Here is a 50128-nt window from a genome sequence, read left to right as displayed (position 1 = left end):
CGCATGTCCGCAAAAAGCGCGGACATGCGGCCTCTTCGCATTTCTGCCCCGGGGCCGAGCCCCGGACCCCACGTTGCGGTGCGCGCGGTGGAGTGCGTCGCTTGCGCTCGCATGCTTTTGGTCGCGGTGGGTGCGTTGCTGTGCTGTGTCTTGTGTGAGGAAATCGACGTTACTTGGCGGTAGGTCTGCGGTCGGCTGGGGTGGGGGTGGGGGCTGGGGTTGGTCGGGTGTTTGGGGGAGGGTCAATAGTCTTACGGGTTTCGATGTGTGTACTTACGATCATCTATATTCATGATTCCCTCTGGGTGGCAAAAACCTAGGGGGAGGTACATAGCCGATGTCTGCCCGCCGTCTCGCGGCATTCTGCGCGACCTTGATGGTCGTCACGCTCGCCCCGCTGGCCACCTCGCCGGCACAGGCTGAGCCCGGAGCCATCCCACAGGTCACCGCGGGAGCCGCCCCGCAGCAACGTGGCCTGCCGCCCAACGCCGCCTCGTCGGCCGCCGTCGCGGAGAACGCACGGCCGCCCGTCGTCCCGCCCGGGGTGAGGGCCGGCGCCGAACCGGAGAAGATCAGCGATCAGCGCCTGCGGAGTGCGCAGCGCCTGGCGCCCGGTGAGGCCTTCAAGGATCTGATGCTGCGCCCCGGCTTCGTGGTGGGCGACACGTCGCTGGTGGTCTACTTCAACCTCGCCGACGAGGGGTTCGAGTCCTGGCGGGTCGACCTGTTCGACGTCGACTCCGGCACACGGCAGGAGTCCGTCACGCTCGGCAGGGACGCCCTGGAGACCAGCCGGTGCGAGCAGCCGCGCAAGTACTGCAAGTCGCTCGGCACCGCCGAGGGCTGGCAGCTCGACCCGGCACGCAAGTACTTCGCCACGATCACCGGGCTCTACCCGGACGGTGAGGTCACCTCGGCGGCGTCCGACGAGGCCACGCCGCGGACCACGGTCAACCCGCCGGCCGTGCCGGACCGGCAGGCGGCGGGCTGCGGCTGCAGCACCGCGCTCGGCATGACCGGCGCCAGCCAGGCCATCCGGGCAAACGGCGTGAACACCGGCACCGGCGCCTACACCCGGGCCGAGCAGGACCTGACGCTGAACTCGTTCGCGGTGGGCTTCACCTCCACCCGGGCGTACTCGTCGATCAACACCGGGCCCTCGGCGTTCGGTCCGGGCTGGGCCTGGGCGTACGACATGAAGGTCAGCCCGGGCGAGGGCGGCGTCGTGGTCCGCGCCGAGGACGGCTCGGACACGCTGTTCGCGCAGGACGGCGAGGGGTACGTGCGCCCGCCGGGCGTGCGCTCCACGCTGCGCCGGGCGGGTGACGGCTGGGAGCTGGTCACCCGCAACAACATCGTGTACGCCTTCGACGCGCAGGGCCGGCTCACCTCGATCCTGAACCCGCGCCGGCAGGGCCTGCGGTTCGGTTACGGCACCGACACCATCACGGTCACCGACGCCTCCGGGCACAAGGCCGTGGTGAAGCTCGCCGAGGGCCTGATCCGGTCGATCCACCTGGAGGACGGGCGCTACGTCCAGTACTCGTACACCGACGGCCTGCTCACCAAGGTCCGCGACGCCCGCGGCGAGCCCTGGCAGTACCGCTACGACGCGGCCGCCCGGCTGACCGTGGTGGTCGACCCGTACCGGGTGACCACGGTGACCAACGAGTACGCGGCGAACGGCCGGGTGGCCCGGCAGCTCGACGCGCTCGGCGCGGCCACCACCTTCGAGTGGAACGCCGCCAAGCAGGAGGCCCGGACCGTCGACGCGGACAACGTCGTGGTCTGGGACGGCTACCAGGGCAACGTGCTGCTGCACACCCAGCGCGGCAACGGCGAGACCAGCGTCCACCGGTACGACGGGAAGCTGAACCGCGACCTGGTCGTCAACGGCAACGCCAACCAGCACGAGACCCGGTACGACGCGGCCGGCAACCCGATCGAGCAGTTCGCCCCGCAGCGCCGCTTCAGCGAGAAGACCAGCTACGACGCGCGGAACAACCCGACCAGCCACGTCGACGCCAACGGCGAGAAGTGGACCGACGAGTACAACGAGTTCGACGAGCTGGTCAAGAGCACCGACCCCGAGGGTCACTCGATCACCTACGCGTACGACGAGCGGGGCCGCCCGGTCAGCGTGACCGACCAGCGCGGCAAGGTCACCCGTTACGAGACCGTTCCGGTGGGGGAGCGCAACTCCGGTCTGATCGAGGCGGTGGTCAGCCCGGAGGGCCGGCGCTCGGCCACCCTCTACGACAAGACCGGCCGCTCGATCGTCACCATCGACCCGCGCAAGAACAGCACCAAGTTCACCTATGACGACCAGAACCGGGTCGTTGCCGTGCTGTCGCCGGAGCGGCTCACCCCGGCGGTGTCGGTCTACGACCCGACCGGCCGGCTGGTGCGCAGCACGACCCCGGCGGGGGTCAGCACGAGCTACAGCTACTACCCGACCGGGCAGCTGAAGACGTCCGCCACCGAGCGGGTCACCACGCGGTTGACGTACACCCCGGCGGGGCGCCGCCTCACCTCGGCGGTCGACATGAAGGACCAGCCCGACCTGGTGACCAGCTGGACGTACAACGTCAAGGGCCTGACCGCGACGGTCACCTCGCCGCGCGGCAACCTGCCCGGGGCGAACAAGGCCGACTTCACCACCACGTACGTCTACGACGCGAACGACAACCCGATCCAGATCCGGCGCCCGTACCCGGGTGGCCGGGTGGTGGTCAAGGACATCGCCGTCGACGACCTGGACCGGACCACCTCGACGACCGACGGGCTCGGCAAGAGCTCCTCGTTCGAGCGGGCCAACACCGGCGAGGTCAGGTCGACGACCGACGCGCTGGGCCGCAAGACGTCGATGACCTACGACCGCAACGGGCGGCAGACCGGGATCACCGACTCCGGCGGCGGCCAGACCAAGACCGAGTACGACCCGGCCGGCAACAAGATCAAGCAGATCTCGGCGACCGGCGGCGTCACCACCTACGAGTACGACGACGACAACCTGCTGATCGCGGTCACCGAGCCGAGGGGCAACGTCGCCGGGGCCGACCGGGAGCGGTTCACCACCCACTTCGAGTACGACGCGGCCGGCAACCAGACCAAGGTCATCGACGCGCTGGACAACGAGACCACCTACCGGTACGACGACGCGAACCGGCTGATCGCCACCACCGACGCGAACCGGCACACCACCGTCACCACCTACACCGCGGACGACAAGACCCGGTCGGTGATCGGCCCCGACTCCAAGCTCGGCGCGGGGACGGTCTACGAGTACGGCGTGGACGGTCAGGTCACCGCGGTCTCGGACCCGCGCGGCAACCGGACCCGGATCGACTACGACGAGGCGGGCCGGGTGGTCCGCAGCACCGACCCGCTGGGCCGGACCACCAACCTGACGTACGACGCCGAGAGCAACGTCGTCGGGATGCTCTCGCTGGACCGCCTGGAGGTGCCCTGGCTGATCAGCGACAAGGAGAAGGCCGCGCGCACCGTCGTCGACGAGTACGACATCGTCGGCCGCCGTGTCCAGCGCACTCTCGGCACCAACGGGCCGGTCTACCGGTGGGGCTACGACGCGAAGGACCGGACCACCTCCTACGGCGACCCGCTCGGCGTGCGCGAGGTGGCCTACGACGACGAGGACCAGATCACGACGGTCACCCGCAAGGAGGCGGGCCGGCCGGACGAGACGTTCACGTACGGCTACGACGCCCGCGGCAACGTCACCTCGCGGCAGTACCCGGACGGCACCACCGTCTCCTTCGGCTACGACGCGGACAGCCAGGTCACCGAGCAGACGGCCGGCGCGGCGACCTGGAAGTTCGGGTACGACGTGGCCGGGCGGCGGATCAGCACCACCCTGCCCGGGGCGACCGGCCTGGTGGAGAACCGCTCGTACGACAACGCCGGGCGGCTGACCGCGATCGGCACCGAGCGGACCGGTGACCCGGTTCCCGGCGTGCAGGACCCGGTGTCCCGTTACGACCTGACCCTCGACCCGGTCGGCAACCCGACCCGGGTGATCACCACGCGGGGTGGGGTGGCCGAGTCGGTGGCGTACGCCTACGACGAGGCGGACCGGGTCACCTCGGCCTGTTACGCGGTGGCCAGCTGCACCGACCGGGACGCCAAGCCGGCCGGCCGCATCGACTACGGCTACGACCTGGTCGGCAACCGCACGTTCCAGAAGCGCACCGGCACCGCCGGCAACGACCTCACCACCTACCTGTACGACGACGCCGACCAGCTCATCCTGGAGAAGCTCGTCGGGGCCGCGCACCTGCGGACCACCGCGTACACGTACGACGAGCGCGGCAACCAGACCAGGGCCGGCGGCGACCGGTTCACCTACAACCTGGACAACAGTGTCGCGTCGTCGGTGGCCGGCGACGTGACCACCAACTACCGGTACGGCGCGGACGGGTTGCGGCTGTCCGCCACCCAGACCGGGCCGGACGCCGCCGCCGCGACCCAGCGCTGGTCGTGGGACATGGCCGGCACGCTGCCGCAGATCGCGATCGACACCGTCGAGGAGAACGGCGCGGTCGTCGAGAAGCGCGGCTTCACCTACGGGCCGGACGACGAGCCGCTCGCCCTGCTCGACCAGGCGAACAACGCCCACTCCTACACCCACGACTGGCTCGGCGGCATCGCGAACATGCTGTCCCCGGCCGGCACCCTGGAGGCGGGCTACGACTACGACCCGTTCGGCAGCCCGCGGGTGGGTGAGTCGCTGGCCGGCCAGACGATCCCGGAGGGGGCGAAGCCGGAGAACCCGCTGCAGTTCCACGGCGCGTACCAGGACTCCAGCACCGGCGAGGGCAACTACTTCATGCGGGCCCGCAACTACGACCCGGGCAGCGGGCGGTTCGCCACCCGCGACCCGATGCCGGTGGGCCAGGAGGCGACGTCGTCGTACGTCTACGGCGCGAACAACCCGCTCGCCTTCACCGACCCGACCGGCCTGGCGCCGGAACCGGGCGACACCGGTGCCGGCACCACCCCGCCCGAGGGCACCACGGTCCAGACCGGGCCGTCGCCGGAGGAGATCGCCCGGGCCAACCAGATCCAGTCCAAGAGCACTCTGGACGTGATCCTGGAGGCCGGCGGCCAGATCCTGATGGAGTTCCTGGGGATCAACGACATCCTCAACTGCCTCAAGGGTGACCTGGGCGCCTGCGCCTCGATGATCATCGGAGCGCTGCCCTGGGGGAAGATCTTCAAGGCCAAGAAGATCGCCGAGGCGATCTTCCGCGCCGGCAAGGCCGTCATCACCTTCTTCCAGGAACTGAAGTGGGCGAGGGCGATCATCGCCGGGGCCGAGAAGGCGGCCGAGGCGGCGAAGGCGGCGGCTGCGGCAGCGGCCAAGGCGGCCGCGGAGAAGGCGGCGAAGGCCAAGGCCGCGGCCGAGGCGGCGGCGAAGAAAGCCGCGGCGGAAGCGGCTGCCAAGGCCAAGGCCCAGGCCGCGAAACTCAAGGCGAAGACGAGGAAGGGCGCGGGCGAGGCCAAGGACGGCCCGTCCTGCCGCCGCCGGCACAGCTTCAGCGGGGAGACCCGCGTGCTGATGGCCGACGGCAGCTCCGAGACGATCGCCGAGCTGAAGCCCGGCGACACCGTGATGGCCACCGAACCCACCACCGGGGAGGAGGGTCCGCGGCAGGTCGCGCGCACCATCCGCACCGATGACGACAAGGAGTTCGTCGACGTCACGGTCGGCCGTGGCGAGGAGCTGACGACCACCGCGACGCACCCGTTCTGGTCGGTCACCCGGCAGGACTGGGTCGACGCGGGTGACCTGCGGGTCGGCGAGTCGCTGCGGACCGCGGACGGTCGCCAGGTGCGGGTCAGCGCTCTGCGGTCGTACACCGGCGAGCAGCGCACGTACGACCTCACCGTGGCCGGTCTGCACACGTACTACGTGATCGCCGGCGACGACCCGGTCCTGGTGCACAACGTCGACGAGGACGAGTTCTGCCTGCAGAGCCTCGGGCCCGGCCCGTTCGCCCGGGAGGGCGTGCACACCTCGCGGCGGCGGGTGACCCGGGCGCATCCCGAGTTCCACATCAACAACGAGCACGGCGCCCGGAACGGCTGTCACACCTGTGGCGCGACCGACCCGGGCACCACCAGCGGAAACTGGATCTTCGACCACCAGCCTCCGATCTCGACGGTGGACGGGCCGTACTCGGGGACGGGCTATCCGCACTGCCTCGACTGCCAGCGCAAGCAGGGCGGAATGATGAGCCAGCTCTCCCAGGAGAACTACGACTTCCCGGCCGAGACGCCTCGAATAGGAGGCCTGATCGACGCACGCCATCTCAACCTGATCACCCTGAATTAGGCACGACGGCGCGGGCATGACTCAACGGTCATGCCCGCGCCGCCGGCCGGCGGTTAAGCTGCCGGCGACCGGAGACCGACCACTGTCGAGGAGCGATGCACAGATGTCGACCCAGGGTGTCGTCAACGACGAAGCATTTCTCGGAGGGTTCCGCGCGTTCGCCGGGCACGGCCTTCTGATCTTCCGGGACGTCCGGTCGGAGAACACCCACGCCGGATACAGCGGGGTGGGCGTGCACGTCACCCCGGACTCCCTTTACGTCCCGGTCCAGCACCCGGTCGACGGCCCGGTCGTCGCGGAGGTGTTCGAGGAGGGCGCCGCGGACCTCGCCCTCGGCGCGGTCACCCTCTTCGAGGGGACTGTCTCGTCGCAGCAGGGCGAGTTCGTGCTGCACGACGCGGACGACGCGGTCAGGCTGCGGATCGTCACGGACGAGCCCGGCGAGGCGCAGCTGCGCATCTCGGCCGATGCGGAGTCGTCCCCGGCCGCGGTCCGTTTCCAGCTCTGGTACTAGCCGGCGGGCTTGAGGTGGGCGCCCAGCACCGACAGGTGCGTCTGCCGGGCCTCGGCGTGGCGGGCGCGGCCGGCTGAGGTGACCTGAACGAAGATGCCGCGGCGGTCGAGCTCGCAGTGGGTGCGCTCGACCAGCCCGGCGTTCACCAGCCGGGTGACCGTGCGGGACAGGGCGCTCTGGCTCAGATACATGGTCTCGGCCAGATCCTGCATGCGGCGCTTGTCACAGTCTTGGGTCGTGAGACGGTCGAGAGTCTCGAACTCACTCAGCGTGAGGCCGTGCGACTCCTGCAGGGCGCGCTCCAGATGGCACGCCACCTCGTTGTAGCAGGTCAGCAGCGAACGCCACTGGTCGACGAGGGCCGCTTCCGTGCTCATGCGGGGCATCCTATCCGGACCGAGCGTTGCATGCACGTGAATTGTTTGCACGTGCATCCTATGCGTAGACATTAGATGCGCGTGCATCTAACGTCGCCACGTGACTATCACCGAATCTCCTACCGGATCCGTGACGGGGCGGACCGGCGCTGTCGCGCAGCAGCGCTGGACTCCGCGGCTCTGGGGCGTGCTCGCGGTGCTGTGCGCGGTCCTCTTCCTCGACGGCCTCGACGTGTCCATGGTCGGCGTGGCACTGCCGTCCATCGGCGCCGAACTCGGGCTCTCCACCACGTCACTCCAGTGGATCGTCAACGGTTACGTCCTCGGCTACGGCGGCCTGCTGCTGCTCGGCGGGCGCACCGCCGACCTGCTCGGCCGGCGCCGGGTCTTCCTCATCGCGCTCGGCGTCTTCACCGTGGCCTCGCTGATCGGCGGGCTCGTCGACGACGGCGCCCTGCTCATCGCCACCCGGTTCATCAAGGGCCTGGCCGCCGCGTTCACCGCGCCGACGGCCATGAGCATCCTCACCACGACGTTCCCCGAAGGGCCCGCCCGCAACCGGGCGCTGTCGATCTTCACGGTCTTCGGGGCCAGCGGATACTCGTCCGGCCTCATCCTCGGCGGGCTCCTCACCAGCCTCGGGTGGCGGTGGACCTTCCTCGTACCCGTGCCGCTGGCTCTCGCGGCGCTCGCCGCCGGATACGTGCTCATCCCGCGCGACCGGCCGGCCGCCGGCGGCGGCCACGACCTGATCGGCGCGGTCACCCTGACTGCCGGCATGCTGCTCGCCGTCTACGCCGTGGTGACCGGCCCCGAGCGCGGCCTGCTCGACCCGATGACCATCGGCGTCGCCGTCCTCGCCGTCGCCCTGCTCATCGGCTTCGTCATCGCCGAGAACCGGGTCCGGCACCCGCTGGTCCGCCTCGGGATCTTCCGGGTCGGCTCGATCGTCCGGGCCAACGCCAGCATGATCAGCCTGATGGGCTCCTACGTCAGCTTCCAGTTCATGATGACCCTCTACCTGCAGGACGTCCTGCACTGGGAACCGCTCCGGATGGCGTTGGCGCTGCTCCCCGCCGGCCTGCTGGTCGCGTTCAGCTCGCCGTTCATGGGCCGCCTCATCGACCGTTACGGCACCGCCCCGCTCATCGTCACCGCGATGGTGTCACTCAGCGCCGGATACCTCTGGTTCCTGGCGACCGCCGGCGACCGGCCCGGATATCTGCTCACCATCCTGCCCGCCATGCTGCTCCTCGGCGGCGGCTTCGCGTTCGGCTTCAGCTCGATCATGGCGCAGGCCACCGACGGCATCGACGACTCCGAACAGGGCCTCGCCTCCGGCCTCGTCCAATCATCCGGACAGGTCGGCACCGCCCTCGTGCTCGCCGTCGTCACCGCCCTGGTGGCCACCGCCACCACGGTCGGCGACTTCACCGCCTTCCGGCCCGGCGTCGGACTGGTCACCACGGTCGCCCTGGCAGGGCTCGCGCTCAACCTCGTACCCCTGCTTTTCCGCAGGTCAAAGGCCCGTCACGCCGGAAAAGCCAGGGCGGTGTGAACCCCCGGCGAGCAACGAGCTAAGCTTTACCTACCGACGCGGGGTGGAGCAGCTCGGTAGCTCGCTGGGCTCATAACCCAGAGGTCGCAGGTTCAAATCCTGTCCCCGCTACGAGTCCTTGAGGCCGCATGTCCGCAAAAAGCGCGGACGTGCGGCCTCTTCGCATTTCTACCCCGGGGCCGAGCCCCGGACCCCACGTTGCGGTGCGCGCGGTGGGGTGCGTCGCTTGCGCTCGCAGGCTTTTGGTCGCTGTGGGGTGCGTTGCTTGCGCTCGCATGCTTTTGGTCCCTGTGGGGTGCCTCGCTTGCGCTCGCATGCTTTGGTCGCTGTGGGGTGCGTTGCTTGCGCTCGCAGGCGTTTGGTCGCGGTTGTGGGTTGCTTTCGCTTGCGGGCATTTTTGGTACGGGCTACGGGGTGCTTGGGTCTGAGGGCCGGGTGTGGGTGGCCGTGGCAAAGGCCCTCCGGGGGTGCCGGAGGGCCTTTTGTCGGATGCCGCTGGCCGGTGAACTGTGGCCGATCACGGCGCTGGCCACCGTGTTCGCCAGCCGGCGTGGGGTTGCTCGGTTAGCAGGTGGTGTAGCCCTTGGCGGGATTGGTCCAGCGGCAGGTGTCGATGGTTTTGGTGGGGGTGCGCAGGGTTGCGGTGTCGCCGCCGTTGTTCCAGATGTGTTTGGTTCGGGCCCAGTAGCGGGTGGTGGACGTGTTGGTGCCCTTGCCGGATCGGAGGGTGAGGGTCTTGCCGGCGCCCAGGTTGAGGCTGGGGAAGCGGTAGGAGTTGCCGGCGGCGTCGCGGACGGTCCAGCCGTTCAGGTTGATGGTTTTCTTGGTCTTGTTGGTGAGCCTGGCGTACTCGCCGTTGATGCTCGCGTTCTTCTTGCTGTCGGCGCCGGGGGCGTTGTACTGGACTCGGGTGAACTGGACGGAGCCGGCGGCGGGCGCCGTGGGGGTTGTCGGTGGCTTGGTGGTGGGTGGCTTGGTGGTGGGTGGCGTCGTGGTGGGTGGCTTGGTGGTGGGTGGCGTCGTGGTGACCGGGCCGCTGGTGGCGCCCTCGGGGACTGCGGGGGCGACGTTGGCGGCGGGCACGGGGCCGGCGGCCGGGGACGAGCCGGCGACGGTGGCCGCGACGTTGGATGAGTAGTTGGCGAGGAGCAGGTTGTCGGCCGAGGCGTAGCCGGAGGTGCCCTCGGAGAGGAACGCGCGGTAATAGTGGGTGCCGGCGGGCTGGCCGCTCACCGAGGTGACGAGCTCGGCCCGGTCGTCGGCGTCGCTGGTGCCGTCGGTCACGCCGTTGGCGACCTGGGTCCAGCCGGTGCTGGTGTAACGCTGGATGCTCACCGGGATGCCGGGCTGGTCGGGAGAGGCGCGCACGACGAAGTTGACCGTGCCGGCGGCGCCGGGGGTCGCGGTGAACTCGGAGGCCGAGGCCCGCAGCGGGGCCTTGACGATGCGGGAGTAAAGGTCCTCCGCCTCGACCGAGAAGACGAAACCGGAGTCCATGGTCCGGGTGATCGCCCAGCGGCCGCTGGAGTTGGACCGTACCGTGGTGGGCTTGTCGGTGAAGTACTGCTCGGCCGCTTCGAGGCCGGCCGGGTCGACCACGTCCTTGCCGAAGATGTACGCCCGCTCGTGCAGGGTGACGTCGACGTTCGGGGCGGCGGTGCCGGTCAGCACGATGTCGCCGAAACCGGTGCCGATCGGCGGCACGTCGAACGTCGGCGTGGTGGCCGCTGTGGCCGGGCCGGCGAACTGCAGTCCCCAGGTGGCGACGAGCGCGCCCACGGCTGCACTCACGCCAGTGATGGTTCTCGGTCGCATATCTGGTGGTCCTCCGTCATGGCCCGGCAGAACGGATCGCCGCCGGCTGCAAAAACAGACTGCCCTCCGGGACGGGTCCCGGAGGGCAGTTCTAGCTGTTTGCAGCGAATCAGCAGGAGGTGTAGCCCTTGCCCGCCTTCTTCCACGTGCAGATGTCGATCGTCTTGTTGGCGCTGGTCCGCAGGGTGGCCTTGTCGCCACCGTTGTTCCAGACGTGCTTGGTCTTGCCCCAGTACCGGAGGGTGGACTTGTTGGAGCCCTTACCGGTACGGACGATCACCGAGTTGCCGGCGGCCAGGTAGTAGTTGCTGGTGAACCGGTAGAGGTTGCCGGCCCGGTCCCGGATCGTCCAGCCCTTGAGGTTGATCGCCTTCTTGGTGGTGTTCTTGAGCTTGAAGTACTCGCCGTTGACGCTCTTGTTCTTCCTGGTGTCCTTGCCCGGAGCGTTGTACTGCACCCGGGTGAACTTCACCGAGCCGACGGCCGGAGCCGCCGGGGCTGCCGGCTTCGGCGTGGCCGGTGGCTTCGGCGCGCTCGTCGGTGGCGTGGTGGTCGGCTTGGTCGGCGTACCCGGGTTGGGGTTCGGGTTCGGGTTGGGATTCGGGTTGGGGGGCGGCGCGGAGCTCGTACCCGGCCCCGGGTTGTTGCCACCGCCGGTGCCGGTCACCGTCACGTCGCGTGAGACGGTGTTGCTCAGCATCAGGTTCGCCGGCGTCGCGTACTCCGTGTTGCCCTCCCGGACGACCGCGCGGTAGGTCTGCAGACCGGCAGGCTGGTCCTCCAGGGTCCCGTCGAACTCCGCCTCGGCGTCGCCGTCATCGCCCGGCGGAGTCGGGTCGCCCGCGTAGACCGTGCCGTCGGTGACGCCACTGGCCACCCGGGTCCAGGTGGAGCCGTCCTTCCGCTCGATCGCGACCGGGAACCACGGCTGGTCCGGGTCGGTGCGGACCCGGAAGTCGACCGTGTTGTCACCGCGCGGCGTGAGGGTGAAGTCAGCGGCGACCCGCAGCGGCGCCTTCACGATGTTGGAGAAGAGCCCGTCCGCCTGGACTGCCCAGACGAAGCCGGAGTCCATGAACCGCTGGATCTCCCAGCGGCCGCTGGCGTTCGACTTGACCAGTGTCGGGAGGCCGTAGTCCGGCACGTCGAGCCAGTCCGTGGTCACGTCGTCCAGGTCGACGAACGCGGCCGCCTGCTCCCAGAGCTGCACGTCGGTGTTGGGCGCGGCCGTACCGCTCAGCGTGATCACGCGGGTTCCGGTCGGGATCTCCGGGGTGTTGAACGTCGGCGTCGTCGCAGCGGCGGCCGGTGAAGCTGTTCCCACCAGCGTGGCCGCGATCATCGCGCCCACGGCGGCACTAGCACCGAAAATCGTTTTCGGTCGTCTCTGCATGTGTGGTCCTCCGTCGTGGGGCAGCAACTGACGGTGCCCGCTCAAGGATTGAACGATGACGCTATCGACGATTCATCGTCATGGTCATCGTTCACACAGATCGGCACCATACCCGCTGGTCGGCTATTTGGCGGTCCCGGAAGCGGGGAAGTGATCGAACTTGCACGTCGAAATGGCTTTCCGGACGATGTCGGTAAGGTGACTGACGCCCGCGTGTCCGGTGATATCGGCGAAATCGGTCAGCGCACCGATTCCGCTCGAACCGCTCGAGCCGCGCGCCGAGTACTACAGAAACGGATGAGATGACCAGGCTGGCTGCCGATTGTGAGCGCTGTGCCGCACTCTGTTGTGTGGCTCCGGCTTTTTCCAAATCCTCCGATTTCGCCATCGACAAGCCCGCCGGGCGTCCGTGCCGGAATTTGAGTGACGACTTTCGATGCACCATTCATGAGGAGCTGCCGAAACGCGGGTTCGGCGGTTGTGTGGTGTTCGATTGCTTCGGCGCCGGCCAGCGGATCACGCAGGAGACGTTCGGTGGGCGGGACTGGCGATCGGCGCCGGAAATCGCCGGTGACATGTTCGCGGTGCTCCCGGTGATGCGCCAGCTTCACGAGCTGATGTGGTACCTCACCGAGGCGCTGCGCCTGGACGAGGCCCGGAAACTGCACCCGAAACTGCGCGCCGCCCTCACCGAGACCGACGAGCTCGCCGCCGGCGCCCCGGCCGAACTGCGGGGACTCGACGTGGACGCGTACCGGGGGAGGGTCAATCCGTTGCTGCGGCGCGCGAGTGAGCTGGCCCGGGCGCGGGCCGGTGGCCGCCGGCCGGACCACAGCGGGGCGCGGCTGATCGGCCGCCGCCTGCGCGGCGCCGATCTGCGCGGCGCGAGTTTCCGCGGCGCGCTGCTGATCGGGGCGGACCTGAGCGGCGCGGATCTGCGCCGGGCCGACTTCACCGGCGCGGACCTGCGCGGCGCCGATCTGCGCGGCGCGAACCTGGAAGGTGCGCTGTTTCTCACCGCGTCACAGTTGCGCTCGGCAGTGACTGACGCCGATCGCCCCTAAGATGAACGGATGCAGCAGGTATCCGGTGTGGTGTGGGTCCTGACGGTTCTCGGCATTGTCGGCCTCCTGCTTTTCGACTTCTTCTTCCACGTCCGGCGCGCACACGTGCCCCGGTTGCGGGAGGCCGCACTGTGGACGTCGCTGTACGTCTCGATCGCGATCCTGTTCGGGGTCGGCGTGTGGGTGTTCGGCGGCGCGACCATGGGCGCCGAGTACTTCGCGGGTTACGTCACCGAGGAGGCGCTCTCGGTCGACAACCTCTTCGTCTTCCTGCTGCTGATGAGCAGTTTCAAGGTGCCCCGCGCGGACCAGCAGAAGGTGCTGCTGTTCGGGATCGTGGTGTCGCTGCTCGCCAGGACCGGTTTCATCCTGGTCGGCGCCGCGCTGATCAACTCGTTCGCCTGGATCTTCTATCTGTTCGGGCTGATCCTGCTGATCACCGCCGGCAACCTGCTGCGGGAGAAGCACGACGAGGAGGGTGAGCCGCCGAACAACTTCGTCATCCGGCTGGCCCGGCGGTTCCTGCACACTTCGGACACCTATGACGGGGACAAGCTGTTCACCTATCAGGACGGTCGCCGGGTGCTCACCCCGATGCTCCTGGTGATGGTGGCGATCGGTGGCACCGACATCCTGTTCGCGCTGGACTCGATCCCGGCGATCTTCGGGCTGACCCAGAACGTCTATCTGGTCTTCACCGCCACCGCCTTCTCCCTGCTCGGGCTCCGGCAGCTCTACTTCCTGATCGACGGCCTGCTGGACCGGCTGGTCTACCTCTCCTACGGGCTGGCGGCGATCCTGGCGCTGATCGGCGTGAAGCTGGTGCTGCACGCCCTGCACGAGAACAACGTGCCGTTCATCAACAACGGCGAGCCGGTGCACGTGACCGAGATCCCGACCCTGCTCTCGCTCGCGATCATCGTCGGCGTCCTGATCACCACGGTGATCGCCTCGCTGCTCAGCCCGAAAGGCCGCGCCCGCACCTACGTGTCGAACGCTCGCCGGCACGCCACCGAGTTCCTCGACATCGAGACCGACCCGGCCTACTGCGACGAGATCTTCCACCGGCTGCTGCGCGAGGAGGAGAACCTGCGGCAGTTGCCGGAGCGGCACCGGGCTCGCATCCGCCAGGAGGACGACCTGATGGACCTGCTGCGCCGGGCACATCAGGTGCACGAGGAGCGGGTCGCCGACGGGCGGTGTTTCGCCCCGTCGACGACCTGATGAGTCAGCGGCGCGGGCCGGGCTCGGTGTCCGGGGAGAGATAGGCGGAGAGGTTGGTGGTCTGGCCGGGGTCCCCGTCGTCCGCGGCGTTGGAGACCAGGCTCGCCACCCGGGCGGCCAGGCTCGCCGCACGCGAGGCCAGGTCCGGCTCGGTGTAACGGGCGTCCTGCTCGGCGCGGATCGCCTGCTCGGCGCGGAGCGCGTCAGCTTCCACGCCGGGACGTTCACCGTAGGCCCGGTTGCCGGAGACCGGCGTCGCCGAGACCGGAACCGAGGAGACCGGCTCGGTGTAAGCAGGCTCGGTGTAAGCAGGCTCGGTGTAAGCAGGCTCGGCGTAGGCGGCTTCGCTGTACGCGGGCGCGCTGTACGCGGGTTCGGCCTGGACGGGCTCCTCGTAGACCGCCTCGGCGTAGACGGGCTCGGCGTACGCCGGCTCGGGAGCGGGCACCGGCACGGCGCCGAGCAGCGTCACCGTCTGGCCCTCGCCACCCTGGTAGTTGCTGAACTCCGGCCCGATCACCAGGCGGGACAGCATCCGGGCCTGCACGGCCGGCACCCCGATCTCCTCGGCGTTCTCCACCCGGAACCGGGCGATCGCCTGCCGCAGCACGTTGGCGAGCCGGTCCGCGTCGCCGACCCTGGTCACGTCGCCGCCGGCGAAGACCAGCGCCGGGAAGGTCTCGTCCGGCCCGGTGCAGACCAGCTGGATCTGGGTGACCGTGGCGTTGCGGCCGGTCTCCCGGTTGCCGGGCTGGACCCGCAGGTGCTGCGGCCAGAGCCAGAAGAGCTCACCGTTACTCACCGTCGTGTCGTTCGCGAACGCGAATCGCACCCGGCGGTCGGTGACGAGGACGTCGGTCTCCTCCGGCAGCGTCCACCGGGGCAGCGAGGACGCCTCGTCGAACCCGTACTCCGCCACGGCGCAATTGCCGCGCCAGAGGACTCGCTCACCGCTGTCGAGCGGTCCGAGGTCGGTGCCCGACGCGGACAGGAAGTGCTGGTGGAACATGCTCGCCTTCCCCCGTGCTCGCCGCGATCGGTAATCACGCGGCCGGAACGATTACAGCGGGTTGCGGGCGGGGTCGCCAGTCACCCGATGCGAATCACACTGTAACTTCGGAAATCGACGCGCGGTGGTGACCGTCGCTGCACCATCGGCCGACAATGCCATCACTTACGGTTACTGAACAGGCCCTCCGGAGGTAGCGGGGAGGGCACCGCGGCGGCGTCCGGGACCGGTGCGGTGCCGCCGGTGAAGCGGTCCAGGTCGGTCTCGACCCGGCCCGGGAACCAGTCGCCGGCGGCACGCCGGGTCAGTTCCGCGATCGGCGGTGGGGTCCGCCCGGCGATCACCACGAGGTTGCCGAACCGGCGGCCGCGCAGCACCCCGGCGTCGGCGACCAGGCAGGCCTCGGGCAGCGCGGAGCGGATGGTGGCGACCTGGCTGCGGGCGTACCGCAGCGGCGGCCCGTCGGCCACGTTCGCGATCAGCCAGCCGGCCGGGTCCAGCACCCGGGCCACCTCCCGGACGAATTCGGCCGAGGCCAGGTGGGCCGGGGTGCGCGCACCGGCGAACACGTCCAGGATCACCACGTCGTACCCGGAGTCGCGCATGCCCTCCACTGCCGCGCGGGCGTCGGACACCCGTACCCGGATATTGGCGCCGGCCGGAAGTGGCAGTGCCTCCCGGACCAGCTCGACGAGCGGCCCGTCGATCTCGACGACCCGCTGCGGCGACCCGGGACGGGTCGCGGCGAGGTAGCGCGGCAGGGTGAGCGCGCCGCCGCCGAGGTGCAGGGCGCGCAGCGGCCGGCCCGCCGGCGCGGCGAGGTCGAGCGCCGCGGCCATCCGGCGGATGTACTCGAACTGCAGGTGCGTGGGGTCGGCGAGGTCGACGTGCGACTGCGGCGCGCCGTCCAGCAGCAGGGTCCAGGCGGTGTCCCGGTCCGGATCCGGAACCAGCTCCGCGACGCCCGAGGCGACCGTCTCCATCCGCCGCCGGGCGGTCCTGCGCTGTGCCATCGGGTCAGTATCCCGGGAGCAAATCGGTTGCACGCCGCAGGGAACCCAGCGATCACACCGGAAACCTCCGACTGATGGCGGCGTGAGCGCATTCGACCAGACGTTGACCCGCCGCGGGGTGCTGGGCGCGATGGCGGCCGCGGGCACGGCGGTCACCCTCGCCGCGGGTACGCCCGCGGCCGCCGCCACCACCTCGGCCCCCGCCGCTCTGCTGCCCGCCGACCCGCTGCTGCACCTGCTGCGCCGGGCCACGTTCGGGCCGAGCCCGGCCTCGATCGCCGAGATCCGCAGGCTGGGCGCGAAGGCCTGGCTGGACCGGCAGCTGAACCCGGCCACCATCGCTGACAAGGTGGCCGACGGGCTGCTCGCCCGGTTGCCGCTGAGCGCGCTCGGCATCGGCGACATCCGGGCCCAGGTGGCGGCCGGCAAGCTGAAGCAGTACAGCTGGGACCCGATGTGGCAGCTCGGCTTCGCCGCGGTCGGCCGGGCGATCTGGAGCGAGCGGCAGCTGTTCGAGGTGATGGTCGACTTCTGGAGCAACCATCTCAACGTCACCAACCCGTACGGCGACGTGTGGGACAGCCGCGCCGACTACGACCGCAACGTGATCCGCAAGCACGCCCTCGGCACCTTCAAGGACCTGCTCCGGGCCTCGGCCCAGCACCCGGCGATGCTGACCTACCTGGACAACCGGTACTCCACGAAGGCCGCGCCGAACGAGAACTACGGCCGGGAGCTGCTGGAGCTGCACACCGTCGGGCTGGCCTACACCGAGTCCGACGTGACGAACGCGGCCCGGCTGCTCACCGGCCTGACCGTGGACCACGCCACCGGCCGCTACCGGTACGACACCGCCCAGCACGCCACCGGCGCGGTCCGGGTGCTCGCCTTCCAGCACGCCAACGCCACCGCGGCCGGTGGTGAGGCGGCCGCGCTGGCGCTGCTCGACTACCTGGCCCTGCACCCGGTGACGGCCCGCCGGATCGTCACCAAGCTGTGCGTCCGGTTCGTCGCCGACGAGCCGCCGGCCGACCTGATCACCGCGCTCGTCAAGGTCTACCTGGACAACCGGTCGGCGATCGTGCCGGTGCTGCGGGCCCTGTTCACCTCGGCCCAGTTCACGGCGTCGATCGGGGCCAAGACCCGCACGCCGCTGGAGGACCTGGCGGCGACCGTACGCACGCTCGGCTACGGCCCGGCGCCGAGCGGGACGAAGTTCCTGGAGAGCCTCTACTGGATGTGCCGCGACGCCGGGCAGGCGCCGCTGTTCTGGGGGCCGCCGAACGGCTACCCCGATGTGGCGAGCGCCTGGGCCTCGCCGTCCGGCCTGCTGGTGCGGTGGAACTTCCACCTCTCCATCGCCGCCGGGTGGTGGCCGGACACGCTGGTCAAGCCGGCGTCGCTGGCGACCGGGATGGTCGGCGTGCTGCCGGCCACCTACGGCGCTCTGATCGCGGCGGTGGGCACCCGGCTGCTCGGGGTGGCGCCCTCCGGGGCGCAGACCGCCGCGCTGGCCGCCTTCTACGGCAAGACGCCGGCGTCGCCGCTGAAGCCGACCGACCCCGCCGTGGGCTGGATGTTCCCGTACCTGATGGGGATGTTGCTGAACTCCCCGTCCTTCGCGCTGAGGTGACCACGATGACCACCCACACCTGCACGTCGCGGCGGCACCTGCTCGCCGCGGGCCTGGCCGGCGCCGGGCTGGCCGCGGCCGGGCTCGACACCAGCCTGGCGTTCGCCGCCGACCCGGGATACGCCGGCGACGTCCTGGTGCTGCTGTCGCTGCGCGGCGGGTTCGACGGGCTCTCCGCCGTGGTGCCCGCCGGCGACGCCGCCTACTACACCGCCCGGCCCGGCATCGCGGTGCAGAAGTCCCAGCTGATCGGCGGGGACGGGTTCTTCGGGCTGCACCCGGCGCTGGCGCCGCTGCTGCCGTACTGGACCGGCGGGCAGCTCGCCGCGGTGCACGCGGTCGGCCAGCCGGCGCCGAACCGGTCGCACTTCTCCGCGATGGAGGAGCTGGAGCGGGCGGCCCCGGGCACCTCCCTGCGGACCGGCTGGCTGAACCGGATGCTCGGCGTCGCCGGGTCGGCCGACCCGTTCCAGGCGATCGCGATGGGCACGGCCCGGCCGGCCCGGGTGCTCGCCGGCCCGGCGCCGCATCTCGGCCTGACCGCGGTCGACGACCTGCAGCTCACCGGGGACCAGGCGGACCGGCCGATCGCCGCGACGATGGCCGCGCTGTACGCCGGCGCCCCGCCCGCGCTGGCGGGCACCGCCGCCCAGCTGACCGCGGCGCTCACCCGCGGAGCGAGTCTGCGCAAGGCCGGGTACACCCCGGCCAACGGCGCGGCCTACCCGAACACCGAGCTCGGCGCTGCGCTGCGCGACGTGGCCCGGCTGATCAAGTCGGGCACCGGCCTGATGAGCGCGACGGTCGACTCCGGCGACTGGGACATGCACGAGAACCTCGGCCCGGCAACGCCCGGCCGCCGGATGTTCGACCAGCTCAAGGCGCTCGCCACGGCCCTGGCCGCGTTCGCCGCCGACCTCGGCCCGGACGGGCTGCGCCGGGTCACGCTGGTGACCGTCAGCGAGTTCGGCCGCCGCGTGACGCAGAACGGTTCGGGCGGCCTGGACCACGGTTACGGCAATGCCATGTTCGTGCTGGGCGGCAACGTCAAGGGCGGCAAGGTGTACGGCCGCTGGCCCGGCCTGACCACCGCTCAGCTGCGCGACGGCGACCTCGCGGTGACCACCGACTACCGGGCGGTGATCGGCGAGATCCTGCGGGCCCGCTGCGGCGTCGGCGACCTGGCCGGCGTCTTCCCGGGGGTCGCCGCGTCGTCGTTGGGAATCGTCAGCGCTCGCTAAACGTGGCTATTTTGGGCAAAAGTGCCATACGGTTCATGAAGTGCGTTCCACACTGAAAACCATGTCGAGCAACGTGCTGGCCGAGATCATCGGCGGACAGCGGCGGCCCCTGGGGCCGCCGCCGATCGTGGAGATGCCCGCCATCCTCGAGGCCGCCCGCCAGAGCGCGGGCGCGCCGCTGCAGATCCGGCGGCACACCTCCGAGGAGGGCGCCCCGTTCTGGCGGTGGGACTGCGGCGGCTGCGGTGAGTACGGCGGCGGCCGGCATCACGAGGACGCCGTCGCCCGGGCGTTGCGGCACTGCCGCGAACACCCCGAACACCGCTCGTCCCTGCTGCCGCCGGCCCGCTGCCGGCAGCCCGACACCTTCCTGCCGCTGCACCCCATGCTGTACGCGGTGGACGACGACCCGCCGCCCGAGCCCCTGTCGATCTGACCCGGGCCGGGCGGCGGGCCCGCCGTCACTGCTGGGTGTCGCCCGCCCCGGTGCGCTTCTGCGCCTCGTCGACGCCGCGGTCGACCTGGTCCGAGTACTTGTTGCCGGTCCGCTGGTCGACCTGGTCGCCGGCCTTGTCCAGACCCTTGTCGACCTGCTCGTCGTGCTTGTCGGCGAATTCCTTGGCCTCGTCCATGAAGCTCATCCGTGCTCTCCCCTCTCAGTGCCGGGTGTCGCCGTGGCCGGTGCGCTTCTGCGCCTGGTCGACGCCACGGTCGATCTGAGACGTGTATTTGTGACCCGTCTTGCGGTCGACGGCGTCACCGATCTTCTCCAGGGCAACATCGATCTTGTCGTCGTGCTTGTCGGCGAGCGCTTTCGCCTTGTCCAGGAAGCCCATGCTGTTCCGATTACCCAGAATTTCGGCAACCTTGCGGAACAGCGGGTCCGAAGTCACCTCGGTCAGGTCGCGGCCCAGCGGGATCCGCCAGTTCGGGTACTCGTCGAAGGTGCCCGGCAGGTTCGGCTGGCGGCGCTCCAGCAGGACGTCGTGCAGCGAGGCGGTGACCAGCCGGCACGGCGTACGGGCCAGGAACCGGTGCATGGCCGCCACGGTCTCCTCGGTCGTCGCGTCCTCGGCCAGCAGCCCCTCGGCGCGCAGCCGGTCGAGCAGCTGGTCGCGGTCCTTGGTCCAGTTCGCCCGCTCCTGCTCGACCGGGCCGACCAGCTGGCCCAGCTCGGCGCGCACCTCCACCTGCTCGCCGGCGAGGAAGCCCGCCGCGGTCGGCAGGTCATGGGTGGAGATGCTGGCCAGGGCATTGCGCGGGTATCCGGCGGCGGGCCGGTAGCCGCCGTCGTCGTCGCGGGTGAACCAGAGCACGGCCGAGCCGAGCATGTTCAGCCGCTGCAGGCCCTCGGTCACCTCGGGCAGGACCGTGCCCAGGTCCTCGCCGATCACCACGGCGCCGGCCCGGTGCGCCTCCAGGGCCAGGATGCCGAGCATCGCCTCGGGGTCGTAGTGCACGTACGTACCCTCGGCGGGTCCCATCCCGGCCGGCACCCACCACAGCCGCCACAGCCCGGCCACGTGGTCCACGCGCAGGCCACGGGCGTGCCGGAAGATCCGGCGCAGCATGTCGCGGTACGCCGCGTACCCGGTCTCGACCAGCCGGTCCGGCCGCCACGCCACGCCGCCCCACTCCTGGCCGAGCTGGTTGAACGCGTCCGGCGGGGCGCCGGTCCGGGCCTGCATCGCCAGCACGTCCTGCAGCAGCCAGCCGTCCGCGCCGGACGGGTCGACGGCGACCGCCAGGTCGTGCACGATGCCGACCGACATGTCCCGGGCCGCCTCGGCCGCCGCGTCGAACTGCTCCTCCAGCAGCTGCTGCAGCCAGGCGTGGAAGGCGATCCGGTCGCTGCGGTAGGCGCGGACCGCGGGGGAGTCGGGCCGGCGCAGCTCCTCCGGCCAGTCCCGCCAGTTCGGGCCGTGCTCCTCGGCGAGCGCGCAGAACCGGGCGAAGTCCGCCAGACCCGGGTCGCTCTCCAGGTCGACCGGGCCGGCGAGCGGCCACAGCAGCTCCAGCGCGGCGAGCTTGGCCGCCCACACCGCGTCGTAGTCGATCAGCCCGTCCGCCGGGGTGGCCGGGCGCAGCGCGTCCACCCGCGCCCGCAGCTCCGGATCGGCCCGCCGGTACGCCTCGGTGTCCGCCACCCGCAGGTAGAGCGGGTTCGCGAAGCGCCGGCTCGACGGCGAGTACGGCGACGCCGGCACCGGCAGGGTCGGCGTGACCGCGTGCAGCGGGTTCAGCAGCACCACGTCCGCACCCGCGCTGTCGGCCACGAAGGCGCGCAGGTCACCGAGGTCGCCCATGCCCCAGGACCCGGCCGAGTGCAGGGTGTAGAGCTGCAGCATCCAGCCCCAGGCCTCCGGCGGCTCGGGCAGCTCGGTGGGGACCACGACCAGCGTGACCTCCTGGTCCGCGACCCGCAGCCGGTGCCAGCCCAGCGGCAGGTCGGCCGGGAGCCGGTCCACGCCACGGGTGCCGCCGTCCTCCAGGATGATCTCGCCGCGGGCGGGCAGCGGAGCGGTGCTGCCGGAGCGCAGCACGACCGTGCCGGGCAGCCGCTGGCCCTGGTCACGCCGGCGGGCCGCGGCGAGGGATTCGCGGACGGCCTCCGGGCTGCTCGCGTCCACGCCGAGCATCCCGAGCACGCCGATCACCGACTCCTCGGCGACCGGGGTCCGCTTGCGGCGCCAGTTCTCGTACCACGTGGCCACCCCGTGCGCCTGGGCCAGCGCCTCCAGATCCGGGTTCATCATGTTCCTTCCGTTCGGTAACGGCTCTCTTACCCGTTGCGCCCATGGGTCAGCATTGAACACATGGCTGATGTGATGAAGTGGTGGTCTCGACTGGCCGCCGCGCTGACCGGCGCGACCCTGGCACTGGTGATTCCGGCACACGCCTGGGCGGCGAGCAACGGCGTGGCGGAGATCGCGGTCGAGGCGGCCCGGCGCCGCTCCCGAGGACTCGGATTCGGCGTCTTCGGGCTGCTCTGCTGCCTGGGTGTGATCGCCCTGGTCGTATTGGCGATAGTGTTGATTTCGCGGAACCGGAAGCGTCGCTGACGGTTGCCGCCCTAGCGTGGGTGCATGCGTTCGTTCGCGCTCGCCGGTGGGATCGCCGCGGTGCTCTGCGTGCCCCTCGCCGTCTCGGTGGCCGCCGCCAACGCGTCCCCTGACGTGCTGCTCTCGCTGCGGCGGCCGGTGATCGCCTCGTCCACCGCGAGTGTCGCGTGGGCCGCTCCCGGCGCCACCGACCCGCACCGCAGCACCCGGTGGGCCAGCGCGGGCGGCCCCGGGACGCAGTGGCTCCAGATCGACCTGGGCGCTGCCCAGGAGGTCCGGCGGGTGCGGCTGTCCTGGGCCGAGGCCTACGCGAAGGCGTACCGGATCCAGGTCTCGGACAACGGCTCGACCTGGACCGACGTCTACCGGACGGCGACCGGGAACGGCGGCGCCGACGACGTCCGCAACCTCCGCGGGAGCGGGCGCTACCTGCGGATCCTGGCCACCCAGCGGGGAACCTCCGGTGGTTACTCGCTGTGGGACGTGCGGGCCTACGGGCCGGGCCCGGCGGCGCCGGTCACCGAGGCGACCGGTCCGTCCGCCGAGGTGCCCGCGGTCGCCGCGGACCTGACCGCCACCGCGAAACGGGAGACCGCGTTCAAGCTGGTCTCCAGCGCGGAGAACGCCACGCTCGACTGGCGCGGGCAGTACGGCTACATCGAGGATCTGGGCGACGGCCGCGGCTACACCGGTGGCATCGTCGGCTTCTGCTCCGGCACCTCCGACATGCTCGCCGTGGTGACCGAGTACACGAAGCGCAAGCCGGGCAACGGGCTCGCCGGTTATCTGCTGGCGCTGCGCGCGGTGGACGGCACCGACTCGCACCGGGGGCTGGACCCGGGTTTCCCCGGTGCCTGGAAGGCGGCGGCCGCCGACGAGGTATTCCGCAAGGTGCAGGACGACCTGCGCGACCGGATGTACTTCCAGCCGGCGTACCGGCTCGCCGAGGCCGACGGGTTACGGGCGCTGGGGCAGTTCGCCTACTACGACGCCGCGGTGATGCACGGGGTCACCGGGCTGCGCCAGATCCGCGCCCGGGCGGTGGCCGAGCGGCGGACCCCGGTCCAGGGCGGCGACGAGATCAGCTACCTGTCCGCGTTCCTGGACGCCCGCCGCGCCGAGATGCGTACCGAGGCGGCGCACAGCGACACCACCCGGGTGGACACCGCCCAGCGCGCCTTCCTGCGGGCCGGCAACCTGGACCTGGCCACCCCGCTCACCTGGAAGGTCTACGGAGACCGGTACACCGTCAACCGGTGACCGGTCCCCGCAGCGATGCCTTGATCAGGCCCTGGTCCACTTCTGGTTGCTGCCGCCGACGCAGTCCCAGAGGTGCAGCCGGGCGCCGTTGGTGTTGTTCCACTCGGCGATGTCGACGCACCGGTTGGCGGAGATGTTCACCAGGTCACCGGCTGCCGACAGGGTGAACCGCTGCACCGGGTTGCCGTTGCAGGCGACCAGCTGGATCGGCGTGCCGTTGGCCAGCGCGCCGCCGGCCGGGTCCATGCACTTGCCCATGGCCCGCAGCGTGCCGTCGCTGTTGAAGGTCCACTTCTGCGCGGTGCTGCCGTTGCAGTCCCACATCTGCAGACGCGCCCCGTCCACCGCGTTGGCGCCCGGGATGTCGATGCACTTGCCGTTGAAGTTGCTCTTCAGCGCGGTGCCGCCGGTGGCGGGCGGCGGGGTGCTGCCACCCTCGTTCCAGGCCGAGACGCGCACGTAGTCGACCAGCATGGTCTGCGGGAACGAGGTGGAGGCGTCCGGGCTGCCCGGCCAGTTACCGCCGACCGCCACGTTCAAAATCATGAAGAACGGGTGGTCGAAGACCCACTGGCGGCCGCCGAGCGAGGCCGGGGTGACCCGGAAGTACTCGGAGCCGTCCAGGTACCAGATGATCAGGTTCGGCGACCACTCCACCGCGTACTGATGGAAGGCGTCGCCGAGCGGCGAGCCGAGGGTGCGGCTGCCGCCGATCGCGCTGCCGCCGGAGTAACCCGGGCCGTGGACCGTGCCGTAGAGCTTGTTCGGCTCCTTGCCGACGTTCTCCATGATGTCGATCTCGCCGGACTGCGGCCAGCCGACGCTGCCCAGGTTGTCGCCGAGCATCCAGAACGCCGGCCAGATGCCCTGGCCCCTCGGCACCTTGATGCTGGCCTCGAAACGGCCGTAGCGCTGGGTGAACTTGCCGGAGGTCAGGATCCGGCCGGAGGTGTACTGGCACGTGCCGTACCAGCACTGGTAGTTGCCCGGGTTCTCCTTGCGCGCGGTGATCGCGAGGTGGCCCTGGCCGTCCTGGCGGACGTTGTTGGTGGAGTTGGTGTAGTACTGCAGTTCGCTGTTGCCGAAGCCGCCACCGCCGACGTCGAAGTTCCACTTCGAGCCGTCGACCGGTGCGCCGGCCGCGCCGTTGAACTCGTCGGACCAGGTGACCGGGCCGATCGCGGCGTCCGCGGTGTCGCCCTGGGAGGCGACGGTCAGGGCCCCGGCGAGGGTGAGCACGACTGTCGCCGTGCCTAGCAGGGTTCGTAACTTGCGCATGGGGATCCTCCGGGGGAGAGGGAACCGTACTCCAAACAGTCTTTAAAGTTCGACTGTCGTCGGTCAATGGAGACGGGTTCCGGAACCACCGGATAACAGGGATTCTCAGACTTTCTGGAAGATCGCCGGGGTCAGCGTGGGCTGCCAGCCGGGCAGCGAGGTGTGCAACTCCCGGACCCGGTAGAGCTTGCCCTGATAGCGGACGTACTGCCCGGGCCGGTAGCGGACATAGGTCTTCCAGGTCGTGGCGTCGACCGTGACCCGGGTCGAGACGCGCAGGTCGTCGACGAGCAGGGTCTGCGAACGCTGCCCACCGGCGGCGGTGTTCAGGGCCACCAGGAACGGCGCGCCGGCTACCGCCGGCGTGAACCTCAGCACGTCACGGCCGTCGACCGACCAGACCATCGAGGTACGGGTCCAGTCGATCGCGTACGTGTGGAAGTCACCGCCGCCCACCTGATCGTCGGCGAGCACCTCGACCTGACCGGCGGGAAGCTGCCCCTGCTCGGTGAGAACGCCCAGGGCGCGCCAGGCGCCGCCCTCCCGCTCCATCCGGATCCGCGCCTCGACCCGGCCGGCCGCCTGCCCGAACGGCTCGCGGCTGCGCAGCAGGGTGGAGAGCACCAACTGCCCCTCACCGGACTGCCAGGCCTGCCGGGGATCGCCGGTGACCAGCCACCGGGTGGCGTCGGGCACGGCGCCGCGGGCCCCGCCGAAGTCGTCGGTGAGCACGGTGCGGCTCACCGTGTCGGCGGCCCGGGCGGGAACGTCACGCCCGGTGGTCACGCTCAGCGTCGCGAAACCCGAGACGAACACCGCGGCCGCGAGCAGCAGACGCGTTCTTTTCACCGGCCACCCCCAACCCTCGATCACCCGCGCTGCACTCTGCGCAGGTGCGAGGGCCCGGGGCAAGAGCCGATGCCAAATCTTTAAGGCTGTTTTAGCCGACAGTGGCCGGACGGACCATCGGTGGACCTTTCCATCAGGCCGCCGCCCTGGCCACGTGGAGGGCTCAGTCGTAGTCAGGCGCGCGCGTCTCGTGCATCGCCAGCTCCTCGGCGCTGGCGCCGCCACCGGCCGCACCCGCGTCGTAGGCCACGCTGTCCGGCTCCTCGTCCCAGCCCGACCCCTCGTCCGGCGCGACCAGGCGGCCGACCGACCGGGGGCTCTCCTCGTCCAGCTGGCCGTCGTCGTAGAGCGAGACCTGCGAGTGCGGATCCGAGGACGGGCCCGGCTCCCACACGTCCCGGTCGAACTGCCGCTGCTCCGAGTCGTCCACAGTCTCGTCGATCGGGTCGCGGTTCGGCGGCAGCGCGGCCTCGGCGCCGAAGTCCGGCTGCTCCTGGCGGAGCCGCCGGTCCAGACCCTCGCCCTGGCGCTGCTCCTCGGCGGTGTCCCCGAAGCGGTTCGACCCGCCGGGGCCCACCCCGGCGAGCGCGGCCGGGTCCGGTCCGTCAGCCCAGCGCGAGCTGTTCACCTCGTCGTACGCCGTGGAGTCGTCGTCGGCGGTGTCCGGCAGCCCCGACGCCTCCGGATCGGTGACCTCGGTGGGGTAGTCGTTGTCTCGCATGTCCCGCAATCTACCCACGGCGGGGGTCGGTCATACCGGCATCGTCGCGTTGCCGATCTCCGGTGTGCGCTATCGCCGGCTCCGCCTCCAGGCGGGCCCACACCACTTTGCCGTCGGTCAGGGCGAGATGACCCCAGCGGGCCGACACCGAGTCGATCAGGAGCAGGCCGCGGCCGCCGTACGAGGTGGGGGCGACCGGGCCGGTGAACCGGGGGATCACGGTGGAGCCGTCCCGCACCGCCACGCTCATCGTGTCGCCGTGCAGGGCGAGCAGCACCCGCATCGGCGTCCGGGCGTGCGCGACCACGTTGTTGACCATCTCGGTCGCCACGATGCACGCGTTGCCGGCCAGCTCGGGCTGCTCCCAGCGGCCGCACGCCTCGGTGATGACCTCCCGGGAGCGGCGTGCCGCGCCCACCACCGGCTCCAGGTCGACGCTGACCCGGCGGTCGGTCTCCGGGGCGCCCAGGGCGGCGAACGCGCCGGCCGGGTCGGCCCACACGGGCCAGCCACTCGGCTGCCAGGTGCCGGCGTCGGCGGAGCCGCACAGCGCGAGGTGACTGCCCGGCCAGTCGCGGGTCTCGTCGAGGACGTCGTGCAGCACGGAGATCGCGTCGGACTGCGCCACCCGCAGCTCGGTCACGTCGACGACGATCGCCTCCGGCTGGGTCGCGAGGACGTCGAGCAGCGCCGCGCGAACCGGCGCGACGGTTTCCGCGTCCAGCACCCCGGTCAGCCGGATCAGGGGATAGGTCTGGCCGCGGTCCACCAGGTGACGAACCTCGCTCGGCATGATCGCTCCATTGTGCATAACGCGTCCCCTCCTCGCATTTCGGCGTGCGTGAGGATCGGTTGCCGCGGTTACCGCCAAGGGGGCATAAGTCCGCGAAACAGGTCATACGCCCCCGGGTGGGCAAGGTGAGAAGTACCCCGCTCGGGTGGTCTCATGCCCGTTGGCGCCGTTCGGCTGATCAGGGCCGGCGAGCCAGCGCCGCCAGGACGCTCTCGTGGAGCAGCCCGTTCGTGCCGACCACCGAGCTCTTGTCCGCGGTCGGCCGGCCGTCCAGGTCGGTGATCTTGCCGCCGGCCTCGGTGATGATCGGGATCAGCGCGGCCATGTCCCACAGCGACAGCTCCGGCTCCGCCATCGCGTCCAGGGCGCCCTCGGCCAGCAGCATGTAGCCGTAGAAGTCGCCGTACGCCCGGCTCCGCCACACTCCCAGCAGGATGTCCAGCATCTGGTCGAGGCGGCCCATCTCCGCCCAGCCGTTCAGGCTGGCGTAACAGAAACTCGCGTCGGTCAGCTTCCGCACCGACGAGACGCTGATCCGGGTCGCCGCGTGCTGGTGCTTCCCCGCGAACGCCCCCAGGCGGCGGGCTGCCCACCACCGCCGCCCCAGCGCCGGGGCCGACACCAGGCCGACCACCGGGGTGTCGCCCTCCATCAGGGCGATCAACGTCGCCCAGATCGGCACGCCCCGCACGAAGTTCTTCGTCCCGTCGATCGGGTCGATCACCCAGTGCCGGCTGCCCGGCCCGGCCGCCGCCACCGACCGCCCGAACTCCTCACCCAGCACCCCGTCCCGCGGCCGCGCCCGCGCCAGCGTCGCCCGGATCGCCTTCTCCACCGCGGTGTCGGCGTCGGACACCGGCGTCAGATCCGGCTTGGCCTCGACATGCAGATCGAGCGCCCGGAACCGCGCCGTCGAGATCGCGTCCGCCGTGTCGGCGAGCAGATGGGCAAGCGCAAGATCGTCCGCATATCCAGCCATGCCAGCAAATTAGTGCATGGCCGAGCCCACGCAGGCTCTGCCCGCCCACCCCGCCCCCTCCCCGCGCCGCCCCAGCCCCCGCCTCACCCCCGCCCGCCAGCCCCTCCACCCAGCTGCCCGCCAGCGCTGTCTGGGGCCGCCTGCTGCAGCCCTGCCCGTCAGCCGTTCCACCCAGCTGCCCGTCAGTGCTGTCGCGGGTCGCGTGGTGCAGCTCTGCTCGTCAGCCGTTCCACCTGGCTGCCCGCCAGTGCTGTCGCGGGTCGCGTGGTGCAGCTCTGCTCGTCAGCCGTTCCACCTGGCTGCCCGTCAGTGCTGTCGCGGGTCGCGTGGTGCAGCTCTGTTCGTCAGCCGTTCCATCTGGCTGCCCGTCAGTGCTGTCGCGGGTCGCGTGCTGCAGCTCTGCTCGTCAGCCGTTCCATCTGGCTGCCCGTCAGTGCTGTCGCGGGTCGCGTGGTGCAGCTCTGCTCGTCAGCCGTTCCACCTGGCTGCCCGCCAGTGCTGTCTGGGGCTGGGTGATGCGGCTCTGTCGGGCAGCTGTTCCGGTCGGCTGCCTGCCAGTGCTGTCTCGGGTGGCGTGATGCAGCCCTGGGGGCAGCTTGCTTGGGTGGTCAGGCGCCGTCGGCGGGGGTGTCTCGTTGGTCCAGGTCGCCGGCCCGGGAGCTGAGCAGGCGACGATACGAGGCCAGCCGGCGCGGGTCGGCGTGGCCCTCGGCGACCCAGGCGTCGAGGCGGCAGTCGGCGTCGGACGCGGTGTGGCCGCAGTTCGGCTGATCCTCCAGAGTGCCCTCGACCAGGTCGGGGAAGCCGTGCAGCAGACTTTCCGCGCTGACGTGGGCCAGGCCGAAGCTGCGGATGCCGGGCGTGTCGACGATCCAGCCCGGGTCCTTGCGGGAACGGCCGACCGGGGGCAGGCGCAACGCCACCGCGCTGGTCGAGGTGTGCCGGCCCTTGCCGATCGCGCTCACCGCCCCGACCGCACGCAACGCTTCCGGCACCAGGCGGTTGACCAGCGTCGACTTGCCCACGCCGGAGTGACCGACCAGCACCGAGATCCGGCCGGCCAGGCGCTCGCGCACCTCCGCCAGGTCGCTGCCGGGGCGCACCAGCACATAGGGCAGGTCAAGCTCGGCGTAATAGCCCAGCACCTGCTCCGGCCCGGCCAGATCCGCTTTCGTCAGGCAGAGCAGCGGTTCGACGTCCGCGTCGTACGCCGCCACCAGGCACCGGTCGATGAACCCGGTCCGCGGCGGCGGATCGGCGAGCGCGCTCACGATCACCAGCTGGTCGGCGTTCGCCACCACCACCCGCTCCAGGCGGCCCTCGGGGGTGGTGTCGTCATCGTCCGCGGTGCGCCGCAGCACCGAGGTGCGCTCGCCGACCCGCACGATCCGGGCCAGCGCGCCCGGCGCCCCCGAGACGTCACCGACCAGCGCAACCCGGTCGCCGACCACCACCGACTTGCGGCCCAGCTCGCGGGCGCGCATCGCGGTGATCACCTCGGTGTCGGCGGTGTCCTCGCGCACGCACCCGTATCGCCCCCGGTCCACCGTGATGACCAGGGCGTCGACCGCGTCGTCGTGTTTGGGTCGCAATCGGGTACGCGGGCGCGACGATCGGCCCGGTCGAATCCGGACGTCGTCCTCGTCGTACTCCCGCTTACGGCCTGGCAGATCTAGCTCCTCGCCACGAGTCCCGCCCAGAGTTCCGGGAACTCGGGCAACGTCTTCGACGTACAACCTACGTCGGCGAGGTTGATGCCCGTTACGGCGAGGCCGATAACCGCCGCGGCGTGTGCCATCCGGTGGTCGGCATAGGTCTCGAACGTGGTGCCGTGCAGCGGCCGCGGCACGATGCGCAGACCGTCGGGGAACTCGGTCACCTCGGCGCCGGCCTTGCCCAGCTCGGTGGCGAGCGCCCGGATCCGGTCGGTCTCGTGCCCCCGGATGTGCTCGACGCCACGCAGCTCGGAGGGCCCCTCGGCGAGCGCGGCCAGGGCGGCGACCACCGGGGTGAGCTCACTGACCTCGGACAGGTCGGCGGTGATGCCGCGCAGCGTGCCGGTGCCCCGCACGGTCAGCCCGTCGGCGGACTGGGTCACCTCGGCGCCCAGCTCGCTGAAGAGCTCCTTGACGCGCGCCACCGGCTGCCAGCTGTCGGCCGGCCACCCGGCCAGCGTGACCGCGCCGCCGGTGACGGCCGCGGCCGCGAAGAACGGCGCCGCCCCGGACAGGTCGGGCTCGATCGTCCAGGTCTGCCCGCGCAGCGTGCCCGGCTCGACCACCCACACGTCGCGCGTGCTCTCGTCGACCACGGCGCCGGCGGCGCGCAGCATGTGCGTGGTCATCCGCAGGTGCGGCGCGGAGGGCACCGGCGGGCCCTCGTGCCGCAGCACCAGCCCCTTGCTGAACCGCGGCGCGGACAGCAGCAGACCGGAGACGAACTGGCTGGAGCCGGACGCGTCGATGACAGCCTCGCCGCCCTCGACCAGCCCGGTGCCGTGCACGGTCAGCGGCAGCCCGCCGGCCGGCGACGCCTCGATCGACACGCCCAGTGACCGCAGCGCCTCGACGATCGGGCGCAACGGCCGGTTGCGCGCGTGCGGGTCGCCGTCGAACTCGACGGTGCCCTCGGCCAGCGCGGCCGCCGGTGGCAGGAAGCGCATGATCGTGCCGGCCAGCCCGACGTCGATGCGGGCCGGGCCGCGCAGGGGGCCTGGCTCCACGACCCACCGATCGTCGGCGCTGGTGTCGACGCCCACACCGAGCGCCCGCAGGCCGGCCGACATGAGCACGGTGTCGCGGGCCCGCAGCGGCGCCTCGATCACCGACGGCCCGTCAGCCAGCGCGGCCAGCACCAGTGCCCGGGCCGTCATCGATTTCGAGCCGGGCAACCGCACCGAAGCGGTGACCGGACCGGAGGCGGACGGGGCGAGCCAGGGGCGAGCTTCAGCAGTCACGATCGCCATTCTGCCGCCGCCCCCCGACATTTCCGCCGGGTGTTCCCGGCCCCCGAGACGATCCCGCCGGGCATACCCCCCAACGGCTGACCGCGCCGGGTGCTCCCGGCCCTGCTAGGCGATCCCGCCGGCATACCCCCCCAACGGCTGACCGCGCCGGGGGCTCCCGGTCCTGCGAGGCGATCCCGCCGGCATACCCCCCAACGGCTGACCGCGCCGGGGGCTCCCGGTCCTGCGAGGCGATCCCGCCGGCATACCCCCCAACGGCTGACCGCGCCGGGAGCTCCCGGCCCTCCGAGGCGATCACGCCGGGTATGCCCCCTGACGGCTGACCGCGCCGGGTGATCGCGGGCGGACGCCGGGCGGTGCTTCGGCGTACCGTGCTGCGCATGTGCGGGCGATACGCGACCACGAGGACCAACGCCGACCTCAGCCAGCTCTTCGAGGCGGTGGATGTGGCCGAGCCGCTGCGGCCCAGCTGGAACGTCGCGCCCACCGACCCGGTGCCGCTGGTCCGGATGTCGCAGCGGCACGAGGGCCGGGTGGTCGACACCGCGCGGTGGGGGCTCGTGCCGCCGTGGGCGCCGGACCTGCGGGCCGGCGCGCGCATGATCAACGCGCGGGCGGAGACGGTGGCCACGTTGCGGTCGTTCGCGCCGTCGTTCCAGCGCCGTCGGTGCCTGGTGCCGGCCGACGGCTGGTTCGAGTGGGTGCGCACCGGCGGCAAGCAGAAGCAGGCGTTCTACATGACCCCCGCCGACGGCACGCCGCTGGCGTTCGCCGGGCTCTGGTCGGCGTGGGGGCCGGAAGGTGTCCTGACCTGCAGCGTCGTGACGACCGCGGCGATCGGCGGGCTGGCCCGGGTGCACGACCGGATGCCGCTGATCCTGCCCGCTGACCGGTGGGCGGCTTGGCTGGCCGGCGGCGGCGACCCGGAGCAGCTTCTTCGCCCGCTCTCCGAGCGGGAATTGGAGGCCATCGAGGTACGTCCGGTGGGGGCTGATGTCGGTAATGTCCGGAACAACGGCCCCGCCTTACTAGAACCTGTTGCCGAGGTAACGCTTTTTTGAACAGCCCTAGATCATCGAAGTCCTTTGTCGGTTTATGCACGCATTTTTAATTAGCAACTTTGTTTCAAGATAGATCACCCCCTTGTTCTGATCTTGTACGGTGCGGTACAAACCAGCGCCGGAGTGGTGCCGGACCGTAAGGTGCGGCCCGGCCGCCACATGCAGTTCCGGTCCCACGGGGGAGGTGGGCTGATGACACGAGCACGCATGCCGCGTCCGCACGAAGTGGCCATCGCGCGACGCGACCCGCGGCTGCTCGAGGCGATCGCGCAACGACGTACCGATGAGGCCTGGCGCACGAGAGGCGCTTGCCGGAGTGTTGATCCGGAAACGTTCTTTCCCGCGCCCAACGAGCCGTCCGGCGGAGCCGTGGCGCTCTGCGGCACGTGCGACGTGCAGGGCCCATGCCTGGCCTGGGCGCTCCAGGTCGGCGACTGTCACGGCGTCTGGGGCGGCACCACGCCACGGGAGCGGCGGGCCATGTTGGTGGCCTGGCGGGAGCGGGTTCAGGCGAACGGCGAACTCGTCGAGGACGACGAGGCCGACGACGATCGCCGGTTGCTGACGCTCACCCCGGTCAGTCGCTGATACAACGGAGCCTGTGTCCAGCTCCACCAGCAGCATCGAAACCCCACGCGGCCCCGCCGCCGTCGTCGTCACCGACCCGGACGGTCCGGTGCGGAGTCTGCTCGTCCTCGGCCATGGCGCCGGTGGCGGCGTCGACGCACCCGACCTGGTCGCGGTGCACGGCGCGGCGGTGGCGGCCGGCGTGCGGGTCGCGCTGGTGACCCAGCCCTACCGGGTCGCCGGCCGCCGGGCGCCCGCCCCGGCCAACCACCTCGACGAGGCCTGGACCGCGGTCGTGAGCGCGCTGCGCGTACCCGGACTGCCGTTGATCTTGGGTGGACGCTCCAGCGGAGCGCGCGTCGCGTGCCGCACCGCGCCCACCTTGGACGCGGCGGGTGTCCTGGCCCTGGCCTTTCCGCTGCACCCACCGGGCAAGCCGGAGAAGAGCCGGGCCGGCGAACTCCCCGCCGCGATCCCCACCCTGGTCCTCAACGGCGACCGCGACCCCTTCGGCATCCCGACCCCCACCGCCCACGTGGAGGTCCTGATCCGCCCCGGCGCCACCCACGACCTGCGAAAAGACGTAGCCACCACAGCCCACCTCGCCCTCACCTGGCTACGCACCAACAACTGGGCCAACTTGACCACCCCTCCACCGCCATAACCGCGGCCACCGCGCGATGCCCGTCGAGCGACAGCGAAGACCAGCAAGCCCGGAATGCAAGTTGCGCTTTCCGTTGTTACACAGCCTGGAAGCTTGTCGGCGGGAAGGGGTTTTGTAGTGGGTGCCGGTACCGAGTACGTCCAGCGTGACGGCCGGGAGGCGATCCGGGTGCGGAGCCTGTTGAGTGCCCCCGAATGGCCCGCGGCGGAGACGCCGCCTGTACCCCCGTCGGTGAGCGTCAGCACACCCGCGGTTTTCGAAGGCGTTCCAGGGGCACTACCCGTATCCTCGGCGGGGCGGTCGAGGGGGGAGTCCAGGGTGGCCCAGAAGGAACGGACCGACGAGCGTCGCCGGCGTTTTGAGCGTGACGCGTTGCCGTTCGTGGATCAGTTGTATGCCGCCGGTCTGCGGATGACCCGTAACCCGGCTGACGCCGAGGACCTGGTGCAGGAGACGTTCCTGAAGGCGTACTCCGCGTTCCACCAGTTCGAGGAGGGTACGAACCTCAAGGCGTGGCTGTACCGGATCCTGACGAACACGTACATCAACTCGTACCGGCGTAAGCAGCGGCAGCCGGTGCAGGCGCCGACCGAGGAGATCTCCGACTGGCAGCTCGCGTCGAGCGAGTCGCACACGTCGCAGGGTCTGCGGTCGGCGGAGACCGAGGCGCTGGATCGGCTCCCGGACAGCGACATCAAGGAAGCCTTGCAGTCGCTGCCGGAGGACTTCCGGCTCGCCGTCTATCTCGCGGATGTCGAGGGCTTCTCGTACAAGGAGATCGCCGACATCATGGGTACGCCGATCGGCACCGTCATGTCCCGGTTGCACCGGGGCCGGCGCAATCTGCGCAAGCTGCTCGAGCAGTATGCGGCCGAGCGTGGCATCACCCGTACGTCGACTTCCGAGCCGCAGGAGGCATGACGCTGATGGGCAGCGACGAGCACGAGACCGATTGCAATGTCGTTCTCAGCGAGGTCTACCTCTACCTGGATCTGGAGTGTTCCGAGGATCGCCGCCGGCTGATCCAGAAACACCTGGACGACTGTTCCGGTTGCCTGCGTGAGTTCGGCATCGAGCATGACGTGAAGGCGCTGGTGGGCCGCTGCTGCGGCGACGAGCGGGCCCCGTCGGAGCTGCGCGACCGTCTCCGCAGCAAGCTCGACCAGCTCGAGGTGCAGTCGGAGACCCGCGAGTTCCTTCCCTGAGGGACCCGGAGACAACGGAGGGCCCGGCAGCGAATGCTGCCGGGCCCTTCTCGCTGTAGTGCGCAACCGGAGATGCGCTGCGCCCGTCGGTGTCGAGGGCGCCGAAAACGGCTAGGCGAAGCCGTTGTCGTTTTCGGTGACCTCGACACCGACGTCAAGGGGCGCAGTGCCCGCCGAGCGGAGCGAGGCCATCAGACACAGCTCAGCTGTTGGGGCGCTTGCCGTGGTTGGCGGCGCTCTTCTTACGAGCCTTCTTCTTACGGGCTTTCTTGGCCATGGCCGACTCCTGTTCGTGGCGCTTTACTCGGTGCCGATCGTAATGGGCGCGTCCTGTGGCCCGGGACTCACCCGCGCCTGATCCGTGGTTTGATGGCGTTCACCGACGGCGTGACGAGGAGGGCATTCGGCGATGGCGGACGAGATCCGGGCCGAGATGGTGGCCAACGTGTGGAAGGTCGTGGCCTCGGTCGGCGACACCGTCGCGGAAGGCGACACGCTGGTCATCCTGGAGTCGATGAAGATGGAGATCCCGGTGCTGGCCGAGTCCGACGGGACGGTCGGTCAGCTCGCGGTCAACGAGGGTGACGTGGTTCAGGAGGGTGACCTGATCGCCGTCATCGACGGCTGATCTAGTCCCGGCGCCAGCGCAGCAGGGATCGCCTGCCGACTTTGCCCCGCTGGCGCGGGATGACCGGGACCCGGAGGGTGGCCGCGGCCAGCTCCCGGGTGGGCCGGTCCAGGCCGGGCGCGGCGAGCGCGAGTTCGGCGACGGCTCGCGCCGCCGGGCCGGAGGCCGTCTCGGTGAGCCGCCCGGCGACCACCGCTGCCACGTCGCCGCGGGCGTCCGGGTCCACCCAGGCGTAGGTGACGAGCGCGAAGAGTGCCGCCTGGGTGACCCGGTCGACGTCGCCGTCGAGCAGGCCGAGCAGGAGCCGGCGGCGGCTGGAGTCGAGCCAGGGCTCCTCGGTGCCGTGGTGGAGCAGGCCCAGGCAGGCCCAGACCTCCATGCCGGCCGGTTGCGGCGCTTCCGCGACGGTCGGGTGGGCGAGCAGGGCCAGCAGTTCCCACGGTTCGACGAGGACCAGGCCGAGTGCGCGGTCGTACGCCGCGGGCGGATGCGCCCAGGTGGTGGTGGCGACCCGGTGCAGCCGCCGGAGCGCGTCGGCGGAGGGTTCCGCGTTGACCGGTGCGCGGCCCGCGGCCAGCGGGGCCCCGGCCGGCAGGCCACCGAGCCAGGCCGAGTTGCGGCAGCACTCCTCGAGGTCGGTGTGCTCGTGCGCGTCGTCCGGGTGGTCGCGGATGAAGTCGGCGAGCGAGACCAGGTGGGCGACGTCGCCGTCGGCGCGGAACCGCAGGCGGTGGGCGGTGTGCACGACACAGTCGTAGGTGGGGTCGCGTTCCAGGGCCAACTCGGTCCAGCGCAGCGCCTCGTCGAGGCGGCCCAGGTCGGCCAGGGTGGCGGCGACGTCCGCGTAGACGGAGAGGTCGTCGGGGTCGTAGGCCACGGCCCGGCGCAGTGCGGCGAGCGCTTCCGGCATCCGTCCGGCGCTGCGGAACGCGTACCCCAGCCAGATCTCTCCCAGCTTGGACGGCTGTGACCGGGAGCCGCGTGCGGCCCAGTCGACCGCGAGGCGGGTTTCGCCGAGCCGGCGCGCCAGCGCCGAGCCGGCGCCGAGCAGCATCGCGTGTTCGCCGTGGGCGGCGACGGCGTGCCGGACCACCGTGAGGTACGGCCGCAGCGCGGTCACCGTGTCAGCGGGCGCCGGGTCGCCGATGGTGGTGCACAGGCGCATCACGGTGCGGGCGAGCTGGTCCGGTTCGACCCGGGCGCCGAGGGAGGGCTCCTGCACCCAGGGCACCCCCGCCCAGTCGGTCGCGGGGGTCTGGCTGCTGGCGGCGGCGAGCAGCGGGAGCCCGTCCTCGGGCCGGCCGGCAGCGGCGAGCAGGTGTGCGTGGGCGACGACCCGGCCGACCGGCGCGTGCGGTTCCAGGGGGAACAGCTCGAGCGCGCCGCCGGCCCGTGCGGCCAATCGGCTGAGCAGCTCGTGTGCCTCCGGCAGGGTGGGTGCGTGGGGCAGCGCCCCGGCCAGGAGTCCGGCGGCGTTCGTCATCTCGCCGGCGTCCAGGGCCGCGCGGGCGCGCGCGAGGTCGTGGCGGGCCGAGGGTCGGGATTCCACGAGTGAAGACCCTAGGGGAAGTTGCCGCCATCTGTCAGTCCTCACGTTTGCGCACTCCTGCTCGAAACCTTGACCTAGTAAGCTCTTTCTTGCAAGACTGCGCATCATTCGAGCGAGAAACGCTTCATAGGGGAGGATCGCGTGACACAGCGAGGCCAGGGCATGTCGGCGGACATCGGGGAACAGCCGGCGGGTTTCGCCCGGCTGCTGGAGGGCGAGCACGCCGCTGAGATCGCTGCCGTCGCCGCCGAGGTGGCCCGCCGGCGTCCGCGCAACGTGCTCTTCGTCGGGCGCGGCACGTCCGACCACGCCGCGCTCTACGGGGCCTACCTCACCGAGATCCGGCTGGGCCTGCCGGTCGCCAGCGCCTCGCCGAGCGCGATCACGCTCTACGGCGCCCGGCCCGACTTCACCGGCACGCTGGTCATCGGCGTGAGCCAGAGCGGTGGCTCGCCCGACCTGACGAGCGTGCTCGGCGTCGCCCGGGAGAACGGCGCGCTCACCCTCGCGGTCACCAACAACCCCGAGTCGACCCTGGCCCAGGCCGCCGAGCTCGCCATCGACGTCGCGGCCGGCCACGAGCGGGCGGTGGCGGCGACCAAGACCTACACCGCTGAGCTGCTCGCGCTGCTGCTGCTCATCGAGGGGGTGCGGGCGGGCGACGGCCGGCTCCCCGACGACGAGCGGGCCGCGCTGGCCAAGCTGCCGCAGCTCGCCGAGGAGGCGCTCGCCGACCCGGCCGCCGACGAGCTGGCCCAGCGCTACCGGTTCGCGTCCAGCCTGATCACCACCGGCCGGGGGTATGCGTATCCCACGGCCCGGGAGACCGCGCTGAAGCTGATGGAGACCTCCTACCTGCCGGCGCTCGCCTTCTCCGGCGCCGACCTGCTGCACGGCCCGCTGGCGATGGCCGACCCGGACGTGCCGGTACTCGCGGTGGTCGGCGACGGGCCGGGCGGCCGGTCGATGCGCGACGTGGTGGCCCGGCTCGGCGAGCGGCGGGCCGACGTGGTGACGATCGGCCCGGCCGGGGAGATCCGGGTTCCCGCGGTCGACGAGCGTTACAGTCCGCTGCTCGACATCCTGCCGCTGCAGAAGCTGGCGCTCTCGCTGGCGCTGGCACGTGGCGAAGATCCCGATGCGCCGCGCGGCCTCAAGAAGGTCACCTCCACTCTTTAGAAATAAGCTGGGCCCGTGTCCACCCTGCGTGACCTCGTCGAGGAGCACACCACCCTCGGCCCCGCCGACATCGACCACCTGCACCGGCTCGCCGGAGACTGGTTGCTGCTGTCCGACCTCTCCTTCGCCGACCTGCTGCTCTGGGTGCCGATCAAGGGCGAGCCGCGGCAGCCGCGCGAGTTCCTCTGCGTCGCGCAGGTGCGGCCGGTCACCGCGCCGACGGCGTACCAGGACGACCAGGTCGGCAAGATCGTCGGCGGGCCGGAGGTGGCGCATCTCGAGGTGGCGCTGACCCAGGAGCGGATCTGGCGGGAGGGCGACCCGGTCTGGTACGGGGACACCCCCGCCCGCCACGAGGCGATCCCCGTCCGGCGGCGCGACGAGACCGACCTGGAGGAGGGCTTCAGCGAGGTCATCGCGGTGATCGGCCGGGACACCAACCTGAGCACCGCGCGCACCCCGAGCCAGCTGGAGCTGAACTATCTGACCACCGCCGACGACCTGGCCCAGATGGTCGCCGACGGCACCTTCCCACCGCGGCGGCACCCGGGCGAGATCACCTCGGCCCCGCGGGTCGGCGACGGGCTGATCCGGCTGGACGCGTCCGGCAAGGTCACCTACGCCAGCCCGAACGCGCAGTCGGCGTACCGGCGGCTCGGCTTCAACGCCCACCTGGTCGGCGAGGAGCTGGCGAAACTGGCCAGCCGGCTCTCCGCCGACCCGCTGGAGGGCAACGACGCGGCCGAGCGGATCCTGGCGTCGCTGCGCGGCGAGTTCCCGCCCCGGATGGAGGTGGAGGCCCGCGGCGCCACCGTGCTCACCCGGGCGCTGCCGCTGCTGCCCGCCGGGGTCCCGATCGGCGCGCTGGTCCTGGTCCGTGACGTCACCGAGGTCCGCCGCCGGGAGCGGGCGCTGATGACCAAGGACGCCACCATCCGGGAGATCCACCACCGGGTGAAGAACAACCTGCAGACCGTGGCCGCGCTGCTGCGCCTGCAGGCCCGGCGGGTGGATGCGCCCGAGGCGCGGATGGCGCTGGAGGAGTCGGTCCGGCGGGTCGCCTCGATCGCGCTGGTCCACGAGACGCTCTCGATGTCCAGCGACGAGGCGGTCGAGTTCGACGGCATCGTGGACCGGGTCGCCACCGCCGCCACCGAGGTCGCCACCACGAGCTTCCCGGTGCACATGCGGCGCGAGGGCACCTTCGGCGTGCTGCCCGCCGAGATCGCCACCTCGCTGGTGATGGTCCTCAACGAGCTGCTGATCAACGCGGTCGAGCACGGTTTCCCCTCGGCGGAGGACACCGACGAGGAGCCGCCGCCCGGCGCCACCGGCGAGGTCGTGGTCTCCGCGCACCGCTTCCGCAAGCAGCTGCACGTCACGGTCGCGGACAACGGGCAGGGCCTGCCGGAGGGCTTCAAGTTCGAGGGCGGCAACCGGCTCGGCCTGCAGATCGTCCGCGCGCTGGCCACCGGTGAGCTGCGCGGCAGCATCGAGCTGCGCAACCGGGCGGGCGGCGGCACCGAGGCGGTCCTGGTGGTGCCGCTCGGCAAGCGCTGACGCCGGCGGCAGCGCTGAGGCGATCAGCGATCAAGGCCGGCGGCGACCGGGGCCGGTTCCCGGTGGCCGTCCGGCTGCCGGATCGCCCGCTGCTGCGGCACGCCGAGCAGGACCACCAGCGCCAGCACCAGCACCGCACGCAGGCGCAGGCCGCGCAGCGCGACCGCGGCGCAGAGCGCGATCGGCGGCAGCACGAAGAGCAGGTGGCGCGGCGCCCCGGTGACGCCGGTCAGGAACGTGACGGCGGTCAGCGTCACCAGCGGCACGGCGGCCAGCACAGCCAGCTCGCGGATCAGCGCCCGGTCCGGCCACCGGGCGGCGAACGCGCAGCCGAGCACCAGCAGCCCGGCCGCGCCGGCCAGCGCCTGCGGCGCCGACCAGGCGGTCTCCCAGCGCCACTGCGGGTCCCAGCCGAGCAGCGCGGCCTGCTGCCGCACACCCAGAGAGATCAACGGCGCCGGGGGTACGAGGGACAGCACCGTCACCGGGAACCACCAGAACAGGGTGGGCTGCCCGCTGAGCCGCCACCGTGACACCACGATCCAGGCGTGTCCCGCCAGCATCAGCAGTGCCACCACCTGGGCCACTCCGGTGAGCAGGACCAGCAGTCCGTACCCGGTCCAGCGCCACCACCGCGGCCGGTCCAGCGTCCGGTACAGCATCAGCGTGGCCGCGGTGGCGAAGAGGAACGCCGGACCGGACGGGCCGGCCTCCTGGGCGTGCCGGCTCACCTGGGGCAGCGCCGCGAGCAGCAGACCGCCGCACAGCCCCGCCCCCGGGCTGAGGATCCGCCGTCCCAGTTCCCCGGCCAGCCCGACCCCGATCGCGATCGCCGCCAGGGAGGGCAGCCGCGCGACGGTGATCGAGCCGCCGGCCAGCTCGGTCCAGTAGTGCAGGAACAGGTGATACGGCGCGCCCACCGCACCGGACAGGCGGGCCGCCTCGACGATCTCGGCGGCTTCCGGGCCGCTGAGCAGGCGGGCGCGCGCCTCACCGGGCCCCGGCGCGGGCACCGCCAGGCCGAGCAGGCCCACGGCGGCGGTCAGCACGGCCGGGATCAGTGCCGGAGCCCAGGTCCAGAAGACGGTGGCCGCACGCCGTGGGCTCCGGCGGCGTGGGCCGGCGAGTGGTCGGGTGGGGGAGTCGTCGTTGGCGGGCTGAGCGAGCATGCGCGGCTCCCGTGGCGGACCGGCGTGAGCGCCTTTGCCCGAGTGTCGCAACGAACCGTGACGCTGTCACTACGCCGGGTGGGTCGCGGAGCCTAGGCCCCGGTTGTTACCAGACGTAGGCGGTGTGCTACTCCGCACACTCCCGAAATCTGGACCGTACTGGCCGAGATTGGCCGGGCGTGAGAGGCTAGCCCACATGACCGCTGCAGTTGACCGCCGCTTCGTGGCCCGCCGCCACGTTGACTACGGCCGTGTCCGCAGCGCGATGTGTCCGGCTTCCTGACGCCACCCGAGAAATCAGTTCGGGTGCGCAAGACGCGCCGGCCCTCTCCTGACACAGATGTCACGAGCCTCCAGGTGGCCGTGAGCGTCCCGGCGCGCCCACGTCACCCGGAGGAACGCCGACATGGCGCCCAGCAACACCCCCGCTGCACGGCCGACCGCCCGCCCCCGTAAGGCGCGCGGCGAGGGCCAGTGGGCGCTCGGACACCGCGAGCCGCTCAACCCCAACGAGCGCAGCAAGAAGGACGACAACCCGCTCAACGTGCGGGCCCGGATCGAGAACATCTACGCCCACGGCGGCTTCTCCTCGATCGACCCCGCCGACCTGCGTGGCCGGTTCCGCTGGTGGGGGCTCTACACCCAGCGCAAGGCCGGGATCGACGGCGGCCGCACCGCGGTGCTGGAGCCGGAGGAGCTCGAGGACGAGTTCTTCATGCTGCGGGTCCGGATCGACGGCGGCGCGCTCAACCTCGCCCAGCTCCGCACCATCGCGCAGATTTCCACCGAGTTCGCCCGCGACAGCGCCGACATCACCGACCGGCAGAACATCCAGCTCCACTGGATCCGGGTCGAGGACGTGCCGGAGATCTGGCGCCGGCTGGAAGCGGTCGGCCTGCAGACCACCGAGGCGTGCGGCGACTGCCCCCGCGTGGTGCTCGGCAGCCCGGTCGCCGGGGTCTCCGCCGACGAGGTGATCGACGCGACGCCGGCCATCGACGAGATCCTCAAGCGCTACATCGGCGACCCGCGCTATTCGAACCTGCCCCGCAAGTTCAAGTCGCAGATCTCCTGGCTGGCCGACGGGCCCTACCAGGCGAACGACATCTCCTTCGTCGGCGTCGAGCACCCCGACCACGGCCCCGGCTTCGACCTCTGGGTCGGCGGTGGCCTCTCCACCAACCCGCGCCTGGCCGAGCGGCTCGGCGTCTGGGTGCCGCTGGCCGAGATCCCGGACGTCTGGGAGGGCGTGGTCTCGATCTTCCGGGACTACGGCTACCGGCGGCTGCGGCACCGGGCCCGGCTCAAGTTCCTGCTCGCCGACTGGGGGGTGGAGAAGTTCCGCGAGGTCCTGGAGAAGGAATACCTCGGCCGGGCGATGATCGACGGTCCGGCGCCGGACCTGCCGGAGAAGCCGATCGATCACATCGGCGTGCACAAGCAGGTCGACGGCCGCAACTACGTCGGCGCCGCCCCGGTGGTCGGCCGCTCCTCCGGCACGCAGCTCAGCAAGCTCGCCGATCTGGTCGAGCAGCACGGGTCGGACCGGGTGCGGCTCACCGCGTACCAGAAATTGCTCGTGCTGGACGTGGCTGACGACCGGGTGGAGTCGCTGATCGCCGGCCTGCGGGTGATCGGGCTGGAAGCCCGTCCGTCGGCCTGGCGCCGCGGCACCATGGCCTGCACCGGCATCGAGTACTGCAAGCTCGCCATCGTCGAGACCAAGGCGCGCGGCGAGGAGCTGGTGGCCCGGCTGGAGGACCGGCTCAAGGATTTCGACGCGGAGATCTCGGTGCACATCAACGGGTGCCCGAACGCCTGCGCCCGGACCCAGGTCGCCGACATCGGCCTCAAGGGCCAGCTGGTCATGAACGCGCACGGCGAGCAGGTGGAGGGCTTCCAGATCCACCTCGGCGGCGCGCTCGGCATGGCCAAGGGCGAGACCGCCGGCTTCGGCCGCAAGGTGCGCGGCCTGAAGGCCACGGCCGAGGAGCTTCCGGAGTACGTCGAGCGCGTCGCCCGCCACTACCTGGACGGCCGCACCGACGGCGAGACCTTCGCCAACTGGGTGTTGCGAGCGGAAGAGGAGCTCCTGAAATGAGCGACGCCAGATCCGCGCCCCTGTACTGCCCCTACTGCGGTGAAGAGGACCTGCGTCCCAACGAGGCTTCGCACGGGGCCTGGGAGTGCCACTCCTGCGCCCGGGTTTTCACGGTCAAGTTCGTCGGTCTGTTGTCGAAGGGGGTAAACAAATGAATCTCTTCAACGCGTCCAGTCTCGGCCTGATCGACCTCGGTGCCCCCGCCCCCCCAGCCGACCCCGCCCGGCGCTCCGCCGACGAGCTCCGCGAGCTCGCCACCCGGGCCGGCCGTGACCTGGAGGGCAGCTCCGCCGAGGAGATCGCCAAGTGGGCGACCGACACCTTCGGCGCGCGGTTCTGTGTCACCAGCTCGATGGCCGACGCCGTCGTGGCTCACGTCTTCTCCCGGGTCTCGCCCGGCGTGGACGTGGTCTTCCTCGACACCGGCCTGCACTTCCCGGAGACCCTGAAGGTCCGCGACGCGGTCGCCCGCACGATGAACGTGAACGTCCGGTCGATCCGCCCGCGCCTGACCGTCGGCCAGCAGGACGGTGAGTACGGCCCCCGCCTGTTCGCCCGCAGCCCCGACGAGTGCTGCTTCCTGCGCAAGGTCGAGCCGCTGGAGCGGGCCCTCGCCGACTACGACGCCTGGGCCACCGGCCTGCGCCGCGACGAGTCGCCGACCCGCGCCAACACGCCGGTCGTCGCCTTCGACGCCAAGAAGGGCAAGGTCAAGGTCAACCCGATCGCGGCGTGGACGCAGGCGGACGTGGACCGCTACATCAGCCGCTGGAACGTGCCGGTCAACGAGCTGTTCAAGAAGGGCTACGGCTCGATCGGCTGCTGGCCGTGCACCCGTCGTACCAAGGCCGGGGAGGACCCGCGCGCGGGCCGGTGGGCCATGTTCGAGAAGACCGAATGCGGCCTCCACGTCTGAACCCGCCGGCCGCCCGGCCCGCCGTGGTCCTGGTGGCGCACGGCAGCCGTGATCCCCGGGCCGCGGCGTCCACCGAGGCCCTGGCCCGGGCGGTCCAGCACGCCCGGCCCGAGTGGGAGGTCCGGGCGTCCTACCTGGACCATGCCGGGCCGCGCCCGCTCGACGTGCTGACCTCGCTCGGCGCCCGGCGGGCGGCCCTGGTGCCGTTGCTGCTGACCGCCGCGTACCACGGGCGGGTTGACCTGCCCGCGGTGATCCGCGCCGCGGAGTCCCTGCCGGTCTCGGTGACCGCGACCGACGTGCTCGGGCCCGCCTCACCGTTGCTCCTGGCGGCCGTCTGCCGCCGTCTGCCGTCCGCGACGCTGGACGCTGTCGTGCTGGCCTCCGCCGGCACCCGGGACGCCGCCGCCCGCGACACAGTGGCCGGCGCCGCGGTGGCGCTCGGCGCGCGCCTCGGGCTGCCCTCCGCGGTGGCCTACGCCTCCGGCCCCGGGCCGAGCGCTGGGGAGGCCGTTGCGGCCCTCCAGGCGGCCGGTGCCCGGCGGATCGGGATGGCGGCCTACTTCCTTGCCCCCGGCCTGCTCTACGACGTGGCGGCGCGGACGGCCACCGAGGCGGGCGCGATCGCGGTCGCCGAGCCCCTGGGGGCGGCACCGGAACTGGTGCGGCTGGTGGGCGACCGGGCCGAGGCGGTTCTGGGCGCCTCGCTCGCTGCCGCCGCCTGAGAGTGACTCAGGATTAGTTCACTCTGGGCTACCGTCACTCTGCGCTAGGCGACTGATTCCGGCGGACGGCACATGATCATGGATCGTCCATTGCGGAGTGTGCCGGAGTGACAACTCAATGCCCTTGATCCGAATTTCGAGATCATTTCGGCGAGTGGTAAACGTACCGTGATCGCATTAGCGCACTGTGGAATGGAAACGCAGTGTGAGTAGCCCGAAACAGCAAGACGCCCCGGTGCCGTACGGCCCGGGGCGCAAATGCTGTGTGGGGGATTAGTTCAGGCGGTGGGAGCTCCGACCCGAAGGCCGCCGCGACGCTTGACGGCGCGCCGCTCATCCTCGCTCATCCCGCCCCATACGCCGGCGTCCTGACCGGACTCGAGTGCCCACGAGAGGCATTCCTCGGTCACCGGGCACCGCCGGCACACGGCCTTGGCCTGCTCGACCTGCAGGAGCGCCGGGCCGGACGTCCCGATCGGGAAGAACAGCTCAGGGTCCTCGTCGCGGCAGATCGCATCGTGACGCCAGTCCATGGCGGCAAACTCCTTGTTTCGGATGGGGTAATGAAAACAGTGCTGTTTACCTATATGCATGCGCCTGGTGCCTTACGGGTTGTACCCGCGCGCTCACCAGTGCGTCAGCAAGCTTTTGGTGTTTGGTGGCTGTTACGCGCTTCTGGATTAGGAACGCGCACAAGCAGCAACCGGTTACTTCTTATCGCTTGTGAATGCTTTCACGAACTCTCGCGATGTCAAGGGTAGCGCCGGAAGTTTCTCCCGCCGGGTGAGCTGCCTCACGTACCCTTATGTCCGGTTCCGCCGCTACTGCCAGAGCCGGTTGACGAACGCTCCCATCAATGTAGTACGGTCCCGGCCGTTTCGCCGACCTTTTGCCCGTGTTTCTGTAACGGATCGTGAGCACGCATCAGGGACACGTACCCCGTCGTCAGCAGATCACACGCAGCGCCGACGGAACGGACACGAAGTGCACCTTCTGGCGCTCCCCTAGGTAGTCGCCGTCCAGCTGGAATGCCTGGGGTCGGGACGCCACCACGGTGAACTCGGCGATGTCATGCAGCCGTAATACCTGTTTACCGTGTGGATCACCTGCGCGCCACGCGAGCTGTGTCACGGTCCGTGTGGTCCCGGCGAGATTGAGGCGGCGCAGAGCGGTCACGTCGAGCCCGAGATCGAACGAGGCGCCGGGATTGAGGTCGATCGCGCGGTCGCCGACGAACGTCCACGGTGCGGTGTTCTGCACCATCACGGTGCCCAGGCCGGTCTCCGCTTCCTCGCCCGGGCGCTCCAGCGACAGCGGCGGGTTCTTGCGATCCATCCCGGTGAAGAACTGCCCGGCCATCGACCGGACGTAGAGGCTCGGCGTCGACGTGCGGCCACGAAGTCTTGCCTGCTCAACCCGGCGAATTGTGGCGGCGTCCCACCCGAGGCCGGCCGTGAAGGTGAAGTACCGATCGTCCGCGCGACCGAGTCCGATCACTCGGTGCCGGCCGTCGCGGATGCCGTCGAGGATGACGCTGGTGCCCTCCACCCAGTCCCGCGGCATGCCGAGCGCGCGGGCGAAGACGTTGGTGGAACCACCCGGCACCACGGCCAGAGCGGGCAACCGGAACGCCGACGGCCCGGACAGCTCGGCGAGAGCGGTGGACGCGATGAGCAGTCCGTTGACCACCTCGTTGACGGTGCCGTCACCACCGAGAGTGACGACGAGGTCGACGCCGCTCTCCGCCGCGTCGCGCGCCAGCTTCGTGGCGTGGCCGCGCCGCTGCGTATATCCCACCGTCAGATCCACCGCGCTGCGCAACGCCCGCACCAGAACGTCGCGACTGCGCTCACTGGTCGTCGTGGCCCGGGGGTTGACCACCAGCAACGCTCGCATGGGCGGCACTGTACCCGGCAGACGCCGCTCGGGCTGTCGGTATGGTGCACCAGTGACCGGTGAGAAGCCCGTGACGAGCAGCGCGCCGACCCTCGAATGGGGGGTTCGTCTGCTCTATTTGCAAAGTGCCGGACTGGCGGTGCTCACCGCGTACCTCGTGATCCTTGATCTGACCAGCGGAGACATCGACATTGCGGTCGCCGCGTCGCTCACCGTGATGGCCGCTCTGGCCGCGCTCGCGGTTTTCCTGGTGGCGCGCGCGCTCGGCCGGCGCGCCGTGCGCGCTCGCGGCCCGGCCGTGGTGGTGCAGCTGTTCCTGCTGGCCACCGGCGGTTTCCTGCTCCAGGTCGGTCCGGTCGTGGCGGGCGTGGCGATGCTGGTTCTGGCGGCGGTCACCGCGGTGCTGATCCTGCTCCCGGCCAGTAACCGAGCGTTGGGCGTCGATTAACGGCCCCCTCGCGGCGGATCAGGGCCTAACCTGGACGGGTGACCGGCTCAACGGTGCGTCCGCCCGCCTATCAGCAGCTCGCGGATGATTTGCGGGCGGATATCACTTCGGGGCGGCTTCAGCCGGGTGAGCGCCTGCCACCGGAGCCCGAGTTGTGCGTCAAGATCGGCGTCAGCCGCAGCACGGTCCGGGAGGCGCTGCGGCTGCTGGCCAGCCAGCATCTGATCGTGACCACCCGCGGCGTGACCGGCGGAAGTTTCGTGGCGCATCCGGACGCGGCGAAACTGGCCGACGGGCTCTCCACCGGGTTCGCGCTGCTCGCCCACTCCGCCCACGTCGGCCTCGCCGATCTGCTGGAGTTGCGGCGCGCGCTGGAGGTGCCGGCCGCCGGCCTGGCCGCCGTGCGGCGCACCGAGGAAAACCTGGTCGAGCTGCGCGGCACGCTGTTCGACCCGGCGATCGACGACTTCGACACGATGATGGCGGCGCACGCGGCGTTCCACCGGGCGGTGGCCAAGGCCACCGGCAACCCGCTCTTCGAGCTGGTCGGCAGCCCGCTCTACCAGGCGTCGTACGGCGAAGAGGTGATCAACGACCTGCCGGAGGGTTACTGGAGCCGGATCGACGCCGATCATCGCCTGCTGCTCGACCGTCTGACCGCGCAGGACGCCGAGGGGGCCACCGGGGTGGCGGCGCAGCACCTCGACTTCATCGCCGAGGCCGTGCGCTAGAACTCCGTGCGTCGGGTGAGCAGGCGAATCGTGGCGAACCGGCCGTTGGCCTCGGCGGCCGCCGACGTGGTGAGGGCGGTCAGCACCTTCCACGCGAAGGACGACTCGGAAGGCAGCCGGGCGCCGCGCACCGTGGAGACGGTGACCTCGACGGTCAGGGCGTCGTCGGTGACCGCGAACCGGCACTCCAGCTCGGCGCCACGCGTGGCGATCGCCAGCAGCATGGCGCACGCCTCGTCGACGGCGATCCGCAGGTCCTCGATCTCGTCGAGCGCGAAGTGCAGCCGGGCGGCAAGGCCCGCCGTAGCCGTACGGAGGACGCCGAGGTAACCGCCGTCGGCGGGAACCGTCAGCAGTACGACGTCGTCTCCGACGTCAGGCTCCGTCTGGATCAGCTGAGTCACCTGAGCCCTCCTCCCGATGGAGGAGACTCTAGCCGCTCACGCAGCGTACGGACGAGTGTGGCGCCGCCCGGAGTGTCCCGGTCGGCGCCACGACAGGTCAGGCCTGCTTGGTCTCCCAGAAGATCTTGGAGATCTCCTCGATCTTGCCGAGCAGCTGGTCGGCGACCGCCGGGTCGACCGAGCCCTTGGCGCCGGCGGCGCCGGCGAGCTTGGTGGCCTCGTTGAAGAGCTGGTGCAGGTTCGGGTACTTCTCGAAGTGCGGGGCCTTGAAGTAGTCGGTCCACAGCACCCAGAGGTGGTGCTTGACCAGCTCGGCGCGCTGCTCCTTGATGAGGATGGCCCGGGTGCGGAACTCGGGGTCGGTGTTCCCCTGGTACTTCTCGGCGATGGCCTTGATCGACTCGGCCTCGATCCGGGCCTGAGCCGGGTCGTAGACCCCGCAGGGCAGATCGCAGTGAGCGCTGACCACGGTGCGCGGCGTGAGGAAACGCGGAAGTCGCATCAGGACTCCTCCATAGGTTTGCGATGATCCAGGCTTGACACTACCCCTTACGCCCATGCCGTAACGCGGACGGAGGCCTGCTGCCTTGAGATGGCAATTGCCATTGTTTGCCGTGGTCGTCAGCGGTCCGTCCATGGCGCCCACGCTGAGGTCCGGCGACGCTCTGGTGGTGCGCCGCGGCGGCCGGGTCCGGGCCGGCGACGTGGTGGTGGCGAGTTTCCGCAGCCGGCCGGACCTGCTGGTGGTCAAACGGGCGGTGCGCGAGCAGGACGGCGGCTGGTGGCTGGTCGGCGACAACGAGTTCGTCGAGGACGATTCCCGTGCGTACGGGGTCGCTGACGTGCTCGGGCGTGTGATATTTCGCTACTACCCGAGACCGTTCCGGTTAAGTTAGTGTCCTCTGATCCCCAGCGCACACCCGCGCTGTGGTGGCGTTACCGGGTGATCCCCGCATAGCACCGCCCTCCTGGCGCATACTCGCGACCAGGAGTCGCAGGTGCCACGTATCAATGTCGATGCAGTGTGGAGTTTCACCGTGTCTTTCTTCAGTTTCGAGCTCGATCCTGCCCTGGCCGCCGATCCCGTCTTCGACCTGCACCGCCGGGGCAAGATGACGATGAGCGCGACCGTTCCGCTGGCCAGCCGCGACGACCTCTCCCTCGCCTACACGCCCGGCGTCGCCCGGGTCTGCGAAGCCATCGCCGACGACGAGTCGCTCTACTCCGACTACACCTGGACGTCGAACACGGTTGCCGTCGTCACCGACGGATCCGCCGTCCTCGGCCTCGGCAACATCGGCCCCAAGGCCGCGATGCCGGTCATGGAAGGCAAGTCGGTCCTGTTCAAGCAGTTCGGCGGCGTCGACTCCATCCCGATCGTGCTCGACACCCAGGACGTCGAGGGCATCATCGCCACGGTCAAGGCGATGGCGCCGTCCTTCGGCGGGATCAACCTGGAGGACATCAGCGCACCCCGGTGCTTCGAGATCGAGCAGCGCCTCGACGCCGAACTCGACATCCCGGTCTTCCACGACGACCAGCACGGCACCGCCGTGGTCACGCTGGCCGCGCTGCGCAACGCGGCGAAACTGCTCGGCCGCCGCTTCGCCGACCTGCGCGTGGTCATCAGCGGCGCCGGTGCGGCCGGGGTGGCGATCACGCAGACCCTGATCGCCGCGGGTGTCCAGGGCGCCAACATGATCGTCGTCGACTCGCGCGGCATCATCCACAGCGAGCGCGGTGGCCTCAGCGGGATGAAGGCGGAACTGGCGGCCACGACGAACATCTCCGGGCGTACCGGGGGGATAGCGGAGGCGCTGATCGGCGCCGACGTGCTCGTCGGTGTCTCCGGCGGCACCATCCCGGAGGAGGCGCTGGCCGGCATGGCGCCGGGCGCGATCATCTTCGCGCTGGCCAACCCGACCCCCGAGGTCCACCCGACGGTCGCGCACAAGTACGCGGCGATCGTCGCGACCGGCCGCAGCGACTTCCCCAACCAGATCAACAACGTGCTGGCGTTCCCCGGCATCTTCCGGGGCGCGCTCGACGTCCAGGCCACCACGATCACCGACCGGATGAAGGTGGCCGCGGCCGACGCGATCGCGTCGATCGTCGCCGACGACCTGCGCCCCGAGGCGATCGTCCCGTCGCCGCTGGACCCGCGGGTCGCCCCGGCGGTGGCCGCCGCCGTCGCCGCGGCCGCCATCGAGGACGGTGTCGCC

The 50128-nt window shown here is 70.9% G+C and carries 45 protein-coding genes, 1 tRNA gene and 1 pseudogene; 26 read left to right on the top strand and 21 right to left on the bottom strand.

Translation table 11 applies throughout. The annotated features are described in order from the left end of the window. Positions 1–337 precede the first annotated feature (337 nt). Entirely contained in the window at positions 338–6355 is a 6018-nt protein-coding gene (locus AB0F81_RS26410) for an RHS repeat-associated core domain-containing protein (protein ID WP_360201394.1), read from the top strand. Between the two features lie 103 nt (positions 6356–6458). Continuing rightward, positions 6459–6869 carry a hypothetical protein gene (locus AB0F81_RS26405; protein ID WP_360201392.1) on the top strand — a complete coding sequence of 137 codons (411 nt, stop codon included), beginning with the start codon at positions 6459–6461 and terminating at the stop codon, positions 6867–6869. On the opposite strand, the gene AB0F81_RS26400 is transcribed toward AB0F81_RS26405, so the two are convergent. Further along, positions 6866–7246 (bottom strand): MarR family transcriptional regulator, encoded by a 381-nt coding sequence (locus AB0F81_RS26400; RefSeq protein ID WP_360201390.1) that lies wholly within the window; start codon positions 7244–7246, stop codon positions 6866–6868. The two genes, AB0F81_RS26405 and AB0F81_RS26400, sit on opposite strands and share 4 nt — an antisense overlap. 100 nt (positions 7247–7346) lie before the next feature. On the opposite strand from AB0F81_RS26400, the gene AB0F81_RS26395 reads away from it, so the two are divergent. Both AB0F81_RS26395 and AB0F81_RS26390 read left to right on the top strand, forming a co-directional pair. After that, positions 7347–8804 (top strand): MFS transporter, encoded by a 1458-nt coding sequence (locus AB0F81_RS26395; protein WP_360201388.1) that lies wholly within the window; start codon positions 7347–7349, stop codon positions 8802–8804. A 37-nt stretch (positions 8805–8841) separates the two neighbouring features. Further along, positions 8842–8915, top strand: a tRNA-Met gene (locus tag AB0F81_RS26390). 453 nt (positions 8916–9368) lie between these two features. On the opposite strand, the gene AB0F81_RS26385 is transcribed toward AB0F81_RS26390, so the two are convergent. Both AB0F81_RS26385 and AB0F81_RS26380 read right to left on the bottom strand, forming a co-directional pair. Continuing rightward, positions 9369–10595: a lamin tail domain-containing protein gene (locus tag AB0F81_RS26385; RefSeq protein ID WP_360201386.1), complete on the bottom strand. Its 1227-nt coding sequence runs from the start codon at positions 10593–10595 to the stop codon at positions 9369–9371. Between the two features lie 133 nt (positions 10596–10728). Then, the gene (locus AB0F81_RS26380) at positions 10729–11961 is read right to left on the bottom strand and encodes a lamin tail domain-containing protein (RefSeq protein ID WP_360201404.1); all 1233 of its coding nucleotides are present in this window, start codon (positions 11959–11961) and stop codon (positions 10729–10731) included. Between the two features lie 353 nt (positions 11962–12314). Here AB0F81_RS26380 and AB0F81_RS26375 point away from each other — a divergent pair, with 353 nt between their 5' ends. Together AB0F81_RS26375 and AB0F81_RS26370 are read left to right on the top strand one after the other, a co-directional pair. Continuing rightward, complete coding sequence (locus AB0F81_RS26375) at positions 12315–13076, top strand: pentapeptide repeat-containing protein (RefSeq protein WP_360201385.1); 762 nt, start codon at positions 12315–12317, stop codon at positions 13074–13076. Positions 13077–13085: 9 nt separating this feature from the next. Beyond that, a complete protein-coding gene (locus AB0F81_RS26370) occupies positions 13086–14300 on the top strand; it encodes a TerC family protein (protein WP_360201383.1) in 1215 nt (404 codons plus the stop codon). Positions 14301–14304: 4 nt separating this feature from the next. On the opposite strand, the gene AB0F81_RS26365 is transcribed toward AB0F81_RS26370, so the two are convergent. Further along, positions 14305–15309 (bottom strand): translation initiation factor 2, encoded by a 1005-nt coding sequence (locus AB0F81_RS26365; protein ID WP_360201382.1) that lies wholly within the window; start codon positions 15307–15309, stop codon positions 14305–14307. A 161-nt stretch (positions 15310–15470) separates the two neighbouring features. Continuing rightward, positions 15471–16322, bottom strand: coding sequence for a fused MFS/spermidine synthase (locus AB0F81_RS26360; protein WP_360201381.1), 852 nt, complete (start codon positions 16320–16322; stop codon positions 15471–15473). Positions 16323–16404: 82 nt separating this feature from the next. Here AB0F81_RS26360 and AB0F81_RS26355 point away from each other — a divergent pair, with 82 nt between their 5' ends. The 3 genes from AB0F81_RS26355 to AB0F81_RS26345 all read left to right on the top strand — a co-directional run bounded on the left by AB0F81_RS26355 (position 16405) and on the right by AB0F81_RS26345 (position 19632). Continuing rightward, positions 16405–17955 carry a DUF1800 domain-containing protein gene (locus AB0F81_RS26355; protein ID WP_360201380.1) on the top strand — a complete coding sequence of 517 codons (1551 nt, stop codon included), beginning with the start codon at positions 16405–16407 and terminating at the stop codon, positions 17953–17955. 5 nt (positions 17956–17960) lie between these two features. Beyond that, positions 17961–19196 carry a DUF1501 domain-containing protein gene (locus AB0F81_RS26350; protein ID WP_360201378.1) on the top strand — a complete coding sequence of 412 codons (1236 nt, stop codon included), beginning with the start codon at positions 17961–17963 and terminating at the stop codon, positions 19194–19196. Between the two features lie 61 nt (positions 19197–19257). Next, on the top strand, positions 19258–19632 hold the full coding sequence (locus AB0F81_RS26345; protein WP_360201376.1) for a hypothetical protein: 375 nt from the start codon (positions 19258–19260) through the stop codon (positions 19630–19632). A gap of 25 nt (positions 19633–19657) precedes the next feature. Here the strand turns inward: AB0F81_RS26345 and AB0F81_RS26340 are convergent, their stop codons facing one another. From AB0F81_RS26340 to malQ, 3 genes and pseudogenes are all read right to left on the bottom strand, one after another. Further along, positions 19658–19837, bottom strand: coding sequence for an antitoxin (locus AB0F81_RS26340; protein WP_360201375.1), 180 nt, complete (start codon positions 19835–19837; stop codon positions 19658–19660). Positions 19838–19852: 15 nt separating this feature from the next. Next, positions 19853–20032: an antitoxin gene (locus tag AB0F81_RS26335; RefSeq protein WP_360201402.1), complete on the bottom strand. Its 180-nt coding sequence runs from the start codon at positions 20030–20032 to the stop codon at positions 19853–19855. A 39-nt stretch (positions 20033–20071) separates the two neighbouring features. Beyond that, a pseudogene (gene malQ, locus AB0F81_RS26330) lies at positions 20072–21835 on the bottom strand (4-alpha-glucanotransferase); the annotation flags it as partial. A gap of 177 nt (positions 21836–22012) precedes the next feature. Here malQ and AB0F81_RS26325 point away from each other — a divergent pair. Beyond that, positions 22013–22258, top strand: coding sequence for a hypothetical protein (locus AB0F81_RS26325; protein WP_360201373.1), 246 nt, complete (start codon positions 22013–22015; stop codon positions 22256–22258). A gap of 24 nt (positions 22259–22282) precedes the next feature. Further along, positions 22283–23518 (top strand): chitosanase, encoded by a 1236-nt coding sequence (locus AB0F81_RS26320; protein WP_360201372.1) that lies wholly within the window; start codon positions 22283–22285, stop codon positions 23516–23518. A gap of 24 nt (positions 23519–23542) precedes the next feature. On the opposite strand, the gene AB0F81_RS26315 is transcribed toward AB0F81_RS26320, so the two are convergent. The 7 genes from AB0F81_RS26315 to aroA form a co-directional block, all read right to left on the bottom strand. Continuing rightward, positions 23543–24796, bottom strand: coding sequence for a family 16 glycosylhydrolase (locus AB0F81_RS26315; protein WP_360201371.1), 1254 nt, complete (start codon positions 24794–24796; stop codon positions 23543–23545). A 105-nt stretch (positions 24797–24901) separates the two neighbouring features. Beyond that, positions 24902–25645, bottom strand: a complete 744-nt coding sequence (locus AB0F81_RS26310; RefSeq protein ID WP_360201369.1) for a carbohydrate-binding protein — start codon at positions 25643–25645, stop codon at positions 24902–24904. Positions 25646–25808: 163 nt separating this feature from the next. Beyond that, positions 25809–26366 (bottom strand): DUF5709 domain-containing protein, encoded by a 558-nt coding sequence (locus tag AB0F81_RS26305; RefSeq protein ID WP_360201367.1) that lies wholly within the window; start codon positions 26364–26366, stop codon positions 25809–25811. Positions 26367–26376: 10 nt separating this feature from the next. Beyond that, positions 26377–27159, bottom strand: a complete 783-nt coding sequence (locus AB0F81_RS26300) for an ATP-binding protein (RefSeq protein WP_360201366.1) — start codon at positions 27157–27159, stop codon at positions 26377–26379. A gap of 178 nt (positions 27160–27337) precedes the next feature. Next, positions 27338–28138 carry a histidinol-phosphatase gene (gene hisN, locus AB0F81_RS26295; protein WP_360201364.1) on the bottom strand — a complete coding sequence of 267 codons (801 nt, stop codon included), beginning with the start codon at positions 28136–28138 and terminating at the stop codon, positions 27338–27340. 608 nt (positions 28139–28746) lie between these two features. Further along, on the bottom strand, positions 28747–29808 hold the full coding sequence (rsgA, locus tag AB0F81_RS26290) for a ribosome small subunit-dependent GTPase A (RefSeq protein WP_360201400.1): 1062 nt from the start codon (positions 29806–29808) through the stop codon (positions 28747–28749). Between the two features lie 2 nt (positions 29809–29810). Then, complete coding sequence (gene aroA / locus AB0F81_RS26285) at positions 29811–31103, bottom strand: 3-phosphoshikimate 1-carboxyvinyltransferase (RefSeq protein WP_360201362.1); 1293 nt, start codon at positions 31101–31103, stop codon at positions 29811–29813. Between the two features lie 380 nt (positions 31104–31483). On the opposite strand from aroA, the gene AB0F81_RS26280 reads away from it, so the two are divergent. The 6 genes from AB0F81_RS26280 (at position 31484) to AB0F81_RS26255 (ending at position 35228) form a co-directional block, all read left to right on the top strand. Then, complete coding sequence (locus AB0F81_RS26280; RefSeq protein ID WP_360201361.1) at positions 31484–32164, top strand: SOS response-associated peptidase; 681 nt, start codon at positions 31484–31486, stop codon at positions 32162–32164. A gap of 192 nt (positions 32165–32356) precedes the next feature. Continuing rightward, positions 32357–32752, top strand: a complete 396-nt coding sequence (locus tag AB0F81_RS26275) for a WhiB family transcriptional regulator (RefSeq protein ID WP_360201359.1) — start codon at positions 32357–32359, stop codon at positions 32750–32752. Between the two features lie 13 nt (positions 32753–32765). Then, positions 32766–33395, top strand: coding sequence for an alpha/beta family hydrolase (locus AB0F81_RS26270; RefSeq protein ID WP_360201357.1), 630 nt, complete (start codon positions 32766–32768; stop codon positions 33393–33395). A gap of 117 nt (positions 33396–33512) precedes the next feature. Then, positions 33513–34316: a sigma-70 family RNA polymerase sigma factor gene (locus AB0F81_RS26265; RefSeq protein ID WP_360201355.1), complete on the top strand. Its 804-nt coding sequence runs from the start codon at positions 33513–33515 to the stop codon at positions 34314–34316. Between the two features lie 5 nt (positions 34317–34321). Further along, positions 34322–34600 (top strand): mycothiol system anti-sigma-R factor, encoded by a 279-nt coding sequence (rsrA, locus tag AB0F81_RS26260; RefSeq protein WP_360201398.1) that lies wholly within the window; start codon positions 34322–34324, stop codon positions 34598–34600. A gap of 409 nt (positions 34601–35009) precedes the next feature. Then, positions 35010–35228, top strand: a complete 219-nt coding sequence (locus AB0F81_RS26255; RefSeq protein ID WP_328462068.1) for a biotin/lipoyl-binding carrier protein — start codon at positions 35010–35012, stop codon at positions 35226–35228. Position 35229: 1 nt separating this feature from the next. Here the strand turns inward: AB0F81_RS26255 and AB0F81_RS26250 are convergent, their stop codons facing one another. After that, on the bottom strand, positions 35230–36777 hold the full coding sequence (locus AB0F81_RS26250) for a tetratricopeptide repeat protein (RefSeq protein ID WP_360201353.1): 1548 nt from the start codon (positions 36775–36777) through the stop codon (positions 35230–35232). 162 nt (positions 36778–36939) lie between these two features. On the opposite strand from AB0F81_RS26250, the gene AB0F81_RS26245 reads away from it, so the two are divergent. Further along, positions 36940–37956, top strand: a complete 1017-nt coding sequence (locus AB0F81_RS26245) for an SIS domain-containing protein (protein WP_360201396.1) — start codon at positions 36940–36942, stop codon at positions 37954–37956. A gap of 15 nt (positions 37957–37971) precedes the next feature. Continuing rightward, positions 37972–39516: a histidine kinase N-terminal domain-containing protein gene (locus AB0F81_RS26240; protein ID WP_360201351.1), complete on the top strand. Its 1545-nt coding sequence runs from the start codon at positions 37972–37974 to the stop codon at positions 39514–39516. 23 nt (positions 39517–39539) lie between these two features. On the opposite strand, the gene AB0F81_RS26235 is transcribed toward AB0F81_RS26240, so the two are convergent. Continuing rightward, positions 39540–40685, bottom strand: coding sequence for a glycosyltransferase family 39 protein (locus AB0F81_RS26235; RefSeq protein WP_360201350.1), 1146 nt, complete (start codon positions 40683–40685; stop codon positions 39540–39542). A gap of 406 nt (positions 40686–41091) precedes the next feature. Here AB0F81_RS26235 and AB0F81_RS26230 point away from each other — a divergent pair, with 406 nt between their 5' ends. From AB0F81_RS26230 to AB0F81_RS26220, 3 genes are all read left to right on the top strand, one after another. Beyond that, positions 41092–42786, top strand: a complete 1695-nt coding sequence (locus AB0F81_RS26230) for a nitrite/sulfite reductase (protein WP_360201348.1) — start codon at positions 41092–41094, stop codon at positions 42784–42786. A 151-nt stretch (positions 42787–42937) separates the two neighbouring features. Then, positions 42938–43702 (top strand): phosphoadenylyl-sulfate reductase, encoded by a 765-nt coding sequence (locus AB0F81_RS26225; RefSeq protein ID WP_360201346.1) that lies wholly within the window; start codon positions 42938–42940, stop codon positions 43700–43702. Further along, positions 43684–44427: a CbiX/SirB N-terminal domain-containing protein gene (locus tag AB0F81_RS26220; protein WP_360201344.1), complete on the top strand. Its 744-nt coding sequence runs from the start codon at positions 43684–43686 to the stop codon at positions 44425–44427. Before AB0F81_RS26225 ends, AB0F81_RS26220 begins: the two co-directional genes overlap by 19 nt. 278 nt (positions 44428–44705) lie before the next feature. On the opposite strand, the gene AB0F81_RS26215 is transcribed toward AB0F81_RS26220, so the two are convergent. Together AB0F81_RS26215 and AB0F81_RS26210 are read right to left on the bottom strand one after the other, a co-directional pair. Next, on the bottom strand, positions 44706–44960 hold the full coding sequence (locus AB0F81_RS26215; RefSeq protein WP_093619131.1) for a WhiB family transcriptional regulator: 255 nt from the start codon (positions 44958–44960) through the stop codon (positions 44706–44708). 412 nt (positions 44961–45372) lie between these two features. Then, entirely contained in the window at positions 45373–46323 is a 951-nt protein-coding gene (locus AB0F81_RS26210; RefSeq protein WP_360201342.1) for a diacylglycerol kinase family protein, read from the bottom strand. A 52-nt stretch (positions 46324–46375) separates the two neighbouring features. Here AB0F81_RS26210 and AB0F81_RS26205 point away from each other — a divergent pair, with 52 nt between their 5' ends. Together AB0F81_RS26205 and AB0F81_RS26200 are read left to right on the top strand one after the other, a co-directional pair. Continuing rightward, a complete protein-coding gene (locus AB0F81_RS26205; RefSeq protein ID WP_360201340.1) occupies positions 46376–46771 on the top strand; it encodes a hypothetical protein in 396 nt (131 codons plus the stop codon). 38 nt (positions 46772–46809) lie between these two features. Then, positions 46810–47502 carry a FadR/GntR family transcriptional regulator gene (locus AB0F81_RS26200; RefSeq protein ID WP_360201338.1) on the top strand — a complete coding sequence of 231 codons (693 nt, stop codon included), beginning with the start codon at positions 46810–46812 and terminating at the stop codon, positions 47500–47502. Here AB0F81_RS26200 and AB0F81_RS26195 read toward each other — a convergent pair. After that, the gene (locus AB0F81_RS26195; protein ID WP_360201336.1) at positions 47499–47906 is read right to left on the bottom strand and encodes an ATP-binding protein; all 408 of its coding nucleotides are present in this window, start codon (positions 47904–47906) and stop codon (positions 47499–47501) included. The two genes, AB0F81_RS26200 and AB0F81_RS26195, sit on opposite strands and share 4 nt — an antisense overlap. 97 nt (positions 47907–48003) lie before the next feature. Then, a complete protein-coding gene (gene sodN / locus AB0F81_RS26190) occupies positions 48004–48408 on the bottom strand; it encodes a superoxide dismutase, Ni (RefSeq protein ID WP_360201334.1) in 405 nt (134 codons plus the stop codon). 85 nt (positions 48409–48493) lie between these two features. Here sodN and AB0F81_RS26185 point away from each other — a divergent pair, with 85 nt between their 5' ends. Together AB0F81_RS26185 and AB0F81_RS26180 are read left to right on the top strand one after the other, a co-directional pair. Continuing rightward, entirely contained in the window at positions 48494–48802 is a 309-nt protein-coding gene (locus tag AB0F81_RS26185; RefSeq protein WP_360201332.1) for a S26 family signal peptidase, read from the top strand. Positions 48803–48943: 141 nt separating this feature from the next. Continuing rightward, on the top strand, positions 48944–50128 hold a 1185-nt coding region (locus AB0F81_RS26180), incomplete at its 3' end, for an NADP-dependent malic enzyme (protein WP_360201330.1).

This window comes from Actinoplanes sp. NPDC024001 (assembly GCF_040638955.1).
Classification (GTDB): domain Bacteria; phylum Actinomycetota; class Actinomycetes; order Mycobacteriales; family Micromonosporaceae; genus Actinoplanes.
This window is presented reverse-complemented; position numbering and strand designations above follow the sequence as displayed.

Excerpts from the sequence above, each read along its gene's own strand:
- AB0F81_RS26410 (WP_360201394.1), top strand. The coding sequence starts at position 338 with ATGTCTGCCCGCCGTCTCGCGGCATTCTGCGCGACCTTGATGGTCGTC.
- rsrA (WP_360201398.1), top strand. The coding sequence starts at position 34,322 with ATGGGCAGCGACGAGCACGAGACCGATTGCAATGTCGTTCTCAGCGAG.
- sodN (WP_360201334.1), bottom strand. The coding sequence starts at position 48,408 with ATGCGACTTCCGCGTTTCCTCACGCCGCGCACCGTGGTCAGCGCTCAC.
- AB0F81_RS26380 (WP_360201404.1), bottom strand. The coding sequence starts at position 11,961 with ATGATCGCGGCCACGCTGGTGGGAACAGCTTCACCGGCCGCCGCTGCG.
- AB0F81_RS26300 (WP_360201366.1), bottom strand. The coding sequence starts at position 27,159 with ATGCCGAGCGAGGTTCGTCACCTGGTGGACCGCGGCCAGACCTATCCC.
- AB0F81_RS26255 (WP_328462068.1), top strand. The coding sequence starts at position 35,010 with ATGGCGGACGAGATCCGGGCCGAGATGGTGGCCAACGTGTGGAAGGTC.
- AB0F81_RS26325 (WP_360201373.1), top strand. The coding sequence starts at position 22,013 with ATGGCTGATGTGATGAAGTGGTGGTCTCGACTGGCCGCCGCGCTGACC.
- AB0F81_RS26365 (WP_360201382.1), bottom strand. The coding sequence starts at position 15,309 with ATGTTCCACCAGCACTTCCTGTCCGCGTCGGGCACCGACCTCGGACCG.
- AB0F81_RS26370 (WP_360201383.1), top strand. The coding sequence starts at position 13,086 with ATGCAGCAGGTATCCGGTGTGGTGTGGGTCCTGACGGTTCTCGGCATT.
- AB0F81_RS26220 (WP_360201344.1), top strand. The coding sequence starts at position 43,684 with ATGCGGCCTCCACGTCTGAACCCGCCGGCCGCCCGGCCCGCCGTGGTC.
- AB0F81_RS26275 (WP_360201359.1), top strand. The coding sequence starts at position 32,357 with ATGACACGAGCACGCATGCCGCGTCCGCACGAAGTGGCCATCGCGCGA.
- AB0F81_RS26375 (WP_360201385.1), top strand. The coding sequence starts at position 12,315 with ATGACCAGGCTGGCTGCCGATTGTGAGCGCTGTGCCGCACTCTGTTGT.
- AB0F81_RS26350 (WP_360201378.1), top strand. The coding sequence starts at position 17,961 with ATGACCACCCACACCTGCACGTCGCGGCGGCACCTGCTCGCCGCGGGC.
- AB0F81_RS26320 (WP_360201372.1), top strand. The coding sequence starts at position 22,283 with ATGCGTTCGTTCGCGCTCGCCGGTGGGATCGCCGCGGTGCTCTGCGTG.
- AB0F81_RS26360 (WP_360201381.1), bottom strand. The coding sequence starts at position 16,322 with ATGGCACAGCGCAGGACCGCCCGGCGGCGGATGGAGACGGTCGCCTCG.
- AB0F81_RS26235 (WP_360201350.1), bottom strand. The coding sequence starts at position 40,685 with ATGCTCGCTCAGCCCGCCAACGACGACTCCCCCACCCGACCACTCGCC.
- AB0F81_RS26210 (WP_360201342.1), bottom strand. The coding sequence starts at position 46,323 with ATGCGAGCGTTGCTGGTGGTCAACCCCCGGGCCACGACGACCAGTGAG.
- AB0F81_RS26305 (WP_360201367.1), bottom strand. The coding sequence starts at position 26,366 with ATGCGAGACAACGACTACCCCACCGAGGTCACCGATCCGGAGGCGTCG.
- AB0F81_RS26400 (WP_360201390.1), bottom strand. The coding sequence starts at position 7,246 with ATGAGCACGGAAGCGGCCCTCGTCGACCAGTGGCGTTCGCTGCTGACC.
- AB0F81_RS26315 (WP_360201371.1), bottom strand. The coding sequence starts at position 24,796 with ATGCGCAAGTTACGAACCCTGCTAGGCACGGCGACAGTCGTGCTCACC.
- AB0F81_RS26335 (WP_360201402.1), bottom strand. The coding sequence starts at position 20,032 with ATGGGCTTCCTGGACAAGGCGAAAGCGCTCGCCGACAAGCACGACGAC.
- AB0F81_RS26245 (WP_360201396.1), top strand. The coding sequence starts at position 36,940 with ATGTCGGCGGACATCGGGGAACAGCCGGCGGGTTTCGCCCGGCTGCTG.
- AB0F81_RS26340 (WP_360201375.1), bottom strand. The coding sequence starts at position 19,837 with ATGAGCTTCATGGACGAGGCCAAGGAATTCGCCGACAAGCACGACGAG.
- AB0F81_RS26345 (WP_360201376.1), top strand. The coding sequence starts at position 19,258 with ATGTCGAGCAACGTGCTGGCCGAGATCATCGGCGGACAGCGGCGGCCC.
- AB0F81_RS26225 (WP_360201346.1), top strand. The coding sequence starts at position 42,938 with ATGAATCTCTTCAACGCGTCCAGTCTCGGCCTGATCGACCTCGGTGCC.
- AB0F81_RS26215 (WP_093619131.1), bottom strand. The coding sequence starts at position 44,960 with ATGGACTGGCGTCACGATGCGATCTGCCGCGACGAGGACCCTGAGCTG.
- hisN (WP_360201364.1), bottom strand. The coding sequence starts at position 28,138 with ATGGCTGGATATGCGGACGATCTTGCGCTTGCCCATCTGCTCGCCGAC.
- AB0F81_RS26280 (WP_360201361.1), top strand. The coding sequence starts at position 31,484 with ATGTGCGGGCGATACGCGACCACGAGGACCAACGCCGACCTCAGCCAG.
- AB0F81_RS26405 (WP_360201392.1), top strand. The coding sequence starts at position 6,459 with ATGTCGACCCAGGGTGTCGTCAACGACGAAGCATTTCTCGGAGGGTTC.
- AB0F81_RS26230 (WP_360201348.1), top strand. The coding sequence starts at position 41,092 with ATGGCGCCCAGCAACACCCCCGCTGCACGGCCGACCGCCCGCCCCCGT.
- aroA (WP_360201362.1), bottom strand. The coding sequence starts at position 31,103 with ATGGCGATCGTGACTGCTGAAGCTCGCCCCTGGCTCGCCCCGTCCGCC.